The organism is Pseudomonas sp. TE3786 (assembly GCF_054057335.1).
The window spans coordinates 1-42,332 of sequence record NZ_JBSRZF010000030.1; the positions used below are offsets into that span (position 1 = coordinate 1).

The 42,332-nt window shown below is 61.1% G+C and carries 34 protein-coding genes and 1 tRNA gene; 15 read left to right on the forward strand and 20 right to left on the reverse strand.

What is annotated here, in order from left to right; all coding sequences use genetic code 11:
- Positions 1-763: 763 nt before the first annotated feature.
- From ACVW0Y_RS22690 to ACVW0Y_RS22715, 6 genes are all read right to left on the reverse strand, one after another.
- A complete protein-coding gene (locus tag ACVW0Y_RS22690) occupies positions 764-1,369 on the reverse strand; it encodes a DUF3237 domain-containing protein (protein WP_457441472.1) in 606 nt (201 codons plus the stop codon).
- A 67-nt stretch (positions 1,370-1,436) separates the two neighbouring features.
- Positions 1,437-3,308, reverse strand: a complete 1,872-nt coding sequence (locus ACVW0Y_RS22695) for a CocE/NonD family hydrolase (RefSeq protein ID WP_457441474.1) — start codon at positions 3,306-3,308, stop codon at positions 1,437-1,439.
- A 66-nt stretch (positions 3,309-3,374) separates the two neighbouring features.
- Positions 3,375-4,217, reverse strand: coding sequence for a TorF family putative porin (locus ACVW0Y_RS22700; RefSeq protein ID WP_457441476.1), 843 nt, complete (start codon positions 4,215-4,217; stop codon positions 3,375-3,377).
- A gap of 207 nt (positions 4,218-4,424) precedes the next feature.
- Positions 4,425-4,886 (reverse strand): DUF3237 domain-containing protein, encoded by a 462-nt coding sequence (locus ACVW0Y_RS22705; protein WP_457441478.1) that lies wholly within the window; start codon positions 4,884-4,886, stop codon positions 4,425-4,427.
- A complete protein-coding gene (locus ACVW0Y_RS22710; RefSeq protein ID WP_457441479.1) occupies positions 4,879-5,982 on the reverse strand; it encodes a polyamine ABC transporter substrate-binding protein in 1,104 nt (367 codons plus the stop codon). Before ACVW0Y_RS22710 ends, ACVW0Y_RS22705 begins: the two co-directional genes overlap by 8 nt.
- Positions 5,983-6,001: 19 nt before the next feature.
- Entirely contained in the window at positions 6,002-7,237 is a 1,236-nt protein-coding gene (locus ACVW0Y_RS22715; RefSeq protein WP_457441481.1) for a serine hydrolase domain-containing protein, read from the reverse strand.
- A gap of 136 nt (positions 7,238-7,373) precedes the next feature.
- Between ACVW0Y_RS22715 and ACVW0Y_RS22720 the strand changes: the two genes are divergently transcribed.
- Both ACVW0Y_RS22720 and ACVW0Y_RS22725 read left to right on the forward strand, forming a co-directional pair.
- Positions 7,374-7,976, forward strand: coding sequence for a TetR/AcrR family transcriptional regulator (locus ACVW0Y_RS22720; RefSeq protein ID WP_457441483.1), 603 nt, complete (start codon positions 7,374-7,376; stop codon positions 7,974-7,976).
- 329 nt (positions 7,977-8,305) lie between these two features.
- Positions 8,306-9,460: a Fic family protein gene (locus ACVW0Y_RS22725; RefSeq protein WP_457441485.1), complete on the forward strand. Its 1,155-nt coding sequence runs from the start codon at positions 8,306-8,308 to the stop codon at positions 9,458-9,460.
- A 79-nt stretch (positions 9,461-9,539) separates the two neighbouring features.
- Here the strand turns inward: ACVW0Y_RS22725 and ACVW0Y_RS22730 are convergent.
- A tRNA-Arg gene (locus tag ACVW0Y_RS22730) sits at positions 9,540-9,616 on the reverse strand.
- 375 nt (positions 9,617-9,991) lie between these two features.
- Between ACVW0Y_RS22730 and gabD the strand changes: the two genes are divergently transcribed.
- Together gabD and gabT are read left to right on the forward strand one after the other, a co-directional pair.
- The gene (gene gabD, locus ACVW0Y_RS22735; RefSeq protein ID WP_457441487.1) at positions 9,992-11,440 is read left to right on the forward strand and encodes an NADP-dependent succinate-semialdehyde dehydrogenase; all 1,449 of its coding nucleotides are present in this window, start codon (positions 9,992-9,994) and stop codon (positions 11,438-11,440) included.
- Between the two features lie 180 nt (positions 11,441-11,620).
- Complete coding sequence (gabT, locus tag ACVW0Y_RS22740; protein WP_457441489.1) at positions 11,621-12,901, forward strand: 4-aminobutyrate--2-oxoglutarate transaminase; 1,281 nt, start codon at positions 11,621-11,623, stop codon at positions 12,899-12,901.
- A 76-nt stretch (positions 12,902-12,977) separates the two neighbouring features.
- Here gabT and ACVW0Y_RS22745 read toward each other — a convergent pair whose 3' ends face one another.
- Positions 12,978-13,682, reverse strand: coding sequence for an NAD(P)H-dependent oxidoreductase (locus ACVW0Y_RS22745; protein ID WP_457441491.1), 705 nt, complete (start codon positions 13,680-13,682; stop codon positions 12,978-12,980).
- A 68-nt stretch (positions 13,683-13,750) separates the two neighbouring features.
- The gene (locus tag ACVW0Y_RS22750; protein WP_457441493.1) at positions 13,751-14,824 is read right to left on the reverse strand and encodes a fatty acid desaturase; all 1,074 of its coding nucleotides are present in this window, start codon (positions 14,822-14,824) and stop codon (positions 13,751-13,753) included.
- A gap of 98 nt (positions 14,825-14,922) precedes the next feature.
- Here ACVW0Y_RS22750 and ACVW0Y_RS22755 point away from each other — a divergent pair, with 98 nt between their 5' ends.
- Both ACVW0Y_RS22755 and ACVW0Y_RS22760 read left to right on the forward strand, forming a co-directional pair.
- Positions 14,923-15,948: an AraC family transcriptional regulator gene (locus ACVW0Y_RS22755; RefSeq protein WP_457441495.1), complete on the forward strand. Its 1,026-nt coding sequence runs from the start codon at positions 14,923-14,925 to the stop codon at positions 15,946-15,948.
- Positions 15,949-16,479: 531 nt separating this feature from the next.
- A complete protein-coding gene (locus ACVW0Y_RS22760; protein WP_457441534.1) occupies positions 16,480-17,697 on the forward strand; it encodes a methyl-accepting chemotaxis protein in 1,218 nt (405 codons plus the stop codon).
- A 98-nt stretch (positions 17,698-17,795) separates the two neighbouring features.
- On the opposite strand, the gene ACVW0Y_RS22765 is transcribed toward ACVW0Y_RS22760, so the two are convergent.
- Positions 17,796-18,482, reverse strand: a complete 687-nt coding sequence (locus tag ACVW0Y_RS22765) for a Crp/Fnr family transcriptional regulator (protein WP_457441497.1) — start codon at positions 18,480-18,482, stop codon at positions 17,796-17,798.
- 110 nt (positions 18,483-18,592) lie between these two features.
- Between ACVW0Y_RS22765 and ACVW0Y_RS22770 the strand changes: the two genes are divergently transcribed.
- Together ACVW0Y_RS22770 and ACVW0Y_RS22775 are read left to right on the forward strand one after the other, a co-directional pair.
- Complete coding sequence (locus ACVW0Y_RS22770; protein WP_457441499.1) at positions 18,593-19,117, forward strand: Mpo1 family 2-hydroxy fatty acid dioxygenase; 525 nt, start codon at positions 18,593-18,595, stop codon at positions 19,115-19,117.
- 149 nt (positions 19,118-19,266) lie between these two features.
- Entirely contained in the window at positions 19,267-19,761 is a 495-nt protein-coding gene (locus ACVW0Y_RS22775) for a DUF2165 family protein (RefSeq protein ID WP_457441501.1), read from the forward strand.
- A 27-nt stretch (positions 19,762-19,788) separates the two neighbouring features.
- Here the strand turns inward: ACVW0Y_RS22775 and ACVW0Y_RS22780 are convergent, their stop codons facing one another.
- From ACVW0Y_RS22780 to ACVW0Y_RS22790, 3 genes are all read right to left on the reverse strand, one after another.
- Complete coding sequence (locus tag ACVW0Y_RS22780; RefSeq protein WP_457441503.1) at positions 19,789-20,532, reverse strand: hypothetical protein; 744 nt, start codon at positions 20,530-20,532, stop codon at positions 19,789-19,791.
- 332 nt (positions 20,533-20,864) lie between these two features.
- The gene (locus tag ACVW0Y_RS22785; RefSeq protein WP_457441505.1) at positions 20,865-21,053 is read right to left on the reverse strand and encodes a hypothetical protein; all 189 of its coding nucleotides are present in this window, start codon (positions 21,051-21,053) and stop codon (positions 20,865-20,867) included.
- A gap of 112 nt (positions 21,054-21,165) precedes the next feature.
- Positions 21,166-22,104 carry a LysR family transcriptional regulator gene (locus ACVW0Y_RS22790; protein ID WP_457441507.1) on the reverse strand — a complete coding sequence of 313 codons (939 nt, stop codon included), beginning with the start codon at positions 22,102-22,104 and terminating at the stop codon, positions 21,166-21,168.
- A 170-nt stretch (positions 22,105-22,274) separates the two neighbouring features.
- Here ACVW0Y_RS22790 and ACVW0Y_RS22795 point away from each other — a divergent pair, with 170 nt between their 5' ends.
- The gene (locus ACVW0Y_RS22795) at positions 22,275-23,336 is read left to right on the forward strand and encodes an HlyD family secretion protein (protein ID WP_457441509.1); all 1,062 of its coding nucleotides are present in this window, start codon (positions 22,275-22,277) and stop codon (positions 23,334-23,336) included.
- Positions 23,337-23,344: 8 nt separating this feature from the next.
- On the forward strand, positions 23,345-24,373 hold the full coding sequence (locus ACVW0Y_RS22800) for a DUF2955 domain-containing protein (RefSeq protein ID WP_457441511.1): 1,029 nt from the start codon (positions 23,345-23,347) through the stop codon (positions 24,371-24,373).
- 96 nt (positions 24,374-24,469) lie between these two features.
- Here the strand turns inward: ACVW0Y_RS22800 and ACVW0Y_RS22805 are convergent, their stop codons facing one another.
- From ACVW0Y_RS22805 to oscA, 5 genes are all read right to left on the reverse strand, one after another.
- The gene (locus ACVW0Y_RS22805) at positions 24,470-25,459 is read right to left on the reverse strand and encodes a sulfate/molybdate ABC transporter ATP-binding protein (RefSeq protein WP_457441513.1); all 990 of its coding nucleotides are present in this window, start codon (positions 25,457-25,459) and stop codon (positions 24,470-24,472) included.
- A gap of 3 nt (positions 25,460-25,462) precedes the next feature.
- Positions 25,463-26,335, reverse strand: a complete 873-nt coding sequence (cysW, locus tag ACVW0Y_RS22810; RefSeq protein ID WP_457441514.1) for a sulfate ABC transporter permease subunit CysW — start codon at positions 26,333-26,335, stop codon at positions 25,463-25,465.
- Between the two features lie 10 nt (positions 26,336-26,345).
- Positions 26,346-27,164, reverse strand: coding sequence for a sulfate ABC transporter permease subunit CysT (cysT, locus tag ACVW0Y_RS22815; protein WP_457441516.1), 819 nt, complete (start codon positions 27,162-27,164; stop codon positions 26,346-26,348).
- Between the two features lie 186 nt (positions 27,165-27,350).
- On the reverse strand, positions 27,351-28,358 hold the full coding sequence (locus ACVW0Y_RS22820) for a sulfate ABC transporter substrate-binding protein (RefSeq protein ID WP_457441518.1): 1,008 nt from the start codon (positions 28,356-28,358) through the stop codon (positions 27,351-27,353).
- 186 nt (positions 28,359-28,544) lie between these two features.
- Positions 28,545-28,730: a sulfur starvation response protein OscA gene (gene oscA, locus ACVW0Y_RS22825; protein WP_108095379.1), complete on the reverse strand. Its 186-nt coding sequence runs from the start codon at positions 28,728-28,730 to the stop codon at positions 28,545-28,547.
- Positions 28,731-29,099: 369 nt separating this feature from the next.
- Here oscA and ACVW0Y_RS22830 point away from each other — a divergent pair, with 369 nt between their 5' ends.
- A complete protein-coding gene (locus tag ACVW0Y_RS22830; RefSeq protein ID WP_457441521.1) occupies positions 29,100-29,681 on the forward strand; it encodes an alpha/beta hydrolase in 582 nt (193 codons plus the stop codon).
- Between the two features lie 72 nt (positions 29,682-29,753).
- Positions 29,754-30,683, forward strand: coding sequence for a sigma-54-dependent transcriptional regulator (locus tag ACVW0Y_RS22835; protein WP_457441523.1), 930 nt, complete (start codon positions 29,754-29,756; stop codon positions 30,681-30,683).
- Here the strand turns inward: ACVW0Y_RS22835 and ACVW0Y_RS22840 are convergent.
- Together ACVW0Y_RS22840 and ACVW0Y_RS22845 are read right to left on the reverse strand one after the other, a co-directional pair.
- Entirely contained in the window at positions 30,680-31,306 is a 627-nt protein-coding gene (locus ACVW0Y_RS22840) for a class I SAM-dependent methyltransferase (RefSeq protein WP_457441525.1), read from the reverse strand. The two genes, ACVW0Y_RS22835 and ACVW0Y_RS22840, sit on opposite strands and share 4 nt — an antisense overlap.
- Positions 31,307-31,400: 94 nt before the next feature.
- A complete protein-coding gene (locus ACVW0Y_RS22845) occupies positions 31,401-32,405 on the reverse strand; it encodes a GlxA family transcriptional regulator (protein WP_457441527.1) in 1,005 nt (334 codons plus the stop codon).
- A gap of 103 nt (positions 32,406-32,508) precedes the next feature.
- On the opposite strand from ACVW0Y_RS22845, the gene ACVW0Y_RS22850 reads away from it, so the two are divergent.
- The 3 genes from ACVW0Y_RS22850 to ACVW0Y_RS22860 all read left to right on the forward strand — a co-directional run.
- Positions 32,509-33,054, forward strand: coding sequence for a cysteine hydrolase family protein (locus ACVW0Y_RS22850; RefSeq protein ID WP_457441529.1), 546 nt, complete (start codon positions 32,509-32,511; stop codon positions 33,052-33,054).
- 291 nt (positions 33,055-33,345) lie between these two features.
- Positions 33,346-34,686: an OprD family porin gene (locus ACVW0Y_RS22855; RefSeq protein ID WP_457441530.1), complete on the forward strand. Its 1,341-nt coding sequence runs from the start codon at positions 33,346-33,348 to the stop codon at positions 34,684-34,686.
- Positions 34,687-35,118: 432 nt separating this feature from the next.
- Positions 35,119-42,332: Ig-like domain-containing protein (locus tag ACVW0Y_RS22860; protein ID WP_457441532.1), on the forward strand; the 7,214-nt coding region annotated here is incomplete at its 3' end.

Sequence of the window (42,332 nt, forward strand, 5' to 3'; positions counted from 1 at the left end):
ACCCCGTCATTCCTGCGTAGGCAGGAATCCAGAATTGCAGAACGAACGGTGCACTCCTGAAAGATTCTGGATTCCAGCCTTCGCTGGAATGACGGTGGTTCTGGCACGGGAGCAGGGATGTTTTTAGGGGTTAGCTGAAACGCACGAAGGCCAGGTAAACATCCTTTGCCTTCAAACCCCCCGTCATTCCTGCGTAGGCAGGAATCCAGAATTGCAGAACGAACGGTGCACTCCTGAAAGATTCTGGGTTCCAGCCTGCGCTGGAATGACGGTGGTTTTGGCACAGGAGCACGTTCGCTTTTAGCGGGTTGCTGAAACGCACAGAGGCCGCGTAAACCTCCTTCGCACTCAAAAACCCCGTCATTCCTGCGTAGGCAGGAATCCAGAATTGCGGAACGAACGGTGCACGCCTGAAAGATTCTGGATTCCAGCCTTCGCTGGAATGACGGTGGTTTTGGCACAGGAGCACGTTCGCTTTTAGGGGGTTGCTGAAACGCACAGAGGCCGCGTAAACATCCTTTGCCCTCAAAACCCCGTCATTCCTGCGTAGGCAGGAATCCAGAATTGCGGAACGAACGGTGCACTCCTGAAAGACTCTGGATTCCAGCCTGCGCTGGAATGACGGGGGGGTTGGCGCAGAAAGAGGCAAAAAAAAGCGGCTGAAACCGCTCCCACAAACCTCTCGGTCCTTGTGGGAGCGGCTTCAGCCGCGATGCTTTTAGAGCAGAAGGGCAAACCCGGTATCAGTGAGCCCGGTGCAAAGTTAAGCCCCGCCCATGCGGTAAACGCTGATCAACACTTCATGCTCGCTAACACCATCAATGGTGCCGACAAAGATATAGTCGTTCATCCACGCATGCTTGCCCGGCTGGGTTTTGAAGGCCGGCACAGTGCGGCAGTAGAAGTCGGTTTCTTTCATGTCTTTGAGTTCCAGGCCTTTGGCTTTCTTGGCCAGCCCCGACTCATTCATGCGCCAGATGCCGGCGTTGTCGATGATGATGATTTCACCGTCATCCGTTTTCAGCCGGTACAGGGCGTTGATGCGGGTAACACCGTCTTCGCGCATCACTGACATGTCCGCACCGCCGGGCACCACGGTGCCTTTCATTTCCTTACCGTCGATGTCTTTGCCGATGAAGGTGCCGCCGGCAATCGGGTAGTTCAGACGCAGGCCGTCCGGGCCTTTGCCCATTTCTTCCCGTGGGCCGAGTTGCACGTTGATTTGCAGCACCAGGTCGTTGGTCAGGCGGTTGGGGATCTTCTCCTTCAGCTCGTTGGCCTGGGCTGGCGGCAACCAGGCTGTAGCCATGGCCAGGCAGAGAGCGCCGAACAGGCGCAGGGTGTTGCGTTGGGTGTTTAGTACATTCATTCGTGCAGTCTCGAATCTCGATGGGAAGCCACCCCGCGCCAGGCGGGGGTGGCGTTGTGTTAACGCATCAGAGCGGGCGGCTGAAGGCCGACAGCGGGTTGTGGCGACAGGGCTGCTTGAGCAGCGTGTCGCAGGCTGGCAGCGCTTGCGGCACGGTTACACCGGTCAGCTCGCCCAGTACCAGGCGCGAGGGGTGCTGCGCGTCGTGGTACACACTGTTGCGGCTCTGCAACGAGTAGTAGGCGAAACCGTAGCCACCGGTGCGCGAAGGCGCGTCAATCCAGATGCGCAGCTTGGAGCCCTTGCGGAACGGGTGGGAGAACGGTGGAATTTCCACGCGGCCCAGGGCTGGTACGTTCGGCAGCATCGGCTGGATGGCATCCGGCTCGTCGACCAGCCAAGGGCGCAGTTCGGTGGACTTGCTCTCGTCCAGCTTGCGATTGGACATGCGCAGCCAGCCACGTTGGACGAATACTTCCTTGTCGTCCGGGCGCACCTCGGTGATGGTCACCTGCACGTCCGTATCAGGCGCCAGGAAGGTGGACAGCCAGATATCTGCGCTGGCGGTGCCGTAGCTGAGCAAGTCACGCTCAAACGGTGCGCTGGTGTAGGCCAGGCTGCCCTGTTTCCACAGCGGATGCTGCCAGCCCCAGGCGTTGTCCTTGAGGTAGGTGTTCACGTCCGGGCCGGGGATCGGGTAGAGGTAGGCGTCCGGCTTGCCGCTGCCCTGGCCGCCCTCGATCAGCTCGCCGTCTTTGCTCAAGGCGAAGCTCACCGGCTTGACCGCAAGCGGGTAGTGGTCGCGCTCGATGGTCCAGCCAGGGTTCGCCGTCTCGTTCGGTTGATGGCGACCTTCGCGGACATCAGCCACCGTCTCTTGCCAAATTTCCAGACGCTTGGTGCTCTCGAAACCGTTCTGCTCACCTTTCACGAAATGGTCGAGGAAGGGATACAGCTTCTCCTTGCGGAAGTGCTCCGATTCGTAGAGGTTGTGGCCGCCACTGGACTGCACCATCCACAACAGTTTCGGGTCAAGACGTTCCTGGTAGTAGCCTTCGCGGGCCAGTACCGCTTCGTCCTGCCAGCTCTGCATGGACAGCACCGGCACCTGCACCTCGTTGGCACGATTGCGCGGCTCGCGTTGCTTGGTCCACTCATCGCGCAGCGGGTGGCGAATCAGGTTGTACATCAGCGAGGAGCTGACCACTTTCGCCTTGTTCGCTTCGACCTGGGCCAGGCAGCGTTTGTCCTTCTCTGTTTCGGCGCTGGCCTTGACCGCGTCCCAGCGCATGTCGACGAACCAGTGCCAGGTCGTGGTGAACTCCTGGTTGGGCACGCCACCCGGGGCCCAGCTGTCGCTACGCGGGTCACCGAGGATCATGCCTGGAGCAATGGCCTTGAGCCCTTTGGGTCGTTCGGTGGCGGTCATCAGCTGCGACATGCCGGCCCAGGACCAGCCGAACATGCCGACACTACCGTTGGACCAACTCTGCTGCGCCGCAAACTCCACGGCACTGCGACCGTCGGTGCCGTACTGTGGCCCGAGGAAGTCGAAGGTGCCCTGTGAGCAGCCGGTGCCACGGGCCTGTACGCCCATCACGGCGTAGCCGCGCTCGACCAGGTCCTTGTCCATCGCGACCGAGAAGGTCTCGTTGTCGGCCAGGTAGGCCGAGCCGCCGATGCTGCCGGAGTCGTAGCCGCTGTAGCGGATCAAGACGGGGAATTTGCCTTCGCCCTTGGGCAGCAGTACCGAGTAGCGCAACTCGGTGCCATCGGCTGCGGTGATATAGCCGGTAACGCGCTTGCTCCAGAAGGCCTGGAAGCTGCGATCGGCAGGCGGCGGACCTTCCATCGGTGGTTGGGTGTTACAGCCGGCCATCAGCAACGCGGCGCAGAGGGCGCATAGGCCAAGGGCACGCTTGATAGGGGGGATCTGCATAACTGAACCTCAGTATTGGCTAGGTATTCTCTAGGTCTGGACGGCAGAAATGTCTGCCGCTACGAGTCAGAAATTCTTCATCGCCGAGAACACGACGGTGGCCTGGCAGTCGCCGCCCTTGCCGAAGTTGTTCTGGCACTCGGCCTTGGACAGGTCGGTGTCGATGTAGGCGGCCTTCCACTCCAGGTCCCACATGCGCTTGGTCAGGGATACGCCCCAGTCGCTGTAGCCACTACGGGTGTTGCCACTGCCCGAGCGCCAGGCGTTTTCGTCAGGCGTCCAGGTGTGGCCGTAGCGCACGTTCAGTTTGGTGGCATAGGGCAGGTAGAAGTCGTACTCAGCCCAGCCGATGGTGCGGTGCGGGTCACGCTCGGGAATGAGGCCTGGCAGTTGTACCCATGGCGGGATCTGGCCGGCTGCCTGGGCCGCGTGTGCAGCAGCAATGTCCTTGTTGGCATCGTCGATCGGTTTGGGTGTCTGCAGGTCCCAGGCGTACTTCACGCCGACGGTGGCCTGGCGGTAGCTGAGGGTGCCGATGAGCTCGTCGAAGTTGATCCAGCTGTCGCCGGGGTATTCGTAGCGGATGTAGGTCAGCGAGTAACGGGTGTCCTCGGTGATCGGCCGACCAATGCCGACGTAGTAGCCCATCTCGCGGTTGGCCTCGGTGTCCATGTCGACGGATACACCGTAGGCGCCTAAGTACAGGCCGCTCAGCTTGTGCACCAGGGTAGCGTTGCCTTGGTAGACGGGGGCGCCGCCCATGTTCAGTGAGAGACCTCCCACGCGCCAGTCGCTGGCGATACCAAGGTTTATGTCCAGCATGGTCTCCGGGGTCAAGTCGACGGCCTGAGCACAGAGGGAGAGGGCGAGCAGGCTGCCGGCCAACCCCCGGGTTGCAATCTTGTTCATGTACTTCTGCTCCTTTGTTCTGATTTATTTGGCAGAGAAGAGGTCGATCTGCTTTTTCTTGTTATTTGCCTGCTCACTTTTGCGGGCATGACAAGGCCCTGGCTCGTGCGCAGGCGAACCGAAAAGTGGCTGAGGCTTGGTGTTGTCAGGTGCTGGTGAGGTGGTTGGCTAGAACGATTCTGGTTGTGCGTGGTTCTCCTTGCTGGGTTAGTCGACTCGGTAGCACTCGATCCATACCCCGTGCTCGGCGGGATAGGTGATGACCCCCAAGAACAGGTGCTGTGTCAGCCACTGGTAGCGCGGGCTGTCGGTGGTGAACTGCGGTGTGCAGCGGCAGCGGTATTCGTGCTCTGGTATAGGCCACTGGCTCTGTGCCAGACGTTGACCTTTTTCAGTCAGCCTCAACAGCCCTCGGTTGCGCACGCCAATCACCGCACCGTCGTCACAGTGCAGTTGGTAGTTGGCGTCCAGCACGCCGGTGCCGTCGTCGAGTTCCAGGTAGTAATCCGCGCCGCCGCCGGGGACAACGCCCTCCAGGCCCGGGCCGGCGAAACGGCCACCGAGAATCGGGTAATCGATACGCTCACCCAGCTCAGTGCGGCCGCGGCTGATGCCGGGGCCGATCTGTACGCTTAGGTACATGGCCAGTTGCAGCGTTGGCTCAGGCATCGGAACGGATCCGGTTCCAAAGGCGTGTGAGCAGACGTTGTGCGGCCATTTTCGGTGGCTCGATCTGGAACAGCAGATGGCGATCGGCCTCGGGCACAAACAGGTTTTTCTCGCCGAGCAGTTCGGGGTTGATCAGTGGCGTGCTGGCCGGGTTGGGGTTGGGGTAGCCGATCTGGTTGGTGATGCGGGCGATCACCTCTGGCTGCAGCAGGTAGTCGATAAAGGCGTGGGCCTGTTTGATGTTTTTCGCGCCCCTGGGGATGACCATATCGTCCGACCACTGCAGCGTGCCCTGACGCGGCAAGGCCATGCGAATGTCGATGCCGTTGTTGGCAGCCAGCGCCATGTTGTGCGCCGCCAGCATGCCGCCCGACCAGCCCAGGGCCACGCAGATATCGCCATTGGCCAGGTCTTGCGGGTACTTGGCCGAGTTGAAATAGCGCACGTACGGGCGAATGGATTTGATCAAGGCTTCGGCTTTGGCGTAGTCCTCTGGTTTGTCGCTGCTGGGGTTCAGGCCCAGGTAGTGCAGGGCGATAGGCACCACTTCATCGGGGCTGTCGAGAATGGCCACGCCGCACTGGCTAAGCTTGGCGATGTTCTCGGGTTTGAACAGCAGGTCGTAGTCGCGCATGTCCACGTCTTTGCCCAACACTGCTTCCACCTTGGCCTTGTTGTAGCCAATGAGCGTGCTGCCCCACAGGTACGGCACGGCGTAGCGGTTGCCGGGGTCGAGTTGTTGGCGGGCGGCCATGAACGCCGGGTCCAGCTGATTGAAGTGCGGCAGTTGGCTGCGGTCCAGCGGTTGCAACGCTTTGGCGTTGATCAGGTTGGGCACCTGGCTGCTGCTGGGAAAGGCCACGTCATAGCCGGCCGAGCCGGTGAGCAGTTTCGCTTCCAGGGTTTGCGGGCTGTCGAAGACGTCGTACACCAGGCTGATGCCAGTCTGCGCTTTGAAATCCTCCAGCACGTCCTTGGGCAGGTATTCGATCCAGTTGTAAATGCGCAGCTCGCCGCCGATTGGCTCGGCCTGGGCGGCCAGGCTGGCGCCACCGATGAGCAACCCCAGCAGGCAGTGTTTCAGCACGTGTGTCATGTCAACTCCTAAAGGTGGCTCACAGGGCGCAGGCCAGGGAACGGATCAGGCGCAGGGTGTCGATATCCAGCACGCTCTCGGCAATCGGTAGCGAGGACTGTTTGACGATGACCACCTGCCGGGCGAAATCGATATACAGAATCTGCCCATGAATGCCCACCGCCAGCAGCGCTTCGTTGGGGTACACATACCACTGGCTTTTATAGGTGGCGCCGGGGCTCCACAGGGCGAAGGTTTCGTTGGCGGCGTAGATGGCCGGGTCGCCACCTTGCAGCACGGCCTGAATGGCCGCTGCGGGAATCAACTGCTGACCGTTCGCTTCGCCACTGGCCAGTAGCAACGAGCCAAAGCGCGCCATGTCCCGCAGCGTGGCGTTAAAGCCGGCGCCGGCGACATTGCGGCCCCAGGGGTCGGCAACGAAAAACCCATCACGCTCGCAGCCCAGCCCTTGCCACACGTCGTGCAATTGTTCCGCACAGCTGCGGCCGCTGGCGCGCTCCATCACCCAGGCCAGGGCTTCGGTGGTGGCGGTCACGTAATGGAAAAAGCCGCCGTGTTCGCCTTTTTTGCGGGTGGCGGGCAGGTATTCGTACAAGGACTGGCTGGCAGCGACGCCGGCGGGCGGCACGGTCAGGCCGCAGGCGTAGCCGAACTGCGAGCTACCGGAGAGCGGGTCGTCATAGACCTCGTCGTAATCGATGGCTACGGCCATATCCAGCAACTGGCGCACGGTGGCATCACCAAACGCGCTACCGGCGAGCTCCGGCACATAGTCGCTGGCCAGCGCCTGCTCCTGCAGCTGGCCGCTGCCGACCATGGCTTGCGCCAGTACGCCGATCAGCGACTTGGTCACCGAGAACATGATGTGGCGCTTGTGCGCCTGGTGGCCGTTGAAGTAGTCCTCCTGCAGCACCGCGCCGTTTTTCATCACCAGCCAGCCATCGGTGTAGCTGGCCGCCAGGTGCTGCTGCAAGGTCACGGTGAGGCCGGCGGCGCTTTCAAAGCTGAAGTCGTTCAGGCGTTTGGCGGCAAGGGCCAGCGGCACGGCGGGCGTGTTGCCGCGCTCCACGCTGATGCTCGGGCGAATGCGCCCCAGGTTATGAAAGGCCCAGCGGTTGTGCGGCGGGCTCATGAAGTTATGCCAGGTGACCCGGTGCTCGGCGGCAGGCGGAAAGCCCTGCATCAAAGGCGGGGTGGGCTCGGCACCGGCTTCATAAGCACCCATAAGGGCCTGGGCGAACTCGCTATTAGTCATGATGTGGGGGCACGTCTCGTCGTTGGCGATGACATGTTTTATTCATATAAAAACTTATAGTCAACTAAAAAGATTGACCGCAGTCTAAATTTACCTAGAATCAGCCACTTATCAGGATGGCCTGGGAGGGCGTGGCGTGAGTGGTTTACGGCAGCGACAAAAAGAGGCGCGCAGGGAAGCGATCGTCACGGCGGCCCTGGGGCTATTTGAAACCCACGGCTTTGCTGCCACCACGGTGGAGCAGATTGCGGTGCAGGCCGGGGTGTCGACGCCGACAGTGTTCAACTACTTCGGCAACAAGCAGGAGATTCTCCTGGCCCTGGTGGAGCATGCCGACAAGCAAGCCATCCTCGACGCACGCTCGCAGATCCCCGAGTTCGATAACGCCGTGGACGCCATGTGCCACCTCGAATCGCTGATCGTGCGCCACGAACTGAAGGTGCTGCCGCCGGCCATCTGGCGTGAGCTGCTGCCGCTGAGCATGATCACCGCGCCGCCGGAGCAGGTGTCCACCCTCAACGCCGGCCTGGTAAGCGAAATCGCCAACCTGCTGCGCGAACTGCAAGAACGCAAAATGCTCAGCACCACAGTGGACGTCGACTTCGTCGCCTACTTCCTCAACGACTACAGCTCCATGCTGTTCATGCGCCTGGTGCAAGACGATGTGCCCGACTTCGACGCCCACGCCCAACGCATCCGCCAGTTGACCCAGACCCTGTTCGACGGGCTGAAGCCCTGACCGACTCTTGCGGCTTGCGCTCCCCGCGCAAGCCGCCGGTAGAACGCCACGCGAGAGGCGTTTTTTTGCCGCCCCAGCCTGTTGGCCATGATGTGTGAGCGTTGTGGTTGAGGGGTGTGGGCGGCTTTTTTGCGATTGGGGGTAGTGCAGAGCAAGGCGAGGGAGGAGGGTAGCCCCGATATTTCCACTTCCCCATTTGGCTCTTTTAACTTAGCTTAACTGTGCTTTTAAGATGTTCACTTTCCTGCGCTTTGCTGTATGCCTTATATTTCAAGGGTTGGCGCTGTTTTTTTTAAGATAATATCCAGGACCTTTCGAGATATTTACCGATGGCTGAGTTTTATCATCACCAGCTTGAGCTGCTGAATCCGTCTTTCGATTCAGAGCTGGCTGATGTGTTGATGGAGCTTGAGCAACTTCGTCGATTGCGTCTTGAAGGTGATACGCCGCCTTCGGTTTTCTTCCAGTTGAAGTCGCTATTTCATGCCTTGGAAAGTCTCGGTTCTGCCCGAATCGAGGGCAACCACACCACATTGGCCGATTACATCGATAGCAAGGTTGAAGGCGAAGCCGAGGCAACTGATCAACTGCGCGAGGTCGCCAACATTGAAAAAGCCATGGATTTCGTCGAAACCGTCATGGCCCCTGGCGAACCACTGACCGAGCGAACCATTCGGGAACTGCACAGCATGGCTGTGCAAGGGCTGGAGCGAGAGGGTGATCGAACGCCAGGTGCCTATCGGACTGCTGGGGTGCATATCGCCCAATCGGACCATCTGCCACCAGAAGCCGTGATGGTTCCCGGCTATATGGAGGAGCTGGTTGCCTTTGTGAATAAAAAGGATCCGCCCAAATACGACCTGATGAAGGTCGCGCTTGCGCACCATCGCTTCGGCTGGATCCACCCGTTCAGCAATGGCAACGGTCGCGTTGTGCGGCTGCTCACTTATGCGCTGATGATCAAGTACGGTTTTAATGTCAGCACGGGTGGCCGGGTGCTCAACCCGACGGCAATTTTTTGCAATGACCGCGAGCGTTACTACGCCATGCTGGCGACGGCCGACCTAGGTACACACGCTGGATTGGAGACGTGGTGCACCTACGTGCTCGATGGCATTCGAGTAGAGCTGGAAAAGGTCGACAGGTTGACTCACTACAGCTACCTGACCAAGCACATTCTCGGCCCGGCCGTCACCATGGCCAGAGAGCGGGAGTGGATCACGGATGCAGAGCGATTGGTGTTAGGGGCGGCTATCGACGCGAAGGTGGTGAAGTCCGGCGATATCGCTGCCGTTTTGCCGGCTCTGACAGCCGGGCAGCGCACCTACCAGATCCGCAAACTGGTGGACCAGGGCATGCTCCTGCCCATCACGGCGGGTGCCCGGCAATACACCATCGGCTTTTCCAACAATTTCCTGATTCGCGGCGTGATCAAAGCGCTCCGTGATCAAGGTTTCATTCCGGAGCCGTTGGATAAGCCATAGGAAATGGCAAGTTGAGCGCTGCTTGTGCGCCAGAAACGAAAAAAGCCCCGGGCATTCACCCGGGGCTTTCTCATTTATATGGTGCACCAGGCGGGATTCGAACCCACGACCCCTGCCTTCGGAGGGCAGTACTCTATCCAGCTGAGCTACTGGTGCAGCGCGGCGCCATGATACGCATGTCGCTCGCGGGCGTCCATTGCGGGGCGTTTTGTTCGCTTTATCAAACGAAAGTACTAATCCCCACGGTGACTGATCAGAAAAGCAGCAACTTTCGTGGGTTTTCGTACATTTTTTCGAACAGGCTATTGCCCTTTAGTGGTTACCTCCCTAGGATTCGTTTGAGATTTCAAACGCCCTCGACGCTCACAGCCGCAGACCGAACCAAGCGATCCGCTGCTGTTCCAAAAGCCCGTCATCAGCGCTCAATCCGTTCTACGTGTCATCCACTATTCTTCGCTGCAGCCTTTAACCGCTGCGGCGGCTTACAACAATTTTGTCTGCCGCTATGGCGGCGGGCTTAAGGAGACGGCTATGCAACTCAAAGACGCTCAATTGTTTCGCCAGCAAGCCTTTATCGACGGCGCTTGGGTAGACGCGGACAGCGGCCAGACCATCAAGGTCAACAACCCGGCCACCAACGAAATCCTCGGCACCGTGCCGAAAATGGGCGCTGCCGAAACCAAGCGTGCCATCGAAGCTGCCGACAAGGCCCTGCCGGCCTGGCGTTCGCTGACTGCCAAAGAGCGCGCCAACAAGCTGCGTCGCTGGTTTGAGTTGATGATCGAAAACCAGGACGACCTCGGTCGCCTGATGACCCTCGAGCAGGGCAAGCCATTGGCTGAAGCCAAGGGCGAAATCGCTTATGCCGCTTCCTTTCTGGAGTGGTTCGCTGAAGAAGCCAAGCGCGTATATGGCGACGTAATTCCAGGCCACCAGCCGGACAAACGCCTGATCGTGCTCAAGCAGCCTATCGGCGTCACCGCGGCCATCACGCCGTGGAACTTCCCGGCGGCGATGATCACCCGTAAAGCCGGCCCGGCCCTGGCCGCTGGTTGCACCATGGTGCTCAAGCCTGCCAGCCAAACGCCGTACTCCGCTTTGGCCCTCGCCGTACTGGCCGAGCGCGCCGGCATTCCGAAAGGCGTGTTCAGCGTGGTGACCGGTAGTGCGGGCGACATCGGCAGTGAGCTGACCAGCAACCCTATCGTGCGCAAACTGTCGTTCACCGGCTCGACCGAAATCGGTCGTCAGCTGATGGCTGAATGCGCCCACGACATCAAGAAAGTGTCGCTGGAACTGGGCGGCAACGCGCCGTTTATCGTGTTCGACGATGCTGATCTGGACGCCGCCGTAGAAGGCGCGCTGATCTCCAAATACCGCAACAACGGCCAGACCTGCGTCTGCGCCAACCGTCTGTACATTCAAGACAGCGTGTACGACGCGTTCGTGGAAAAACTGAAAGTGGCCGTGGCCAAGCTCAAAATCGGCAACGGTCTTGAAGACGGCACCACCACCGGCCCGCTGATCGACAACAAGGCCGTAGCCAAGGTTGAAGAGCACATTGCCGACGCCCTGAGCAAAGGCGCGAAAATCGTCTTCGGCGGCAAGGCCCACAGCCTGGGCGGCAGCTTCTTCGAGCCGACCATTCTGGTCGACGTACCGAAAAACGCCGCTGTGGCCAAAGAAGAAACCTTCGGCCCGCTGGCACCGCTGTTCCGCTTCAAAGACGAAGCCGATGTGATCGCCCAGGCGAACGACACCGAGTTCGGTCTGGCCTCGTATTTCTATGCCCGCGACCTGGGTCGTGTGTTCCGTGTAGCCGAAGCGCTGGAGTACGGCATGGTGGGTATCAACACCGGTCTGATCTCCAACGAAGTCGCGCCGTTTGGTGGTATCAAGGCTTCTGGTCTTGGTCGCGAAGGTTCCAAGTACGGCATCGAGGATTACCTCGAAATCAAGTATTTGTGCTTGGGCGTCTAATGCAGCTTTGTAGTACCCCGGGGTGGAACCAAAGAGCCGGCCCACCCGGGCGCAACACCGCAATAAAAGAACCTGAGCAATCGGCAGGCGCGGCAGTCGATCATCGAATGCTGCGCGCGCCCCTCCCGGTTGCGTTTATCCCACTGCGCCGCCCGATCAGCGGCGAATGAGGACCGCACCATGAGCAAGACTAACGAATCCCTGATGCAACGCCGCATGGCCGCCGTACCGCGCGGTGTGGGCCAGATTCACCCGATTTTCGCCGAGCGCGCCGAGAACGCCACCGTGTGGGACGTGGAAGGTCGGGAATTTATCGACTTCGCCGGCGGTATCGCTGTGCTCAACACCGGCCACCTGCACCCGAAAGTGGTAGCAGCGGTGCAAGAGCAGCTGACCAAGCTGTCGCACACCTGCTTCCAGGTGCTGGCCTATGAGCCTTACGTGGAACTGTGCGAAGAGATCGCCAAACGCGTACCGGGCGACTTCGCCAAGAAAACCCTGCTGGTCACCTCCGGTTCCGAAGCCGTAGAAAACGCCGTGAAGATCGCCCGCGCTGCCACTGGCCGTGTCGGCGTGATCGCCTTCACCGGCGCTTACCACGGCCGCACCATGATGACCCTGAGCCTGACCGGCAAAGTGGTGCCGTACTCCGCTGGCATGGGCCTGATGCCTGCCGGTGTGTACCGCGCCCAGTCGCCGTGCGAGCTGCACGGTGTCAGCGAAGACGAGTCCATCGCCAGCATCGAACGTATCTTCAAGAACGATGCCCAGCCGTCCGATATCGCCGCCATCATCATCGAGCCGGTGCAGGGCGAAGGTGGTTTCTACACCAACTCCAAAGCCTTTATGCAGCGTCTGCGCGCCCTGTGCGACCAACACGGCATTCTGCTGATCGCCGACGAAGTGCAAACCGGCGCTGGCCGTACCGGCACCTTTTTCGCCACCGAGCAACTGGGTGTGATCCCGGACCTGACCACCTTCGCCAAATCGGTTGGCGGTGGTTTCCCGATTTCCGGTGTCAGCGGTAAAGCCGAAATCATGGACGCCATCGCCCCGGGCGGTCTCGGCGGCACCTACGCCGGTAGCCCGATTGCCTGCGCCGCGGCCCTGGCCGTGCTGAAAGTGTTCGACGAAGAAAAACTGTTGGAGCGCTCGCAAGCCCTGGGCGAACGCCTGAAGGCCGGTCTGCGCGACATCCAAGCCAAGCACAAGGTGATTGGTGACGTGCGTGGCCTGGGTTCGATGATCGCCATCGAGCTGTTCGAAGGCGGCGACACCCACAAGCCGGCCGCTGAGCTGGTTGGCAAGATCGTCGCTCGCGCTCGCGAGAAGGGCCTGATCCTGCTGTCTTGCGGCACCTACTACAACGTCATCCGCTTCCTGATGCCGGTCACCATTCCTGAAGCTCAACTGGACAAAGGCCTGGCCATTGTCGCCGAGTGCTTCGACGAACTCGCCTAGGGCTCACCAGCTCGGCAAGTTTGAGACCCGCTTCGGCGGGTCTTTTTTTGCCGGATGCGCAGCCGATGGACTCGCGTTATCCCAGTGGATTCAACTGCCGATCAAACGCCGCCATTTTCGGAAAGCGCAGCGGCTCCACGTCCTCCACACGCACCAACTGCTCGCGGTAATCGGCGAGCATGGCGGTGCGTGCTTCGTTGTCGATATAGGGCACGTGATACGCCGCAAACGGCGGCAGCACGCTAAGCCCGGCATACGCCAACGTACCGCGCTGCAGGTGGCGCAACATCAAGTTCAGCTCCCCGTGAATCGCCGCCTCATCGGCAAACATATGCGGCTGCGCGCCGAGGGTGAAGCTGAGCATGGCTTTCTTGCCGGCCAGCCCGCCTTTGTCATAGAAGCGCAGACCGCCGTAGCACACGCCGGACACCAGCACGCGGTCGATCCAGCCCTTGAGAATGGCCGGCACCGAACACCAGAAAATCGGGAAGTTGAAGATCACCAAATCGGCCGCCAGCAGCTTTTCCAGCTCGGCGCTGATGTCGGCGGCCAAGGCGCCTTGGCCATGGGCGTGGCGTTGTTCCAGGGCGTAAACCAGGTAGTCCGGGTTGCTGCGAACGCCGAAGTCTGCGGCGCTGGCGATCGGGTTCCAGTTCATGGCGTACAAGTCGGACACCTGCACGTTATGGCCGGCGGCCTCGAAGGTGGTGACGGCCAGGTCTTTCATGGCGGTGCAGAACGATTGCGGCTCGGGGTGCGCGTGGACGATAAAAACGTTCATGGATAAGCCTTGTAACGGAGACGAAAAAACGGCGCCGAAGCGCCGCTATGAAGTACGGATTAAAGCGATCAGGCCGTTTGGGTTTGCTGGGTGGCCGCGTTCTTTTCTTCGGTGCGGGTCCAGCGATTGGCCCGGGCGAAGGTGCCGAAGTCGTTGAAGCGCACACCCGCTTCGCGCATCACCTTGTGGGCGAAGGGCACGGTGAGCTGGCGGATATAGAAGGGTTCCTTGACCACGAAGTGGTGGATCGCATGGCTGCTGCCGAAGTTGAAGCAGAACGCCTGCAGCGGCCACAGCCACACCGGGTTGAGCACCTGGCATTGCTGGATCACGTTGCCCGGCTCGATGTCGCCGTAGTAGTGCATGTTGGAGCTGACAAAGTGCAGGCTGAAGGTACGCAGCACGTTAGGGCCAACCAGCACCACCACGGCAATGTTCACCACCTGCATCACTTCCAGCGTGGTCGCCGACCATTCAATCGGCGCGCCCAGCAGGGTGCTAACGAAGGTGCTGAGATGGAAACCGAGGAACACATACCAGGTGCCCCAGTTCATCAGGCCCAGTGGCGAGTAGACCTTCACGGTGCGGCTGACGATGGTCCACTTGTGGGTCCAGGTCTTGGCGCGCAGGAAGCGGATAAACGAGGACATCATGTTGTCGCCCACCATCAGCAGGCGCGCGATGCCCCAGGGCTCGCCGTTGGTGATGGCGCGTTCTTCCATATCGGTTTCGGTGCCGGACACCTTGTGGTGGTTCAGGTGCAGGTGGCGACGTACCCAGGGGTTGATGGTGCTTGGGCGGGCCAGCCATACCAGGGCCATCATCAGATTGTGCGGCACGCGCTTTTTGCGAAAGTACATCGAGTGGATCAGGTCATGCTCCAGCTCGTGGGTCAGCGAAGCAAAGAACGCGTTGAGCAGCAGGCACGCCCACCAGGCCATATAGCCTTCGATATACAGCGCGGCGCTGCCGATCATGCCGAGCAGGGCAAAGGCGAGGATGCCGGCACCGAGGGCGTCCTGGTGGTTAAGAATCGGGAAACGCTGGCGCAGTTCAACGCCATGCGCCATCACCACTTCGCGAATATGCGCAGCACGTTGTTGCGCATTCTGGCTCACGGGGCTTGCAGGAGAGTGGGACATGCTTACATCCTCTATTTAACGTGAGGCTACTGTGCCGGCCTGGACGCGCGCCGGCCTGACCTCTAACGCCAACCTGTTGACCGGATGCGCCAATCTGCATGACTGCCGAACCCACTTCCCTCGCCAGCTGGACCCGTGCCCTGCGCAAGCAGCTGGATGCACTGGGCCTCAATAGCGCCCAGCTGTGCCAGGAAGCCGGCCTCGATCCTGCCCTGATGGAACATCCCAACGCCCGCTACCCGCTGTCGGCCACCACCCGCCTGTGGCGGCTGGCGGTAGCGGCCAGCGGCGATCCGGCGCTGGGTCTGAAAACCTCGCAATACGTCAGCCCCACCAGCTTTCATGCGTTGGGTTATGCCCTGGTCGCCAGCAGCAGCCTGCGTGAAGTGTTCGAACGTATCGTGCGTTACCACCAGGTGGTCAGCGATGCCCTGAGCCTGGAACTGAAAGCCCTGCCGGACCGTTATGAGTTTCGCCTGAAAGTGCCGCTGGACCGCCCGGCACCAGCGCCGGAAGCGGTGGATGCTTTTATCGCCATCTACGTGCGCACCTGCCGCAACCGCCTGGGCCGCGACTTTGCGCCGTTGGCCGTGTACCTGCGCCGACCGCAACCCGCCGACCCCAGCCCGTGGCACGACGCGCTGCGTGCGCCTATCCACTTTGCTGCCACGGAAGACCTGCTGCAGTTCCCCCGCGAGGCCTTCGACAGCCCCCTCGAAGACGGTAACCAGGAGCTGGCCGAGCACAACGAAACCGTGCTCAAGCGCACCCTCGAACAGTTGCACCCGGTTACTTGGCGGCGGCGTGTCTGCACCTGCCTGGAAAACCAATTGCCCAACGGCGAGCCGTCTGCCGAACGCATCGCCAACAGCCTGCACCTGAGCCTGCGCAGCCTGCAGCGGCACCTGGCGGACGAGGGCTGCAGCTACGAAAGCCTGCTTAGCGAAACCCGCCAGAACCTGGCCCTGCAGCATATGCGCGACCCGCATTGCTCCATCAGCGAGATTGCCTACCTGCTCGGTTTTGCCGACAGCAGCAGTTTCAGCCGCGCATTCAAACGCTGGACCGGCACAGCCCCCAGCCAGTACCGCGATAGCCTGCTGGCCAAAGGTGCCGGCACATAGGACTAAAGCGCACTGGCAGCGCGGCCGATGACATGCTCGAATACGTGACCGTGACGCTTACTCGTCCCGTAGGAGCGGCTTTGGCCGCGATGCTCTTGACCTTAAAAGCATCGCGGCTGAAGCCACTCCTACGAGGTCCAGGCAGCGCCACGCCGCACCATAAAAACAAGAGGTTTGCCGATGCGCCCCGCCTACTCCCGACGCCCTTGGGTCTGCCTGCTGCATGCCGTTGGCCTGGCCGTGTTGATGGCGGTGTACCAGTGGATGCAGTTACCGCTGTTCCTCAGCATTCCCGCCTACCTGCTGCTGGCCCTGTGGCCCTGGCTCGGGCCATGGAAGCTGCCGGCCGAAGAGCCTGGCCGAGCTGCCCAGCCGCAGCCGGCATTCAACGAACTCAGCCGGAACCTCTCGCGCAGCACCTGCCATAACGCCTTGTCGGCAGCCCAGGTGGCCTTTGGCGTGAAGCAGATGGCCGACAAGCTGCAATCGCAGTTGCAGGTGGTGGAGCAGGTCAGCGTCGGCGCCCAGGCGATGACCGACACCGAACAGGCCAGCGCGCAACGGGCCGAACAGGCCCTGAGCGCCGCCCATGCCGTGCGCGAACGCAGTGACGAGGGCCAGCAGGCGCTGCAGCAGGCCATCGCGCGGATGCAGCAGCTGAGTGTGCAGGCCGCCGACAGCCGTGAGTTGATGGATGGCCTGAGCAGCCGTACCGAGCAGATCCAGCAGGTCACTCAAGTGATCCAGGCCATTGCCAGCCAGACCAATCTGTTAGCCCTTAACGCCGCCATCGAGGCCGCCCGCGCCGGCGATCAGGGGCGTGGTTTTGCCGTGGTCGCCGACGAGGTGCGCAAGCTAGCCGGGCGTACCGCTGAAGCCACCGAAGAGGTGGCGCAGATCGTCAGCGATATCCGCCAGCAAAGCGGCGCGGTGGTCAGTCATATCCAGCAGCAGGCCAGCGAGCTGGACCAGGCGGCCGCCCAGGTCGAGGCCATGGGTGGGCAACTGCAGGGCATTACCGGCTTGGCCAGTGACGTGGAAAGCCAGGTGGCGTTTATTACCCGTGGTACCGAGAGCAATCACCAGCAACTGTCGGCGTTGTTCGTGGCGCTGGAGCAACTGCGCAGCGATGTGCATGGCAGCGAGACGCAGACCCGCGAGCTGGCCACTGCTGCGCAGCGTCTGGTGGGGCAGGCCGAGAGCGTCAGCGAGCAGTTGGCCGAGGTCGGTCTGGACGATTACCACCAGCGTATTTACGACCTCGCCCGCGAAGGTGCGGCCGCCATCGGCGCGCAGTTCGACGCCGATATCCAGGCCGGACGGGTCAGCCTCAGCGACTTGTTCGACCGCAGCTATCAACCCATCGCCAACAGCTACCCGGCGAAATACCGCACCCGTTTCGACGCCTATGCCGACCAGGTGCTGCCGACCATTCAGGAGCCCTTGCTGGCCCGTCATGAGGGCCTGGTGTTCGCCATCGCCAGCACCCCGGAAGGCTACGTGCCGACCCATAACCGCGCGTTCAGTCATGCGCCAACTGGCGACCGCGCCGTGGACACCCTGAAGAGTCGCAGCAAGCGCCTGTTCAACGACCCCACCGGCATCCGTTGCGGCAGCCATCAGCAGGCGTTGTTGCTGCAAACCTACAGCCGCGATACCGGCGAACTGATGCATGACCTGTCGGTGCCGATCACGGTGCAGGGGCGGCATTGGGGTGGGTTGCGCTTGGGGTATCGGCCGGAGGCGTAATGGTGTGGGTAGCACGGCCCCGTAGGAGCGGCTTCAGCCGCGATGCTGTTGATCTTGAGCATCGCGGCTGAAGCCGCTCCTGCGGGTGCGCGTGGGGTTTAGTGCTGCGCCACTTCTCGCAGTCGCTGGATATCGACAATCTCGATCTCGCCATAGGTCAGCCGTACAATTCCCTGCGCCTGCAGGTCTTTGAGGATCTGGTTGGTGGTCTGCCGGGAGATGGCCAGCATCAGCGCCAGCTGTTCTTGCGCCAGGTGCAGCACACGGCGCGGGTCGCCCTCGCCGTAGTTGTCGGCAATCATCAGCAGGCGCTGGGCCAGGCGCGGCGCGGCGGGTAGCAGACTGATCTGTTCCAGGGCGATAAAGGCCAGGCGTAGCTTCTGGCTCATCAGCAGGGCGAAGTCCCGCCAGTAGGCTGGTTGGCGTTGCAGCAGCGCGGTCAGTACCGCTTGCGGCACATGCAGCAGCACGGTCGGGCCTTCGGCGAAGGCGTCATGGGTACGCGGCTGGCCGTCGAACAGCGAAATCTCGCCGAACCAGTAGGGCGGCTCCACCAGGGTGAGCAACGCTTCCTTGCCATTGACGCTTACCGCGCCCACACGCACCGCGCCTTCCACCACGGCATACAAGCCGCACGGTTGATCGCCGCGATGGAACAGCCGCTCGCCGCCCTGCAATCGGCGCAGCGCCGCGCTGCCCAGCAGCTCATCCTGCAGCGCCGCTGGCAGCGTGCTGAACCAATGGCCGGTGCGCAGCAAGGATAGGTACGGCAGAGAATGGTCCATGGATGTATCCGGTCGCCGTAGAAGGTTTGTCAGCTACCTGACAGAGTTGCAGCTTACCCAACCTGCATGATTCATCCAGCCCGAATAGAGGCAACCCCTGAGGACATAAGATGAAAACCCTGATTGATCACCTTGCCCAATACGCTACCTACCACCGCGACCGGCGCAATATCTTCACCCACTTCATTGGCGTGCCGATGATTGCCTTTGCCGTCACCGCACTGCTCTCTCGTCCGGGCTTCAGCGCCATGGGTCTGTGGTTGTCGCCGGCTACCCTGTGCGCGCTGGCTTCGGCGATTTTCTATCTGCGTCTGGACCTGCGCCTGGGGCTGCTGATGAGCGCCTTGCTGGGCCTCAGCCTGTGGGGCGGTGCCAACCTGGCACAGGAAAGCACCCTGGTGTGGTTGAGCGGCGGCCTGGGGTTGTTTGTGGTGGGTTGGATCATCCAGTTCATCGGCCATTACTACGAAGGGCGCAAACCGGCCTTTGTCGATGACTTGTCCGGGCTGATCGTCGGTCCGCTGTTTGTGGTCGCAGAGCTGCTGTTCCTGGTGGGAATCCGCGATGAGGTACGGCTGGCCATCGAAGAGCGCGCCGGCCCGACCCATATCCGCGGCAAAGACGCCTTGGTCTGATAGTGCCATTTGCCGCCCGCTTTCCCAGCGCCGGTGGCTACCCTTCAGGCCGCTTCAGCGGCTTGGGCCGTGGGTATGGCGGCCTGGTCTGACTGCTGAGCGCAACGGCGGCCGACACAATCGTCCTATCTGACTCGGAGGGGACGACGATGCAAGTGCGGATCACCAAGCTGGTCATGGTGGCTATGGTGGGGCTGTTTGCCCTGCTGGTCGGGGCGGACAACATCCTCGACTACGGCACCAACTTCTCTTATGTGCAGCATGTGCTGGCAATGGACACCGTCCCGCCCAGCACCCTTCAGCATTGGCGGGCGATCAGCAGCCCGCTTGTGCACCATCTGACCTATGCCCTGATCATTGCCTGCGAACTCGCCATCGGCGTCATCTGTCTGCTCGGCGCGCTGCGTTTGAGTTGGGCACGGGCCTGCCGGGCGGCGCAGTTCAACGCCGCCAAACGCACCGCCATCGTCGGCCTGGTGCTGGGTTTTGCCTTGTGGTTTTTCGGTTTTATGGTGGTCGGCGGGGAATGGTTTCAGATGTGGCGATCGCCTGCCTGGAACGGCCAGCAGGCCGCCTTCCGTTTTGCCTGCTGCCTGGGGTTGGTGCTGCTGTTTGTTGCGCAGCGGGATGACGACCCGGTTTAGGGCCAGCATCCGCCTGGCAGCAGGAGGTCAGTTGGAGCTCATCAACTGATCGCTCATGGCCCGCGCGTGGCGATCGACGATGGTCGGTGCGAACGGCCGGCCGGACAGGCTGGTCATCGCCGTCACGCCACTGTTCATGTCGGCCAGGGCTACTCGCAGGTAGCTCCAGCGGGTATCCAGTTTCTTCTTCACCGCGGCGTCCTGCTGCGGCAGTTTGTTCATCTCGCCATCGATATCCGGTACCAGCAGGCGCTCGTCCTGACCGATGTACTGGTCGGCATGTTCGCGGGCCAGTTCCAGGCTGCCGACGTAGGAGCGGAACAGGTACTGCACCGACAGGTATTCAAGCTTTACCGGCAGCTCATCCACCGGCGTGGCGGGTGCCAGATCATGGGCGGCGATAAGGAAATCGCGCAGGGATTTGCTCAATTCCTTCTGGTAGCCCCAGGGCACGTCTTCCTCGTTGGGGCCGAAGGAAACACCGCGTTTGATCTGGGTAACAAGAATCTGCTGAGCCGCGCGCAACTCGCTGCTGGCTTGCGGGCTGCTTTGTACGGCTGCGGCGAGGGCAGCAAGGTCGCTGTCGACCCGTTCGGCGTAGCTGGCTTGGAAACCTTCACCGCGGTACAGCAGCAAGCTGCCCACCGCGCGGCAGGCCTGCACCTGCATTTGCTCCTGCGGCGTCTGGGCTTGCACCGCCGCCGTCGAGAGTGTCGCCAGCCCGGTCAACAGGCAGGCGAGCAGAATATGAAGCATGGACGTACAACGCATACCGAGGTGCTCCTTATTATTTTTGTGTTCTTCCCCGCGCAGTAGGGTACTGCACCGCTGCGATATGGAAATTAGCCCCAAAGAGTGATTTATGCAGCGATGCGTGACCAAGTGGTCGTTTTTTGCCGATGCCTTGGGCAAAAAGTGCTACTTGCGGCGCAACCCCATAGCCACGCTGGCCTACGAGTGAGGGTGAAAGCACCGAATCCGGACGAAAAAAAACCGCTCAACCAGAGGCGGAGCGGTCGGGAAGTAACGTTGATTGAGGAGCTACCGCCATCAACGTCAGGAGAACTGCAGCACGCGCCCGGAGCGCAGACGCGTGGGGGGTATCAACTGTCTTGCGCGGCTTTTTCGGCGGCCTTCTGGGTGGCGACCGCCTCGGCGTGGGCGCTTTGCTGTTGCTGGGCAATTGCAGCATTGCGTGCAACAAAGGCCGGCGACTCTTCAGCCAGGCTAAGTTGGGAGAAAAACAGCGAACTGGTGGCAAACAGGGCAGTAAAAATCAAAGTGCGTTGCATGGTGTGATCCTCATCTGGGCTCATCAGTGAAAGCCTGGCCAGTCTAAAGAGGAGCAAAACCTAGAAAAACCACGGTTTTGGAGATGAGCTATTACCTGAAATGCAACAGTAGTCAGGGTGCCCAGTGGGCCGGGTTATCGAGGATCGCCTCGTCCTGAGCGAACAGCGGCGGCAACTCGGCCTTGAGAAACTCCACCCAGGTTCTGATCTTCGCATCGAGAAAACGCCGCGATGGGTACAGCGCGTAGATATTGCGTTCGCGCAGCCGGTATTGCGGCAGCAGGCGCAGCAGGCTGCCGTCGAGCAGCGAAGGGCAGGCAACAAACGACGGTAGCAGGCAAAAGCCCATACCCGCCTGGGCGGCCTTGGCCAGCGACTCGGCGATATTCACCTGAAAGGCTTCGGTGGGCAGCACTTCGTAGCTGCCGTTGGCATCGTCCAGCAGCCAGTTGTCGACATACAGCGGGTCGAGCAGGCGCAGGTAGCGATGCTGGCGCAGGTCGGCCGGGCCTTGCGGAGTGCCGTGCTTGGCCAGGTAGCTTGGCGCGGCGCAGAGCACGCTGTACATGGGGCCGAGGTTTTGCGCCACCAGCTGCGAATCGGGCAGCTCGCGGGCGAAGGCGATGATCACGTCATGGCCATCTTCGATGGGGTCGGGATTGCGTTGCGACAGGGTCAGGTCGACCACCACCTGGGGATAACGCTCGGTGTACTTGGCCACCAAGCGGGTGATGTGCTGCAGGCCCAGGCCGGTCATGGTGTGGACCCGCAAGCGGCCGCTGGGGATCAGATGGGCACCACGGGCCTCGGCGGCGGCTTCGTCGACTTCACTGAGAATCTGCCGGCAACGCTGCAGGTAGCGCTCACCGGTTTCGGTCAGCGCCAGGCGGCGGGTGGTGCGGTGCAGCAGACGCGCTTGCAGCTGCTGCTCCAGCTCCGAGACCAGCCGCGACACCTGTGCAGTCGACAGCCCCAGGGCCTGGGCGGCGGCGGTAAAGCTGCCGGTGTCGATCACCCGGGCGAACACCCGCATGCTTTGTAAGGTGTCCATCACCCCTCCCTCGTTGTTGCCATTGTTACCCGCACTGTAAGGCTGCTTCACCAAAGGCGCTGATTATCTGGCCCTGGCGGCAAAATATACTGCCTGCCCTGAGCTGTCACCGCGCAGGCTTCGCCGTTGCCGGTTCTTTATCTTTTCTATTGGTTAATTCAGAGGTGCGCATGACTGCGGAGCAGCGCTTTGCTCGCCGCGTACGGGTCGCCATTGCGGCCTTCGTGCTGTTGTTTGGTTACTTTCTTGCGGCCGATCTGTGGATGCCCATCACGCCGCAGGCGCAACTGACGCGCCCGGTGCTGCGCATTGCCCCACGGGTCAGTGGCCAGGTGCTGGAAATTGCAGTGAGCAACAATGCCCATGTGCAGGCCGGGCAGTTGCTGTTCCGCCTCGACCCCGAGCCGTTCCGCCTGGCCGTGCACGCCGCCGAGTTGGCCCAGGAGCAGGCCGAGCAGAGCAACCAGCAGCTGGATGCCGCCCTCGCCGCCGCCCGCGCCGATCACCAGGCCGCCCTGGCCACCGCCAGCGAGCTGCAACGCGAAGGCGCGCGGCTGGCCAAGCTGTTGGCCACTCAGCATGTGTCACGCCAACTCTATGAACAAACCACCTCGCAGACTGCCGCCGCCCAAGCCAAGGTCGGCTCTGCCAATGCACGCATCCGTGAGCTGCTGGTGGAGCGCGGTGAGCCGGGCAGCGGCAACCTCGCCCTGCGTTTGGCCCGCAATGCGCTGGAGCAGGCCAAGCTGCAACTGGCCTATAGCGAAGTGCGCGCCGAACGCAGCGGCACCCTGAGCAACCTGCAGTTATCCATAGGTGCCTATGTGGCGGCTGGCAGCGCGGTGGCCGCGCAGGTGGCGGACGAAGCGGATATCAGCGCCGACTTCCGCGAAAAAGCCCTGCGCTATGTCGACCTGCAAGACCCCGCTTCGGTGGTGTTCGACGGCCTGCCGGGGCAGGTGTTTGCCGCCAGCGTCAGTGCCATTGATGCCGGGGTGAAAGAGGGCCAGCTGGAAGCCAACGGTGACCTCGCCGCGCCGGCCACTTCCGACCGCTGGGTGCGCGATGCGCAGCGCCAGCGTCTGCATGTGGCGCTGGACCAGGCGCTGCCGCAAGCGCTGCCCAGCGGGGCCAAGGCCACCGTGCAGCTGTACCCGCACGACGCGCCATTGGCGGCGTTTTTCGGCCGGGTGCAGATCCGTCTGATCAGCCTGTTGCACTACATCTACTAGGCCCCGCCATGAGCCTGCCAGCCCTTACCGACAACGGCTTGCGTCAGTGCCTGCGTATCGCCACGGGCTGCACCTTGGGGCTGTTTATCTGCAAGTTGATGGACTGGGACAACGGCTCGTTTTTCGCCGTGTACCCGATGTTGCTGCTGGGCCTGACGCCAGTCATCAACAGCCATGTCATCCGCCAATTCCTCGCCCAGGCCTTTCTGGCCTGTCTGGAAGTGCTGCTGATTTACGGCCTGTTTGGCGACCGGCCGCTTTTAATTGTGCCGCTGGTGTTCGCCTCATTCTTCTGGCGTTTTCGCCTGATGGCGCAAGGACCGCTGTTTATGTTCGGTGCCCTGGGCTGCGTGTTTCTATCGATGCTGCTGCACTTCGCCAGTTACCCGGAAACCCATCTGTATGACCTGGTCACCAGCAATGTGGTATCCGCCGTGCAGACTGTGCTGATCGCCTGGCTGATGTTCTTCCTGTTCCCCGACGCTGAACCCCGTCCGGCCCGCCCGCCGGAGGCCAAAGACCTGCCCAGCCAGCGGCATGAAGCGCTGCTCGGGGCTTGCATCGCCACCCTGTCGTTTATGTTGTTCCAGACCTTTGACTTGAAAGACTCACTGTCAGCGCAGATCGCCTCGATTCTGGTGCTGTTCCCCATGCACTGGACCGGCATCCGTTTCGCCGGGCGGATTCGCGCGCTGGGTACCTTGCTCGGTTGTGCGGTGGGTTTGCTGTTGCAGCTGGTGCTGTACGACCACTACGACGTGCTGCCGCTGGTGACCCTGCTGTACTGGATCGCCACCTTCTGCTGTGCGCGCATTCATACCCGTGAGGGCGTGCAAGGGGTGGGCTTTGGCGCGCTGACGACGATTGCCATCGTCTTCGGCCAGTACCTGACGCCCAGCCAGGACATGATGTTCAGCCTGGCGTATCGCCTGAGTTCGGTGTGTGTGGCGGTGTTTGTCACGCTGCTGGCGGTGTTCGCCCTGCACCGGTTGTTCAACCGGTTTGCCTCGATTCGGCATGCCAGCCATGAGCGCTGAGGGGTGAGTCAAAAGCATCGCGGCTGAAGCCCCTCCCACAAGGAACCGCGATCCAGTGTGGGAGGGGCTTCAGCCGCGAGCTTTTGATCTTGTGGATCAGATCTGCTTGAGCGCCTGCCAAACCTTGGGCTTGAAGAACAAGGTTTCGCCGCGCACCAGACCGGTGAGGCTGTCGTGGTCTTTCACCACTTCGGCCTCAATCAGTTCGTCCTGCGCCGGCACTTTCAAGGTCACCCGGGTGATCGCGCCGAGTGGGCGGATGTCGCGCACTTCAGCGGCCTGGTGGCCTTCGACTTCATGGCGGGAAAGCGAGATTTCGTGCGGGCGGAACAGCACATGCTCTTCGCCACCCAGGTGCAGGCGGTTGGAGTCGCCGAGGAAGTGGTAGACGAAGTCGCTGGCCGGGTTTTCGTATACCTCGCCCGGTGAGCCGATCTGCTCGATCACGCCCTTGTTCATCACCACGATGCGGTCGGCCACTTCCATGGCTTCTTCCTGGTCGTGGGTGACGAATACCGAAGTCAGGTTGATGTCTTCGTGCAGGCGCGCCAGCCAGCGGCGCAGCTCTTTACGCACCTTGGCGTCGAGGGCACCGAAGGGCTCGTCGAGCAGCAGCACTTTCGGTTCCACCGCCAGGGCGCGGGCCAGGGCGATACGCTGGCGCTGGCCACCGGAGAGTTGTTCCGGGTAGCGGTCGGCCAGCCAGTCGAGCTGCACCATGTTCAGCAGCTCGTGCACTTTTTCGGCGATACGGGTTTCAGTCGGACGCTCGCCTTTAGGCTTCATGCGCAGGCCGAAGGCGACGTTGTCGAACACCGTCATATGGCGGAACAAGGCGTAGTGCTGGAACACGAAACCGACATTGCGATCACGCACGTCATGGCCGGAGACGTCTTCGCCATGGAACACGATGCTGCCGTTATCCGGAGTTTCCAGGCCGGCAATAATGCGCAGCAGGGTGGTCTTGCCACAGCCCGAGGGGCCGAGCAGGGCCACCAGTTCGCCGCTGTGGATATCCAGATTGATCTGGTTGAGGGCCTTGAAGGCGTTGAAGTTCTTACTGACGTTACGGACTTCGATACTCATGACTTATTCCTCGTCCGCTTTGGCTTTCAGGCGGGTGATACGGGACTCGCTCCACTGCTTGAGCAGAAGGATGAACAGCGCCAGGATCAGCAGCAGGCTGGCCACAGCAAAGGCAGCGACGTGGTTGTATTCGTTGTAGAGAATTTCAACGTGCAGCGGCAGGGTGTTGGTCACGCCGCGGATATGCCCGGACACCACCGACACCGCGCCGAACTCGCCCATGGCCCGTGCGGTACAGAGCACCACGCCATAGATCAGACCCCATTTGATATTCGGCACGGTCACATGCCAGAACATCTGCCAGCCGTTGGCACCCAGCAGGCGTGCGGCTTCTTCTTCCTGGGTGCCTTGTTCCTGCATCAGCGGAATCAGTTCACGGGCCACGAACGGCACGGTGACGAAGATGGTCGCCAGCACGATGCCCGGCAGGGCGAAGACGATCTGGATATCGTGGTCCTGCAGCCAGGGTCCGAACAGGCCCTGGGCACCGAACATCAGCACATAGACCAGACCGGCGATCACCGGCGATACCGAGAACGGCAGATCGATCAGGGTCACCAGAATGCTTTTGCCCTTGAACGAATACTTGCTTACGCACCAGGCGGCGCTGACACCGAATACCAGGTTGAGCGGTACCGAAATCAGCACGGCAATCACCGTCAGCTTGAGGGCCGACAGCGCGTCCGGTTCGAAGATCGCGGTGAAGAATGCGCCCAGGCCGTTTTTCAGACCTTGGGACACCACGATAAACAGCGGTAGTAGCAGAAACAGGAAAAACACCAGCCAGCACAGGCTGATCAGCACACGTCGCGCATTCACGCTGCCACGGCGGGCGGCGTTGGCAGAAGCGGCGGCGCTAAGCGATGGAGAAGACATGGCGCGCTCCTTAGGGCTTTTCAATGCGACGTTGGAGGAGGTTGATCAGCAGCAGCAAGACAAACGACACCACCAGCATCAGCACGCCAATGGAGGTGGCACCGCGGTAGTCGTACTGGTCGAGCTTGACCATGATCAGCAGCGGCAGGATCTCGGTTTTCATCGGCATATTGCCGGCGATGAAAATCACCGATCCGTACTCGCCAACGCCCCGGGCAAAGGCCAGGGCAAAGCCGGTCAGCCAGGCGGGCAGCAGGGCCGGGGCAAGAATATAGCGAAACACCTGGAAGGGCTTGGCACCCAGGCAGGCGGCGGCTTCTTCCACTTCGCGGGGAATGTCGGCAAGCACCGGCTGCACCGTGCGCACCACGAAGGGCAGGGTCACAAAGGTCAGCGCCAGGGTAATACCCAGCGGGGTGTAGGCAATCTTGAAACCGAGGTCAGCGGCGAACTGGCCGACCAGGCCGGTGGGGGTGTACAGCGCGGTAAGCGCGATACCGGCAACGGCAGTGGGCAGGGCGAACGGCAGATCGATCATCGCGTCGATGACCTTGCGCCCCGGAAAGGTGTAACGCACCAACACCCAGGCCAGCAGGGTGCCGATCACGCCATTGATCAGCGCGGCATACAGCGCCGTACCGAAGCTCAGCTTGAGCGCGGCGATTACGCGGGGAGCGGTGATGATGGCCCAGAATTGCTCCCAGGTCAGGTGGGCGGCGTGGACGAACATGGCCGCCAGCGGAATCAGCACAATCAGACTGAGGTACACCAGGGTGTAGCCCAGCGTCAGCCCGAAGCCGGGTATGACGGGGGAGATCTTGCGTGACATACGTATCCTTCTCGGAAGCTACTGCGCTCGGTAATACGGCGTTGGCCGGGTGGGGGAAAATGCGCATTGGCTACAGCCAACTGCGCTTTTTCCCCCACCCGGCCGCCTTGTCTTACCTTCGCTCGCTACGCTTCCGACTTCTCGAGTACTGCTCGAAAGCGTTTGGATTGAAAAGCTGCTTAACGATTACTGGGCTTGGTAGATCTGGTCGAACACGCCGCCATCGTTAAAGAATTTCGGTTGCGCAGTTTTCCAGCCGCCGAAGTCCTTGTCGATAGTCACCAGGTCCAGTTTGGGGAATTGGCCGGCGTACTTGGCCGCTACCTTCTCGTCACGTGGACGGTAGAAGTTCTTCGCCGCGATTTCCTGGCCAGCCGGGCTGTACAGGTGTTTCAGGTACTCGGTGGCGATTTCGGTGGTGCCTTTTTTCTCGGCGTTCTTGTCGACTACAGCCACTGGCGGCTCGGCCAGGACCGACAGCGAAGGCACGACGATGTCGAACTTGTCGGCACCGCCATCTTCTTTAAGGGCCAGGAAGGCTTCGTTTTCCCAGGCCAGCAGCACGTCACCCTGACCGTTGTTGACGAAGGTGATGGTTGAGCCGCGAGCACCGGTGTCCAGAATCGGTACGTGCTTGTACAGCTGCTCTACGTAGTCTTTGGCTTTGGCTTCGCTGCCACCGGCTTTCAGGCCATAGGCCCAGGCGGCGAGGAAGTTCCAGCGCGCACCACCGGAGGTTTTCGGGTTCGGGGTGATGACCGACACGTCTTTCTTGATCAGATCGCCCCAGTCCTTGATGCCTTTAGGGTTGCCCTTGCGCACCAGGAACACGATGGTCGAGGTGTACGGCGTGCTCGATTGCGGCAGACGGGTTTGCCAGTTTTCCGGCAGGGTTTTGCCCAGCTTGGCGATTTCGTCGATGTCACCGGCCAGCGCCAAGGTAACCACGTCGGCACGCAGACCATCGATCACGGCGCGGCCTTGTTTGCCCGAACCACCGTGGGATTGCTGGATAACGACTTTGTCGTCCTTGTGGCTTTGTTGCCAGAATTTGATGAACTCGGCGTTGTACTCCTGGTACAGCTCGCGAGTTGGGTCATACGAAACGTTCAGCAGCTCGTAATCCTTGGCGACGGCGGTACCGGCGAAGAGGGCGCTGGTCAAAGCTGCCAAAGCGAAACGGCGAATGGACATGGTGTAACTCCTAAGATTTCAAATTTTGTTCAAGTGTTGTGGCTGAGTTTCTTATGAGGGTTTCCGCATTCGCGGCTGCCAGCGTGACCGCTGCTGGCTGGTGTTTCGATTACGGCTGCTACAAGGGTTCTGGGTGTTCATCGTGCTGCCCTCCGGTCGTCCAGTAGGCGGTGGTTCAATTCGCGATCAGGCTTGCTTGCCAGCGGCCGGTGGCTGCAGGCGGAATTTCTCTTTGCGCTCGATCTGTACGACCTGGCCGTTGTGCACGGTGATTTCCACCGAGCCAAAACGCAGGCCCTGCAGGGCTGCGGAAATTTCGCGGAGGATGCCGGCTTCGTCCTGGCCCTCAACGCTTCGAAGGGGTGCGCTCATCTATCTGCTCCTTGAAAAAATGCCCTGGCCTGTTGGTGATAAGTGGGCGTGGTCAGTGGGCGTGGAGCGGATAGTAGGGGGCGGCCAATATTCTTAAAAATACTATTTAAGAATTTTTATATAACCATTTTGTTTTTTTGGTCGAGCCCATCTCTATACCGCGACGCGCGCGAGCGCCGCGCCTCTGGAAAAAAGGCTGGAGAGCTTGGAAATAGAGGGCTTGAGGGGCGGTTAAGGAAGGCCGTAGGCGGCTTTTTGCCATGATCAAAATTGCGTTAAAGGTATAAGTAAATAATTTCTTATTCCTTAACGAGTATATGACCGCTCCCTATACTGGCCTCCACACGTACTTCGCAGGAGGCGTTTCCCATGCGCAGCGAATCGATCCGCTATCTGATAGTGCCTGGCTGGCAAGGCTCGCCGGACGAGCACTGGCAAAGCCATTGGCAACGCAGCCTGCCCAACAGCCAGCGGGTTGAGCAAGCCGATTGGCTTAATCCCGATCGCGCCGCCTGGGTCAGCGAACTCGACCGCGCGGTTGCCGCGCAATCGACGCCGGTGATCCTGATTGCCCACAGCCTGGGTTGCGTCACCGTCGCCCATTGGGCGGCCGGCGCGCCGGTGGAATTGTTGCGCCGGGTACAAGGCGCGTTGTTGGTGGCACCGGCGGATGTCGAGCGTCCGGCCTGCCCGGAAGCCTTGAAAGGCTTCGCACCCATCCCCCGCGAGCTGCTGCCGTTTCCCAGCCAGCTGGTGGGCTCCGACAACGACCAGGCCGCCAGTGCCGCGCGCGCCATTGAACTGGGCCGCGACTGGGGTGCCGAGGCGGCGATTCTCAGTGGGGTCGGCCATATCAATGTGAAGTCTGGCCATCAGCGCTGGGAGCGTGGTTTTTCCTACCTGTACCGCCTGCAGAACCGCATCGAACAGCACGCCCGCCGCAGCGCCTGATTCGTCGCACCCGCTGATTTTTTCGTTACCAAGCCGCTGTGCCAGCAGCCGGCTTGGTCTGGAGTTTTCGTCATGTCCCGCACTGAACACCCCGGCCAGCCCTTGCTGACCTTTCCCGACGCCGATAAAAGCCCGCTGAGCATCCGCGCCAAGGCGCTGGTGTTTATCGACGTCCGCTCGCGGCAGCTGCGCGCAGAGGTCAGCCAGCTGGCCCCCAGCCATTTGCCGGTGCTGATTCAGGGCGAGATGGGTACCGGCAAGGAGTTGCTGGCCCGCCATATCCATCGCGAAAGCGACCGCGCCGGGCTGTTCGTGGCCTTGAGCTGCAGCAGCCTGAGTCAGAACCACGCCGAGGCCGAGCTGTTCGGCTACGCCGCTGGCGCCCACAGCGGTGCAGCTAGCAGCCGTGCCGGCTGGTTTGGTTCGGCCAATGGCGGCACCCTGTACCTGGACGAAATCGGCGATTTGCCGCTGGCGCTGCAAGACAAGCTGCTGGCCGCCCTGGAAAACCGCGAAGTCACCCGCGTCGGTGCCAGTCTGGCCACGCCAGTGGATGTGCGCCTGGTCGCCGCCACCAGTATCGACCTCGGCCAGGCGGTGGACGCCGGCAAGTTTCACCCGCGCTTGTACCAGTACCTCAACGAAGGACGCCTGGCGCTGCCGCCGCTACGCGAGCGCATCGGCGATATCCTGCCGATGGCCGAATACTTTCTCGGCATCTACACCCAGCGCCTCGGTCTGCCGATGCCGCTGATTGGCGCTGCTGCTCAGCAGGTGCTGGAGTGGCATCCGTGGCCGGGCAACACCCGCGAACTGGAGAACGTTATTCACTTTGCCCTGCTGGTCAGCAGCGGCGCGGAGATTCTGCCCGAACACCTGGAACTGGCTGGCGTGCGCGCGCCATTGAGCGCCATCGAGCAGCAACTGCGCGAATGGCTGAGTCGTGCTGGCGCCGATGGCGCGCTGCAGTTGCAGCAGCTGCTACAGCGGGTGGTCGGCTAGGCTTTGCGCCACACACTGGCCAGCCAGGGCTGTTGCTCGCGGGGCAGGCCGGTGGGCCGGTAGTAGTGCTCCAGCTCGACGAAGCCGGCGTCACCGAGGTATTGCTGCCAGGCCGCCAGGTCGTGGTAACTGCCATAGCGCGGGCCGTTCCAGCCCTCCTGGTTATCGCCGCGGGGATTGGAGCTGAACAGCACGCCGCCGGGTTTCAGGCAGGCATGCAACTGGCGCAACACCCGCGGCAACTCCTGGCTGGGAACATGGAACAGCACGGCATTGGCGAACACCCCGTCGAAGCGTTCGGCCGGCAGCTCCAGCGCCAGAAAGTCCTGATGCCATACCTCGCAACCGCTGTCGTCGCGAGCCATCTGGGCAAAGCTCGCCGAGCCATCTAGGCCCACCGGTACGTGGCCCATGTCGCGGAACACCTTCAGATCGCGGCCCGGGCCGCAGCCGAAATCGAGAATCTGCAGCGGCGCTGTCGCCGTGATATGGCGCAGCAGGGCGGCAATGTTCTGGCTGACGTCGTGGTCGCGGGTGCCCTCGCGAAAGCTTTCTGCGCTCTGGTTGTAGTGCTGCAGGGTGAGGGCGGTGATCTGGGTGAGTTGCTCGGGGGACAGGGGCATGGCGGCTTAAGGGTTTTGTGAAGGATGACCATTATCCATAGGAGCGGCCGGTCCGGCGCTCTGATCTTCAAGAGCATCGCGGCTGAAGCCGATCCTACGAGACGGCGAAGGCTTTGGGTTTAACGCCAAACTTGTTGCGGTACTCGCTGGGCGAAAGATTGGTGATCTTCTTGAACGCGCTGCGAAACGCGCCCGGGTCCTGATAGCCCACGGTCCAGGCGATATGGTCGACCGTGCCATTGGTGAATTCGAGCATTTCCCGCGCCTTGCCGACTTTCACATGCTGGCAATACTCGGTGGGCTTCAGTCCGGTGGCTGCGCGGAAGCGGCGTAAAAACGTCCGCGCTTCCAGGCCGGCGCAACTGGCCATGGCGCTGAGGCTGACATCCACCGCGCCATTGCCCTGCAGCCAATGCTGCACCTTGAGCACCGCGGCATCGCCATGGGCGAGGATGGGGGCGAAATTGCTGCCGCATTCGCGGGCACTGTCGCTGTGTTCCACCATCAGATAACGCGCGGTGCGGGTGGCGATGCTCGGGCCGAGCAGGCGGTCGACCAGGCGCAGGCCGATTTCCGCCCAGGCCATCAGGCCGCCGGTGGTGATGATGTCGCCGTCGTCGATGATGGGCTTATCGACATCCACCTTCACCTTGGGGAACTGGCCGGCCAACTCTTCGCCGTGGGTCCAGTGCGTGGTGGCCTTGCGGCCGTCCAGCAGGCCGGTAATGGCTAGCAGAAAAGCCCCCAGGCAGATCGAACCGACGATGGCACCCTGTTCGTGGCTGGCCTTGATCCACTCGGCCAGTGGCTGGGCTTCCCGCACGCTGGGCATCTCGGCCAGGGACGGCGGAATGACTATCGCGCCAAGGCGGCTGGTGCTGCCCGGCAGGCTGTCGAAACGGCGTTGCAGCGGGGCATCGTAGCTGTCGGCGCTCCAGTGGCTGACCCGCAACTGCGGTAGCTGGTCGGAGTCCTGTTCGTTGGCCATGCGGTTGGCCACCGCGAACAGATCGGTCAGGCCATGCACGGCGGCCGTCTGCGCACCGGGATACACCAATAGGCCAATCTCCAGCACGGGTCGGGTTGCACGCTTTGTCATTTTTTCCACCGCTATTGTCGTTCCGGCTAATCCTCGGCCGCGTTGCCTTGGCCAATACTTCAACCACGCAAACAACCTACCCAGCTGAAACGAGGAACACACCATGTCCAAACGAGCGCTCATCGTAGTCGATATCCAGAATGACTACTTCTCCTCCGGCAAGTGGCCGCTGGTAGGCGCTGAAGCCGCCGCCGCCAAGGCTGTGCAAGTGATTGGGGCGTTCCGCGCTGCGGGTGATCTGGTGGTGCATATCCGCCATGAAGCCACGGACAAGGACGCGCCGTTTTTCGTTGCTGGCTCCGAAGGCGCGCAGATCCACCCGAGCGTCATCAACCAGGGCAACGAGCCGGTTATCGTCAAACACCACATCAACTCGTTCCGCGAAACCGAGCTGAAGGCCGTGCTCGACCAGCATGGCATCGACAGCCTGGTGATCGTCGGCAGCATGAGCCATATGTGCACCCATGGCATTGCCCGCGCCGCAGTGGACCTGGGTTACCACACCACGGTTATCCACGACGCCTGTGCCACTCTGGATCTGGAGTTCGACGGCGTGAAGGTTCCGGCCGCTCAAGTGCATGCTGCATTTATGGCTGCGCTGGCCTTCGGGTATACCCCGTTGCTGTCTACCGCGGACTTTCTGGCGTGATCAGCAAGACTTTTTAAGTCACAAAACGGTGCCGAGCACTAAATTTGGTGTTGCGCGTGACCGGTATCGTGATCATGTTTTGCGAAATGTGTCTAATATTCTTAAAAAGCATTAAAAACAAACTAATAAGTCTTTTTAGATTTATACATTTTTTATTACTGTTGCGCGGTCGTAAACGGGCCCCCCGGGACGACCCGCACCAAGGCAGCTGAATCCTCGATCCGCGTCCCCCGCTCGTGATCTCCCTTGCAGTGTCGGAAAACTAAAAGAACTGCATCTGGAGCAAGCACCATGACCAAATCTCCTTTGGCCGCCGCCGTACTTCTGGGCCTTATCGCTCAGCAAGCTGGTGCCGCCGGTTTCGTTGAAGACAGCAAGGCCACTCTGGGTCTGCGTAACTTTTACTACGACAACAACGTGAAGCACTCCGACAACGCGCCGTCCGCGCAAGAGTGGGGCCAAGGCTTCCTGTTCAACTACACCTCGGGCTTTACCCAAGGCCCCGTTGGTTTTGGTCTGGACGTAGTTGGTCTGTCCGGCATCAAGTTGGATTCCGGTGGCACCAATACCAAAGCCGACCGTAGCCGCACCCCAGGTGCCCTGTTCCCGCTGGAAAGCGACGGCAGCGCCACCGATAGCTACGGCAAAGCCGGCGCTACCGCCAAAGTACGCGTTTCGAAAACCGAAGGTCGTCTGGGTACCCTGCAGCCAAAACTGCCAGTCGTAACCTTCAACGACGGTCGCCTGCTGCCACAACTGTTCAACGGTGGCCAGGTTACATCGAACGAAATCGACGGTCTGACCCTGATCGCCGGTCAGCTGGAAAACACCAAAACCCGTAGCTCCACCGACAACGTCGGCCTGCGTGTAGCGGGTGCTCAAGTGGTTCGCGGCCAACAAGCTGACACCAACAAGTTCTACTACGCCGGTGGTGACTACAAAATCACCAAAGACCTGACCGCGCAGTACTACTACGGCAACCTGGACGACTTCTACAAACAGCACTTCCTCGGCCTGATCCACAACTGGGCTATTGGTCCAGGCGTGCTGAAATCCGACCTGCGCTATTTCGACAGCAGCTCCGACGGCAAGAACAGCAGCGCAGCAGGTCGTGCTGATGGCTACGGCGCTACCGGTTACTACGGTAATACCCCAGCCGGCGCGGCCATCGTTCGCGGCGAAGTGGACAACCGCACTTGGAGCGGCTTCTTCACCTACACCCTCGGTGCCCACGCGCTGAGCGCTGGCTACCAGCAAGTGTCGGGCGACAGTGCTTTCCCATACCTCAACCAGGGTGATGGTTCGACCGCTTACCTGATCACCGACCGTCAGATCGGCAAGTTCCAGAACGCCGGCGAGCGTACCTGGGTGACTGAATACGGCTACGACTTCACCTCCGTAGGCGTGCCGGGCCTGAAAGCCGTTGCTACTTACCTCAAAGGCGACAACATCGACACCGCCTCTGGCGATGCCAAAGAGTGGGAACGTGACTTCCGCATTGACTACGTGCTGCAAGACGGTGCTCTGAAAGGCCTGGGCCTGACCTGGCGTAACGCGAGCCAGCGCGGCAACTTCGCGGCTGACAACGACGAAAACCGCCTGATCGTCAGCTACACCCTGCCGCTGTTGTAAGAACAAACGCAGTAAAAAAGCCGGGCATCTGCCCGGCTTTTTTGTGCCCGTAATTTTTCCAACGGCTGTTTCGGAATTTTTTCTCCGTTCCACAGCTTTCACCCTATTCACCTGCCGCCCGCGTCCTAACTCCAACGCCCAACGATCTCATGAAAATCCGCTTCCTCAATTGCGCTCAGCTCTACGGAAGGGAAAAACATGCGGTTAATTACGCAAAGGCTGCTGATGTCTTACCTGATGGTAAGCATCGTATTTTCTCCAGTGGCCCCAGTTCTGGCACAGGAGGCCGCCAAGCCCGAAAAACAGCCACTACCGGAGCTAGGCTCCTCCGCAGCTGAGCACGCAACAGCCGCCACGCCCTCGCCAGCACGCGAGCGCTCAGCCGATTGGTTGTCGCCAGCGGGCACCGATAGCGACTTGGCGCCCAGCGTAATGCGCAACCGCAGCCAAGGCTTCGAGCAAGCCGCGACGCAGGGTGCCAACATGCTTTCGGGCACGGCCAGCGAGGCCGCCGAGTCGTGGTTTGCCAGCCATAACCTCACCTCCAAGCTCGACCTTAATGTTGATCACCAAGGTTTCCGGGGCGGCAGCCTGGATGTTCTGGTGCCCTTCTACAAAGCGGGGCAGAACCTGGTCTTCACGCAAGTCGGGGTACGCCGCGCCGACACCTACACCAAGGATCATCGCAACACCGTCAACCTGGGGCTGGGCTATCGGCGCGACGTGGCCAACTGGCTGCTCGGCGTGAACAGCTTCTACGACCGCGATCTCACCGGCAAAAATGATCGCTTGGGCCTGGGTGTTGAAGCCTGGACCGATTTCCTCAAGCTGAGCGCTAACAGTTACCTGCCACTTTCCCAGTGGAAGGCCTCGGCGGATATGCCCGACTTTTTCGAGCGCCCCGCCAAGGGGTGGGATATACGCGGCGAAGGTTACCTGCCGGCCTATCCACAATTGGGCAGCAGAGTGGCGTTCGAGCAGTACTACGGCAAACAGGTGAGTCTGTTTTCTTCCGATGACCGCCAGAAAGATCCTCACGCCTTGACCCTGGGGGTTATTTACAACCCGGTGCCATTGATTGGCTTGAGCGTGGACCACCGTATGGGGCAGGCGGGTCTGAGCGATACCTCGGCCACCCTCTCGCTCACCTATCGCCTGGGTGAGTCGCTGCGCAAGCAGCTGGCCAGCGCCAACCTGGCCGCCAGCCATCGTCTGGAGAACATGCGCTACGACCTGGTTTCGCGTAACAACGAAATTGTGCTCGACCACCAAGCCGTTGAAACCCAGCTGCGGCTGCCGGAAGTTCTTTCTGCCAGTGCAGCGACTACGGTGAAGTTCGCCATAACCGGCATTGCCAACCTGCACTCGCTCAGTTGGGTCGGCACCGCCGCCGGTTTTGCTCTGCCTTGCAACGGCAGCAGTTTCGGCGAGCTGAATGTACCCACCTATGCCGCTGGCGCCAGCGCCTTGTATGCAGCTCGGCAAGTCGATGGCAGCAATACCTACACCCTGCAGCTTGTCGGCACCGACAAGTACGGACGTGCCGTCGTCTCCAACGTGATGACCTTGGTCGTGCAAGCGGTAGCTTTGGCGGTGACAGCCAGTCCCGCATCCATCGTGGCGGACAGAACCAGCACCTCCACCCTCAGCACAATCGTCAGCGATACCAACGGTAAGCCGGTGGCAAACACCACCGTGACCTGGACCACCACCGCAGGCTCGCTGGATAAAACCAGCTCGGTGACCGGCGCCAATGGTGTGGCCACCGTACAGCTCACCAGTTCGGCCACGGCCGGCATTGCCACTGTTGAAGCGAGTTCGGGTGGTGCCCGTAACACTACCGATGTGAGCTTTGTAGCGGGTAGACCGGCTGCTGTAGGGGGCGTGAGCGTTTCGTCGAGTTCCATCGTTGCCAACGGCACCAGCACCACGACCATCAGTACCGTAGTCAAAGATGCCAATGGCAACCCGGTTCCGAACGCGGACGTCACCTGGACAACTACCAACGGGACGCTGGACAAAACCACTTCCAAAACCGATGCCAATGGCGTCGCGACGGTCCAACTGACCAGTTCCACTACTGCCGGTAAGGCCACTGTAGAAGCCACCTCGGGCGGTGCGCATAACTCGACGGAAGTGACCTTCGTGGCTGGTGCACCGGCTGCAGTGACCGGTGTGACCGCATCTTCGCCCTCCATCGTTGCCAATGGTACGAGTACCTCGACCATCAGCACCGTGGTGAAGGACGCCAATGGCAACCCGGTTCCGGGTGCGACGGTTAACTGGACCACCACCGGTGGTACGTTAAATAAAACCAGCTCGGTAACTGATGCCAATGGCGCGGCCAGTGCTGTGCTGACCAGCGCGACTGCGGCCGGTACGGCGACCGTCACCGCCACCTCAGGCAGCGCGCATAACTCGACCGCGGTGAATTTCGTGGCTGGCGCACCGGCTGCAGTGACCGGTGTGGCCGCGTCCTCACCATCCATCGTTGCCAATGGCACAAGCACCACGACCATCAGTACGGTAGTCAAAGATGCCAATGGCAACCCGGTTCCGAACGCGGACGTTACCTGGACAACTAGCAACGGAACGCTGGACAAAACCACGTCGAAAACCGATGCCAATGGCGTCGCGACGGTCCAACTGACCAGTCCGACTTCTGCCGGCAAGGCAACTGTTGAGGCCACTTCAGGCAGTGCGCATAACTCGACGGAAGTGACCTTCGTAGCAGGTGCACCGGCCGCGGTGACCGGTGTGACCGCGTCTTCGCCATCCATCGTTGCCAATGGTACGAGTACCTCGACCATCAGCACCGTGGTGAAGGACGCCAATGGCAACCCGGTTCCGGGTGCGACGGTTAACTGGACCACCACCGGTGGCACGTTAAATAAAGCCAGCTCGGTAACTGATGCCAATGGCGTGGCCAGTGCTGTGCTGACCAGCGCGACTGCCGCCGGCAAGGTAACTGTTGAAGCTACCTCAGGCAGTGGCCGTAACTCGACCGAAGTGACCTTTGTAGCAGGTGCACCGGCAGCGGTGACCGGTGTGGCAGCCTCCTTGCCAACAATCGTTGCCAATGGCGCGAGCACCTCGATCATCAGCACCGTGGTGAAGGACGCCAATGGCAACCCGGTGCCTGGTGCAACGGTTAACTGGACCACCACGGGCGGCACCTTGGATAAAACCAGCTCGGTGACTGATGCCAATGGCGTGGCCAGTGTTGTGCTGACCAGCTCGACTTCGGCTGGTACGGCGACCGTTACCGCTACCTCCGGCAGTGCACATAACTCGACGGACGTGAATTTTGTCGCAGGTGCACCGGCTGCGGTGACAGGTGTAACCGCGTCTTCGCCAGCAATCGTTGCCAACGGCACGAGCACCTCGAACATCAGTACCGTGGTGAAGGATGCCAATGGGAATCCGGTGCCTAATGCGGACGTTACCTGGACAACCACCGGCGGCACGCTGAATAAAGCGACGTCGAAAACGGACGCCAATGGCCTGGCGACGGTTCAACTGACCAGTTCGACTACTGCCGGTACAGCGACCGTCACCGCCGCTTCCGGGGCCATTCGCGGTTCGACGGATGTCAGCTTCGTAGCCGGCGCACCGGCTGCGGTGACCGGTGTGACCGCGTCCTCGCCCTCAATCGTTGCCAACGGTACAAGCACCTCGACCATCAGCACCGTGGTGAAGGACGCCAATGGCAACCCGGTTGCTGGTGCAACGGTGAACTGGTCCACCACGGGCGGCACCCTGGATAAAACCAGCTCGGTGACTGATGCCAATGGCGTGGCCAGTGCAGTGCTGACCAGCTCGATTAATGCCGGTGCGGCGACCGTCACGGCCTCTTCAGGCAGTGCGCATAACTCGACGGATGTGACGTTCGTAGCAGGTACACCGGCCGCGGTGGCCGGTGTGGCCGCGTCCTCGCCATCCATCGTTGCCAACGGCACAAGCACCACGACCATCAGCACTGTGGTGAAGGATGCCAATGGCAACCCGGTTCCGAATGCGGACGTTACCTGGACAACTACCGGCGGCACGCTGGACAAAACCACGTCCAAAACCGCCGCAAATGGCGTCGCCACTGTAGTGCTGACCAGCTCGACTACCGCCGGTACGGCAACTGTCACCGCGACCTCGGGCGGTGCGCATAACTCGACGGATGTGACGTTCGTAGCAGGTACACCGGCTGCAGTGACTGGCGTGACAGCGTCCTCGCCATCAATCGTTGCCAACGGCACAAGCACCACGCGCGTGAGCACTGTGGTGAAAGACGCCAATGGCAATCCGGTTGCTGGCGCGACCGTTAACTGGACCACTACTGGCGGCACGCTGGATAAAACCAGTTCGGTAACTGATGCCAATGGTGTCGCGACAGTTCAACTGACCAGTCCGACTAGTGCCGGTACGGCGACCATTACCGCCACCTCAGGCAGTGCGCATAGCTCGACGGATGTGACGTTCGTAGCAGGTACACCGGCTGCAGTGACTGGCGTGACAGCGTCTTCGCCAGCAATCGTTGCCAATGGCACAAGCACCTCGAACATCAGTACCGTGGTGAAGGATGCCCAGGGCAACCCGGTGCCTGGTGCTACGGTCAATTGGACCACCACAGGCGGTACGCTGGATAAAAGCAGCTCAGTGACAGATGCCAACGGTGTGGCGACTGTGCAAGTGACCAGTCCGACTACCGCCGGCAAAGCAACTGTTGAGGCCACCTCAGGCACTGGGCATAGCTCGACGGAGGTTACCTTTGTAGCGGGTGCACCGGCTGCGGTGGGTGGCATGACCGCATCCTCGCCTTCAATCGCCGCCGATGGCACCAGCACCACCACCATCAGTACCGTGGTGAAGGACGCCAATGGCAACCCGGTTGCTGGCGCAACGGTTAACTGGACCACCACCGGTGGCACGTTAAATAAAGCCAGCTCGGTAACTGATGCCAATGGCGTGGCCAGTGCTGTGCTGACCAGCTCGACTGCGGCTGGTACGGCGACCGTTACCGCCACCTCAGGCAGCGCACAAAACTCGACCGCGGTGAATTTTGTGGCTGGCGCACCGGCTGCAGTGACCGGCGTGGCCGCGTCCTTGCCAACAATTGTTGCCAATGGCACGAGCACCTCGATCATCAGCACCGTGGTGAAAGACGCCAATGGCAACCCTGTTGCTGGTGCAACGGTTGACTGGACCACCACGGGCGGCACCTTGGATAAAACCAGCTCGGTGACTAATGCCAATGGTGTGGCCAGCGCTGTGCTGACCAGCTCGATTAATGCCGGTGCGGCGACCGTCACGGCCTCTTCAGGCAGTGCGCATAACTCGACGGATGTGACGTTCGTAGCAGGTTCACCGGCCGCGGTGACCGGTGTGACCGCGTCCTCGCCATCAATCATCGCCAACGGCACAAGCACCTCGACCATCAGCACTGTGGTGAAGGATGCCAATGGCAACCCGGTTGCTGGTGCGACCGTTAACTGGACCACCACGGGCGGCACGCTGGATAAAAACAGCTCAGTGACGGATGCCAATGGTGTGGCCAGTGCTGTGCTGACCAGTTCGACTACTGCCGGTACAGCGACCGTCACGGCCGCTTCCGGGGCCGTTCGCGGTTCGACGGATGTCAGCTTCGTAGCCGGCGCACCGGCTGCTGTTACCGGCGTGGCAGCGTCCTCGCCATCAATCGCCGCCGATGGCACCAGCACCACAACCATCAGTACCGTGGTGAAAGATGCCAATGGCAACCCGGTTGCTGGCGCAACGGTTAACTGGACCACAACCGGCGGCACCCTGGATAAAACCAGTTCGGTGACTGACGCCAATGGTGTCGCGACGGTTCAATTGACCAGTCCGACTACCGCCGGCAAGGCAACTGTTGAGGCCACCTCTGGCGGTGCGCACAGCTCTACGGAAGTGAACTTTGTAGCAGGTGCACCGGCATCGGTGACCGGTGTGACAGCGTCCTCGCCGTCAATCATTGCCAATGGTACAAGCACCTCGACCATCAGCGCCGTAGTGAAAGATGCCAGTGGCAACCCGGTTGCTGGTGCGACCGTTAACTGGACCACCACGGGCGGCACGCTGGATAAAACCAGCTCAGTGACGGATGCCAATGGCGTGGCCAGTGCTGTGCTGACCAGCTCGACTTCGGCCGGTACGGCGACCGTTACGGCTACATCCGGAACCGCTCACAATTCTACGGATGTGAATTTCGTAGCCGGCGCACCGGCTGCTGTTACCGGCGTGGCAGCGTCCTCGCCATCAATCATCGCCAACGGCACCAGCACCTCGACCATCAGCACTGTGGTGAAAGACGCCAATGGCAATCCGGTTGCGGGTGCGACCGTTAACTGGACCACCACGGGCGGCACGCTGGATAAAACCAGCTCAGTGACGGATGCCAATGGGGTTGCCAGTGCTGTGCTGACCAGCTCGACTTCGGCCGGTACGGCGACCGTTACGGCTGCATCCGGGACTGCACATGGTTCGACGGATGTGAATTTCTTAGCCGGTACACCGGCGACGGTAACCGGCGGGACGGCCTCCTCGGCAACAATCGCCGCCAACGGCACCAGCACCACAACCATCAGCACCGTGGTGAAGGACGCCAACGGCAACCCGGTTCCCAATGCCGATGTTACCTGGACGACTACCAACGGCACGTTGGATAAAACCACGTCGAAAACCGATGCCAACGGTGTAGCCACTGTAGAACTGACTAGCTCGACTACCGCCGGCAAGGCAACCGTTGAGGCCAACTCGGGGACTGGGCAAGGCTCGACCGAGGTGACCTTCGTAGCGGGTGCGCCGGCTGTGGTTAGTGGCGTGACCGCGGCCTCGCCATCCATCGTTGCCAACGGCACCAGTACCACCACCGTCAGCAGCGTAGTGAAGGATGCCAATGGCAATCCGGTAGCGGGGGCGACGGTCAACTGGACCACCACCGGCGGCACCCTGGATAAAACCAGTTCGGTAACTGATGCCAATGGTGTGGCGACGGTTCAATTGACCAGTCCGACTACCACCGGCAAGGCAACCGTTGAGGCCACCTCAGGCACTGGGCATAGCTCGACGGAGGTTACCTTTGTAGCGGGTGCGCCGGCTGCGGTGGCTGGCGTGACAGCGTCCTCGCCATCAATCGCCGCCGATGGCACCAGCACCACAACCATCAGCAGCGTGGTGAAGGACGCCAATGGCAATCCGGTGCCTAATGCCGATGTTGCTTGGACGACCACCAACGGCACGTTGGATAAAGCGACGTCGAAAACCGATGCCAACGGTGTTGCCGCTGTAGAGCTGACCAGTTCGACCACTGCCGGTACGGCGACCGTTACGGCTGCATCCGGGACCGCGCATGGTTCGACGGATGTGAGCTTTGTGGCGGCTGCGGCGGCGACTGTAACCATCACGTCTTCTCCAGGCTCCATCGTTGCCAACGGCACCAGCACTTCGGCTATCAGTTCTGTGGTGAAGGATGCCAATGGCAATCCGGTTGCCAATGTTGACGTTACCTGGACAACCACGAGCGGCACGCTGAACAAAGCCACGTCGAAAACCGATGCCCATGGCGTTGCCACTGTCGTTCTGACCAGCTCGACTACGGCGGGCAGGGCGACAGTTGCAGCAACTTCGGGAGCTGC

Coding starts and splice junctions, on each gene's coding strand:
- ACVW0Y_RS22690 (WP_457441472.1), bottom strand. CDS start 1,369: ATGAATGTACTAAACACCCAACGCAACACCCTGCGCCTGTTCGGCGCT.
- ACVW0Y_RS22695 (WP_457441474.1), bottom strand. CDS start 3,308: ATGCAGATCCCCCCTATCAAGCGTGCCCTTGGCCTATGCGCCCTCTGC.
- ACVW0Y_RS22700 (WP_457441476.1), bottom strand. CDS start 4,217: ATGAACAAGATTGCAACCCGGGGGTTGGCCGGCAGCCTGCTCGCCCTC.
- ACVW0Y_RS22705 (WP_457441478.1), bottom strand. CDS start 4,886: ATGCCTGAGCCAACGCTGCAACTGGCCATGTACCTAAGCGTACAGATC.
- ACVW0Y_RS22710 (WP_457441479.1), bottom strand. CDS start 5,982: ATGACACACGTGCTGAAACACTGCCTGCTGGGGTTGCTCATCGGTGGC.
- ACVW0Y_RS22715 (WP_457441481.1), bottom strand. CDS start 7,237: ATGACTAATAGCGAGTTCGCCCAGGCCCTTATGGGTGCTTATGAAGCC.
- ACVW0Y_RS22725 (WP_457441485.1), top strand. CDS start 8,306: ATGGCTGAGTTTTATCATCACCAGCTTGAGCTGCTGAATCCGTCTTTC.
- gabD (WP_457441487.1), top strand. CDS start 9,992: ATGCAACTCAAAGACGCTCAATTGTTTCGCCAGCAAGCCTTTATCGAC.
- gabT (WP_457441489.1), top strand. CDS start 11,621: ATGAGCAAGACTAACGAATCCCTGATGCAACGCCGCATGGCCGCCGTA.
- ACVW0Y_RS22745 (WP_457441491.1), bottom strand. CDS start 13,682: ATGAACGTTTTTATCGTCCACGCGCACCCCGAGCCGCAATCGTTCTGC.
- ACVW0Y_RS22750 (WP_457441493.1), bottom strand. CDS start 14,824: ATGTCCCACTCTCCTGCAAGCCCCGTGAGCCAGAATGCGCAACAACGT.
- ACVW0Y_RS22755 (WP_457441495.1), top strand. CDS start 14,923: ATGACTGCCGAACCCACTTCCCTCGCCAGCTGGACCCGTGCCCTGCGC.
- ACVW0Y_RS22760 (WP_457441534.1), top strand. CDS start 16,480: ATGACCGACACCGAACAGGCCAGCGCGCAACGGGCCGAACAGGCCCTG.
- ACVW0Y_RS22765 (WP_457441497.1), bottom strand. CDS start 18,482: ATGGACCATTCTCTGCCGTACCTATCCTTGCTGCGCACCGGCCATTGG.
- ACVW0Y_RS22770 (WP_457441499.1), top strand. CDS start 18,593: ATGAAAACCCTGATTGATCACCTTGCCCAATACGCTACCTACCACCGC.
- ACVW0Y_RS22775 (WP_457441501.1), top strand. CDS start 19,267: ATGCAAGTGCGGATCACCAAGCTGGTCATGGTGGCTATGGTGGGGCTG.
- ACVW0Y_RS22780 (WP_457441503.1), bottom strand. CDS start 20,532: ATGCGTTGTACGTCCATGCTTCATATTCTGCTCGCCTGCCTGTTGACC.
- ACVW0Y_RS22785 (WP_457441505.1), bottom strand. CDS start 21,053: ATGCAACGCACTTTGATTTTTACTGCCCTGTTTGCCACCAGTTCGCTG.
- ACVW0Y_RS22790 (WP_457441507.1), bottom strand. CDS start 22,104: ATGGACACCTTACAAAGCATGCGGGTGTTCGCCCGGGTGATCGACACC.
- ACVW0Y_RS22795 (WP_457441509.1), top strand. CDS start 22,275: ATGACTGCGGAGCAGCGCTTTGCTCGCCGCGTACGGGTCGCCATTGCG.
- ACVW0Y_RS22800 (WP_457441511.1), top strand. CDS start 23,345: ATGAGCCTGCCAGCCCTTACCGACAACGGCTTGCGTCAGTGCCTGCGT.
- ACVW0Y_RS22805 (WP_457441513.1), bottom strand. CDS start 25,459: ATGAGTATCGAAGTCCGTAACGTCAGTAAGAACTTCAACGCCTTCAAG.
- cysW (WP_457441514.1), bottom strand. CDS start 26,335: ATGTCTTCTCCATCGCTTAGCGCCGCCGCTTCTGCCAACGCCGCCCGC.
- cysT (WP_457441516.1), bottom strand. CDS start 27,164: ATGTCACGCAAGATCTCCCCCGTCATACCCGGCTTCGGGCTGACGCTG.
- ACVW0Y_RS22820 (WP_457441518.1), bottom strand. CDS start 28,358: ATGTCCATTCGCCGTTTCGCTTTGGCAGCTTTGACCAGCGCCCTCTTC.
- oscA (WP_108095379.1), bottom strand. CDS start 28,730: ATGAGCGCACCCCTTCGAAGCGTTGAGGGCCAGGACGAAGCCGGCATC.
- ACVW0Y_RS22830 (WP_457441521.1), top strand. CDS start 29,100: ATGCGCAGCGAATCGATCCGCTATCTGATAGTGCCTGGCTGGCAAGGC.
- ACVW0Y_RS22835 (WP_457441523.1), top strand. CDS start 29,754: ATGTCCCGCACTGAACACCCCGGCCAGCCCTTGCTGACCTTTCCCGAC.
- ACVW0Y_RS22840 (WP_457441525.1), bottom strand. CDS start 31,306: ATGCCCCTGTCCCCCGAGCAACTCACCCAGATCACCGCCCTCACCCTG.
- ACVW0Y_RS22845 (WP_457441527.1), bottom strand. CDS start 32,405: ATGACAAAGCGTGCAACCCGACCCGTGCTGGAGATTGGCCTATTGGTG.
- ACVW0Y_RS22850 (WP_457441529.1), top strand. CDS start 32,509: ATGTCCAAACGAGCGCTCATCGTAGTCGATATCCAGAATGACTACTTC.
- ACVW0Y_RS22855 (WP_457441530.1), top strand. CDS start 33,346: ATGACCAAATCTCCTTTGGCCGCCGCCGTACTTCTGGGCCTTATCGCT.